This is a genomic window from Streptomyces sp. NPDC002446 (assembly GCF_053595675.1).
On record NZ_JBSFYC010000003.1, the window covers coordinates 1 to 55,800 of the forward strand.

At 70.3% G+C, this 55,800-nt stretch carries 50 protein-coding genes; 20 read left to right on the forward strand and 30 right to left on the reverse strand.

What is annotated here, in order from left to right; genetic code table 11:
- The 4 genes from ACWD6P_RS03190 to ACWD6P_RS03205 all read right to left on the reverse strand — a co-directional run.
- Positions 1-400: ABC transporter permease subunit (locus tag ACWD6P_RS03190; protein WP_451442272.1), on the reverse strand; the 400-nt coding region annotated here is incomplete at its 3' end.
- Between the two features lie 22 nt (positions 401-422).
- The gene (locus ACWD6P_RS03195) at positions 423-1,334 is read right to left on the reverse strand and encodes an ABC transporter ATP-binding protein (RefSeq protein ID WP_451442273.1); all 912 of its coding nucleotides are present in this window, start codon (positions 1,332-1,334) and stop codon (positions 423-425) included.
- A complete protein-coding gene (locus ACWD6P_RS03200) occupies positions 1,331-2,242 on the reverse strand; it encodes an ABC transporter permease subunit (RefSeq protein ID WP_451442274.1) in 912 nt (303 codons plus the stop codon). The genes ACWD6P_RS03195 and ACWD6P_RS03200 overlap by 4 nt, the downstream gene beginning before the upstream one ends.
- Positions 2,232-3,293 (reverse strand): ABC transporter ATP-binding protein, encoded by a 1,062-nt coding sequence (locus ACWD6P_RS03205; RefSeq protein ID WP_451442275.1) that lies wholly within the window; start codon positions 3,291-3,293, stop codon positions 2,232-2,234. Before ACWD6P_RS03205 ends, ACWD6P_RS03200 begins: the two co-directional genes overlap by 11 nt.
- A gap of 361 nt (positions 3,294-3,654) precedes the next feature.
- Here ACWD6P_RS03205 and ACWD6P_RS03210 point away from each other — a divergent pair, with 361 nt between their 5' ends.
- The 4 genes from ACWD6P_RS03210 to ACWD6P_RS03225 all read left to right on the forward strand — a co-directional run bounded on the left by ACWD6P_RS03210 (position 3,655) and on the right by ACWD6P_RS03225 (position 8,665).
- Positions 3,655-4,521 carry a M24 family metallopeptidase gene (locus tag ACWD6P_RS03210; protein WP_451442276.1) on the forward strand — a complete coding sequence of 289 codons (867 nt, stop codon included), beginning with the start codon at positions 3,655-3,657 and terminating at the stop codon, positions 4,519-4,521.
- Positions 4,522-4,541: 20 nt separating this feature from the next.
- Entirely contained in the window at positions 4,542-6,422 is a 1,881-nt protein-coding gene (locus tag ACWD6P_RS03215; RefSeq protein ID WP_451442423.1) for an SDR family oxidoreductase, read from the forward strand.
- A 192-nt stretch (positions 6,423-6,614) separates the two neighbouring features.
- Positions 6,615-7,544 carry a metal-dependent hydrolase gene (locus ACWD6P_RS03220; protein WP_451442277.1) on the forward strand — a complete coding sequence of 310 codons (930 nt, stop codon included), beginning with the start codon at positions 6,615-6,617 and terminating at the stop codon, positions 7,542-7,544.
- 29 nt (positions 7,545-7,573) lie between these two features.
- On the forward strand, positions 7,574-8,665 hold the full coding sequence (locus ACWD6P_RS03225) for a MerR family transcriptional regulator (protein ID WP_451442278.1): 1,092 nt from the start codon (positions 7,574-7,576) through the stop codon (positions 8,663-8,665).
- A 166-nt stretch (positions 8,666-8,831) separates the two neighbouring features.
- On the opposite strand, the gene ACWD6P_RS03230 is transcribed toward ACWD6P_RS03225, so the two are convergent.
- Positions 8,832-10,181: a carotenoid oxygenase family protein gene (locus ACWD6P_RS03230; RefSeq protein ID WP_451442279.1), complete on the reverse strand. Its 1,350-nt coding sequence runs from the start codon at positions 10,179-10,181 to the stop codon at positions 8,832-8,834.
- Positions 10,178-10,768 (reverse strand): hypothetical protein, encoded by a 591-nt coding sequence (locus tag ACWD6P_RS03235; protein ID WP_451442280.1) that lies wholly within the window; start codon positions 10,766-10,768, stop codon positions 10,178-10,180. The genes ACWD6P_RS03230 and ACWD6P_RS03235 overlap by 4 nt, the downstream gene beginning before the upstream one ends.
- A gap of 129 nt (positions 10,769-10,897) precedes the next feature.
- Between ACWD6P_RS03235 and ACWD6P_RS03240 the strand changes: the two genes are divergently transcribed.
- Together ACWD6P_RS03240 and ACWD6P_RS03245 are read left to right on the forward strand one after the other, a co-directional pair.
- Positions 10,898-11,503 carry a PadR family transcriptional regulator gene (locus ACWD6P_RS03240; protein ID WP_451442281.1) on the forward strand — a complete coding sequence of 202 codons (606 nt, stop codon included), beginning with the start codon at positions 10,898-10,900 and terminating at the stop codon, positions 11,501-11,503.
- A 60-nt stretch (positions 11,504-11,563) separates the two neighbouring features.
- Positions 11,564-12,106: an RNA 2'-phosphotransferase gene (locus tag ACWD6P_RS03245; RefSeq protein ID WP_451442282.1), complete on the forward strand. Its 543-nt coding sequence runs from the start codon at positions 11,564-11,566 to the stop codon at positions 12,104-12,106.
- A 117-nt stretch (positions 12,107-12,223) separates the two neighbouring features.
- Here ACWD6P_RS03245 and pspAB read toward each other — a convergent pair whose 3' ends face one another.
- The 3 genes from pspAB to ACWD6P_RS03260 form a co-directional block, all read right to left on the reverse strand.
- Entirely contained in the window at positions 12,224-12,787 is a 564-nt protein-coding gene (gene pspAB / locus ACWD6P_RS03250) for a PspA-associated protein PspAB (protein ID WP_451442283.1), read from the reverse strand.
- A gap of 30 nt (positions 12,788-12,817) precedes the next feature.
- Positions 12,818-13,717 (reverse strand): zinc metalloprotease HtpX, encoded by a 900-nt coding sequence (gene htpX, locus ACWD6P_RS03255; RefSeq protein WP_451442284.1) that lies wholly within the window; start codon positions 13,715-13,717, stop codon positions 12,818-12,820.
- A 226-nt stretch (positions 13,718-13,943) separates the two neighbouring features.
- Positions 13,944-14,843: an LLM class flavin-dependent oxidoreductase gene (locus tag ACWD6P_RS03260; RefSeq protein WP_451442285.1), complete on the reverse strand. Its 900-nt coding sequence runs from the start codon at positions 14,841-14,843 to the stop codon at positions 13,944-13,946.
- A 152-nt stretch (positions 14,844-14,995) separates the two neighbouring features.
- Here ACWD6P_RS03260 and ACWD6P_RS03265 point away from each other — a divergent pair, with 152 nt between their 5' ends.
- Complete coding sequence (locus ACWD6P_RS03265) at positions 14,996-15,904, forward strand: Cof-type HAD-IIB family hydrolase (RefSeq protein WP_451442286.1); 909 nt, start codon at positions 14,996-14,998, stop codon at positions 15,902-15,904.
- A gap of 88 nt (positions 15,905-15,992) precedes the next feature.
- Here ACWD6P_RS03265 and ACWD6P_RS03270 read toward each other — a convergent pair whose 3' ends face one another.
- The 4 genes from ACWD6P_RS03270 to ACWD6P_RS03285 form a co-directional block, all read right to left on the reverse strand.
- Positions 15,993-17,672: a GAF domain-containing sensor histidine kinase gene (locus ACWD6P_RS03270; protein WP_451442424.1), complete on the reverse strand. Its 1,680-nt coding sequence runs from the start codon at positions 17,670-17,672 to the stop codon at positions 15,993-15,995.
- 145 nt (positions 17,673-17,817) lie between these two features.
- On the reverse strand, positions 17,818-21,462 hold the full coding sequence (gene cydD, locus ACWD6P_RS03275) for a thiol reductant ABC exporter subunit CydD (protein WP_451442287.1): 3,645 nt from the start codon (positions 21,460-21,462) through the stop codon (positions 17,818-17,820).
- Between the two features lie 39 nt (positions 21,463-21,501).
- Positions 21,502-22,503, reverse strand: coding sequence for a cytochrome d ubiquinol oxidase subunit II (gene cydB, locus ACWD6P_RS03280; RefSeq protein ID WP_451442288.1), 1,002 nt, complete (start codon positions 22,501-22,503; stop codon positions 21,502-21,504).
- A gap of 9 nt (positions 22,504-22,512) precedes the next feature.
- A complete protein-coding gene (locus ACWD6P_RS03285) occupies positions 22,513-24,021 on the reverse strand; it encodes a cytochrome ubiquinol oxidase subunit I (protein WP_451442289.1) in 1,509 nt (502 codons plus the stop codon).
- 260 nt (positions 24,022-24,281) lie between these two features.
- On the opposite strand from ACWD6P_RS03285, the gene ACWD6P_RS03290 reads away from it, so the two are divergent.
- Positions 24,282-24,650: a cyclophilin-like fold protein gene (locus ACWD6P_RS03290; protein ID WP_451442425.1), complete on the forward strand. Its 369-nt coding sequence runs from the start codon at positions 24,282-24,284 to the stop codon at positions 24,648-24,650.
- Positions 24,651-24,696: 46 nt separating this feature from the next.
- On the opposite strand, the gene hisC is transcribed toward ACWD6P_RS03290, so the two are convergent.
- On the reverse strand, positions 24,697-25,776 hold the full coding sequence (gene hisC, locus ACWD6P_RS03295) for a histidinol-phosphate transaminase (protein WP_451442290.1): 1,080 nt from the start codon (positions 25,774-25,776) through the stop codon (positions 24,697-24,699).
- Between the two features lie 414 nt (positions 25,777-26,190).
- Between hisC and ACWD6P_RS03300 the strand changes: the two genes are divergently transcribed.
- The 3 genes from ACWD6P_RS03300 (at position 26,191) to ACWD6P_RS03310 (ending at position 29,863) form a co-directional block, all read left to right on the forward strand.
- On the forward strand, positions 26,191-27,291 hold the full coding sequence (locus tag ACWD6P_RS03300; RefSeq protein ID WP_451442291.1) for a LacI family DNA-binding transcriptional regulator: 1,101 nt from the start codon (positions 26,191-26,193) through the stop codon (positions 27,289-27,291).
- A gap of 355 nt (positions 27,292-27,646) precedes the next feature.
- Positions 27,647-28,747 (forward strand): metallophosphoesterase, encoded by a 1,101-nt coding sequence (locus tag ACWD6P_RS03305; RefSeq protein ID WP_451442292.1) that lies wholly within the window; start codon positions 27,647-27,649, stop codon positions 28,745-28,747.
- 225 nt (positions 28,748-28,972) lie between these two features.
- Entirely contained in the window at positions 28,973-29,863 is an 891-nt protein-coding gene (locus ACWD6P_RS03310) for a hypothetical protein (RefSeq protein ID WP_451442293.1), read from the forward strand.
- A gap of 39 nt (positions 29,864-29,902) precedes the next feature.
- On the opposite strand, the gene ACWD6P_RS03315 is transcribed toward ACWD6P_RS03310, so the two are convergent.
- The gene (locus ACWD6P_RS03315; RefSeq protein WP_451442294.1) at positions 29,903-31,009 is read right to left on the reverse strand and encodes a hypothetical protein; all 1,107 of its coding nucleotides are present in this window, start codon (positions 31,007-31,009) and stop codon (positions 29,903-29,905) included.
- Positions 31,010-31,135: 126 nt separating this feature from the next.
- Positions 31,136-32,914: a phosphomethylpyrimidine synthase ThiC gene (gene thiC, locus ACWD6P_RS03320; RefSeq protein ID WP_451442295.1), complete on the reverse strand. Its 1,779-nt coding sequence runs from the start codon at positions 32,912-32,914 to the stop codon at positions 31,136-31,138.
- 197 nt (positions 32,915-33,111) lie between these two features.
- Between thiC and ACWD6P_RS03325 the strand changes: the two genes are divergently transcribed.
- Positions 33,112-34,548: a YibE/F family protein gene (locus tag ACWD6P_RS03325; protein WP_451442296.1), complete on the forward strand. Its 1,437-nt coding sequence runs from the start codon at positions 33,112-33,114 to the stop codon at positions 34,546-34,548.
- Positions 34,549-34,690: 142 nt separating this feature from the next.
- Here the strand turns inward: ACWD6P_RS03325 and ACWD6P_RS03330 are convergent, their stop codons facing one another.
- The 4 genes from ACWD6P_RS03330 to ACWD6P_RS03345 form a co-directional block, all read right to left on the reverse strand.
- Entirely contained in the window at positions 34,691-35,113 is a 423-nt protein-coding gene (locus tag ACWD6P_RS03330; protein WP_451442297.1) for an SsgA family sporulation/cell division regulator, read from the reverse strand.
- Positions 35,114-35,217: 104 nt separating this feature from the next.
- Positions 35,218-35,988, reverse strand: a complete 771-nt coding sequence (locus ACWD6P_RS03335) for an IclR family transcriptional regulator (protein ID WP_451442426.1) — start codon at positions 35,986-35,988, stop codon at positions 35,218-35,220.
- 965 nt (positions 35,989-36,953) lie between these two features.
- Positions 36,954-37,178: a DUF5326 family protein gene (locus tag ACWD6P_RS03340; RefSeq protein ID WP_451442298.1), complete on the reverse strand. Its 225-nt coding sequence runs from the start codon at positions 37,176-37,178 to the stop codon at positions 36,954-36,956.
- Between the two features lie 241 nt (positions 37,179-37,419).
- A complete protein-coding gene (locus ACWD6P_RS03345; RefSeq protein ID WP_451442299.1) occupies positions 37,420-37,737 on the reverse strand; it encodes a cupin domain-containing protein in 318 nt (105 codons plus the stop codon).
- 48 nt (positions 37,738-37,785) lie between these two features.
- Between ACWD6P_RS03345 and ACWD6P_RS03350 the strand changes: the two genes are divergently transcribed.
- The 5 genes from ACWD6P_RS03350 (at position 37,786) to ACWD6P_RS03370 (ending at position 41,541) form a co-directional block, all read left to right on the forward strand.
- Entirely contained in the window at positions 37,786-38,163 is a 378-nt protein-coding gene (locus ACWD6P_RS03350) for a phage holin family protein (RefSeq protein WP_451442300.1), read from the forward strand.
- Positions 38,164-38,166: 3 nt separating this feature from the next.
- The gene (locus ACWD6P_RS03355) at positions 38,167-38,763 is read left to right on the forward strand and encodes a low molecular weight protein-tyrosine-phosphatase (RefSeq protein ID WP_451442301.1); all 597 of its coding nucleotides are present in this window, start codon (positions 38,167-38,169) and stop codon (positions 38,761-38,763) included.
- Positions 38,760-39,887, forward strand: a complete 1,128-nt coding sequence (locus ACWD6P_RS03360) for a cystathionine gamma-lyase (protein ID WP_451442302.1) — start codon at positions 38,760-38,762, stop codon at positions 39,885-39,887. Before ACWD6P_RS03355 ends, ACWD6P_RS03360 begins: the two co-directional genes overlap by 4 nt.
- A gap of 229 nt (positions 39,888-40,116) precedes the next feature.
- A complete protein-coding gene (locus ACWD6P_RS03365) occupies positions 40,117-41,013 on the forward strand; it encodes a LysR family transcriptional regulator (protein WP_451442303.1) in 897 nt (298 codons plus the stop codon).
- Positions 41,014-41,061: 48 nt separating this feature from the next.
- On the forward strand, positions 41,062-41,541 hold the full coding sequence (locus ACWD6P_RS03370) for an NUDIX domain-containing protein (protein WP_451442304.1): 480 nt from the start codon (positions 41,062-41,064) through the stop codon (positions 41,539-41,541).
- A 29-nt stretch (positions 41,542-41,570) separates the two neighbouring features.
- Here the strand turns inward: ACWD6P_RS03370 and ACWD6P_RS03375 are convergent, their stop codons facing one another.
- From ACWD6P_RS03375 to ACWD6P_RS03385, 3 genes are all read right to left on the reverse strand, one after another.
- Positions 41,571-42,413 (reverse strand): pyridoxamine 5'-phosphate oxidase family protein, encoded by an 843-nt coding sequence (locus ACWD6P_RS03375; RefSeq protein ID WP_451442305.1) that lies wholly within the window; start codon positions 42,411-42,413, stop codon positions 41,571-41,573.
- A 49-nt stretch (positions 42,414-42,462) separates the two neighbouring features.
- The gene (locus ACWD6P_RS03380; RefSeq protein ID WP_451442306.1) at positions 42,463-44,349 is read right to left on the reverse strand and encodes a globin domain-containing protein; all 1,887 of its coding nucleotides are present in this window, start codon (positions 44,347-44,349) and stop codon (positions 42,463-42,465) included.
- Between the two features lie 449 nt (positions 44,350-44,798).
- Positions 44,799-45,434: an HAD family hydrolase gene (locus ACWD6P_RS03385; protein WP_451442307.1), complete on the reverse strand. Its 636-nt coding sequence runs from the start codon at positions 45,432-45,434 to the stop codon at positions 44,799-44,801.
- A gap of 155 nt (positions 45,435-45,589) precedes the next feature.
- Between ACWD6P_RS03385 and ACWD6P_RS03390 the strand changes: the two genes are divergently transcribed.
- Entirely contained in the window at positions 45,590-46,150 is a 561-nt protein-coding gene (locus tag ACWD6P_RS03390; protein ID WP_451442427.1) for a DUF2269 domain-containing protein, read from the forward strand.
- A gap of 38 nt (positions 46,151-46,188) precedes the next feature.
- On the opposite strand, the gene ACWD6P_RS03395 is transcribed toward ACWD6P_RS03390, so the two are convergent.
- Positions 46,189-46,647: a GlcG/HbpS family heme-binding protein gene (locus tag ACWD6P_RS03395; RefSeq protein ID WP_451442308.1), complete on the reverse strand. Its 459-nt coding sequence runs from the start codon at positions 46,645-46,647 to the stop codon at positions 46,189-46,191.
- A gap of 119 nt (positions 46,648-46,766) precedes the next feature.
- Positions 46,767-47,987, reverse strand: coding sequence for an MFS transporter (locus ACWD6P_RS03400; protein ID WP_451442309.1), 1,221 nt, complete (start codon positions 47,985-47,987; stop codon positions 46,767-46,769).
- Positions 47,988-48,118: 131 nt separating this feature from the next.
- Between ACWD6P_RS03400 and ACWD6P_RS03405 the strand changes: the two genes are divergently transcribed.
- Both ACWD6P_RS03405 and ACWD6P_RS03410 read left to right on the forward strand, forming a co-directional pair.
- On the forward strand, positions 48,119-48,652 hold the full coding sequence (locus ACWD6P_RS03405; protein WP_451442310.1) for a MarR family winged helix-turn-helix transcriptional regulator: 534 nt from the start codon (positions 48,119-48,121) through the stop codon (positions 48,650-48,652).
- A gap of 99 nt (positions 48,653-48,751) precedes the next feature.
- The gene (locus ACWD6P_RS03410; protein WP_451442311.1) at positions 48,752-49,204 is read left to right on the forward strand and encodes an N-acetyltransferase family protein; all 453 of its coding nucleotides are present in this window, start codon (positions 48,752-48,754) and stop codon (positions 49,202-49,204) included.
- A gap of 73 nt (positions 49,205-49,277) precedes the next feature.
- On the opposite strand, the gene ACWD6P_RS03415 is transcribed toward ACWD6P_RS03410, so the two are convergent.
- The 5 genes from ACWD6P_RS03415 to ACWD6P_RS03435 form a co-directional block, all read right to left on the reverse strand.
- Positions 49,278-50,036, reverse strand: coding sequence for a TetR/AcrR family transcriptional regulator (locus tag ACWD6P_RS03415; protein ID WP_451442312.1), 759 nt, complete (start codon positions 50,034-50,036; stop codon positions 49,278-49,280).
- Positions 50,037-50,620: 584 nt separating this feature from the next.
- On the reverse strand, positions 50,621-51,766 hold the full coding sequence (locus ACWD6P_RS03420) for a pyridoxal-phosphate-dependent aminotransferase family protein (RefSeq protein WP_451442313.1): 1,146 nt from the start codon (positions 51,764-51,766) through the stop codon (positions 50,621-50,623).
- A gap of 113 nt (positions 51,767-51,879) precedes the next feature.
- A complete protein-coding gene (locus tag ACWD6P_RS03425; RefSeq protein ID WP_451442314.1) occupies positions 51,880-53,340 on the reverse strand; it encodes a serine hydrolase domain-containing protein in 1,461 nt (486 codons plus the stop codon).
- Positions 53,341-53,456: 116 nt separating this feature from the next.
- Positions 53,457-54,167: a hypothetical protein gene (locus tag ACWD6P_RS03430; RefSeq protein ID WP_451442315.1), complete on the reverse strand. Its 711-nt coding sequence runs from the start codon at positions 54,165-54,167 to the stop codon at positions 53,457-53,459.
- A gap of 48 nt (positions 54,168-54,215) precedes the next feature.
- Complete coding sequence (locus ACWD6P_RS03435) at positions 54,216-55,418, reverse strand: MerR family transcriptional regulator (protein WP_451442316.1); 1,203 nt, start codon at positions 55,416-55,418, stop codon at positions 54,216-54,218.
- Between the last annotated feature and the right edge of the window lie 382 nt (positions 55,419-55,800).

Genomic DNA, 55,800 nt, shown 5'->3' on the forward strand with positions numbered 1-55,800 from the left:
CGGGGAGGGCGGAGAAGGCGACGGTGACGCCTATCGCGACCAGGAGTTTGGTGAAGATGATCGTCGGCCGGGGCACCGGCTTGGCCAGGAGGTAGACCACCGAGCCGTCGTCGATCTCCGGCCCGATCGCGCCCGTGCCGGCGATGACGCCGATCAGCGGCACCATCGTGCCCAGCGCGAAGCCGCCCAGGATGCCGCCGGCGGTGGAGTCGTCGGCCCCGGCAAGCGTGCGGACGGCCACCGCGATGACCAGCAGGAGAGCGGGCAGCACGAAGAGGATCAGGGCCCGCCGCCGGCCGAGCAGGGCGCGGTAGGTGAGCCGGGCGACGGTCGGGTGGAACAGCGCGGCCTTGGGCGCGGCCGCGGGTGCCGGCGGGGCCGTCGGAGTGGTCGTGGACATGCGTCAGGGCTCCTTTCTGGCCTCAGGCCGCTACGAGGTAGGAGAAGACGGATTCCAGCGATTCATCGGAGGGCGAGACCGTCAGCAGGCGGATGCCGTGGTCCCGGGCGACCCGCGGCAGGAGTTCGGTGAAGCGGCCGAAGTCGACCGCTTGGACGCGCAACGCGCCCTCGACGAGGTCGACCTCGATGCCGGACGTCGACGGATCGGCGATCAGCGCACCGGCCAGCGCCCGGTCGTCGTCGGACCGGACGAGGTAGCGGTGCGGCCGGTCGGTCATCAGCCGGCGGATCTTGCGGAAGTCGCCGGATGCGGCATGCCGGCCGGCCACCACCACCTCGATGTGCGAGGCGAGTTGCTCGACCTCTTCGAGGATGTGCGAGGAGAACAGGACCGTGCGGCCCTGGTCGCCCATCCGCCGCAGCAGGTCCATCAGCTGCATCCGCTGGCGCGGGTCCATGCCGTTGAAGGGCTCGTCGAGCAGCAGCACGGACGGGTCGTGGACCAGCGCGGAGGCCATCTTGACGCGCTGGCGCATGCCCTTGCTGTACGTCGAGATCTTGCGGTCCTGGGCGTACTCCATCTCGACGGTGGCGAGCGCCCTGGCCGCCTCCGCCCGGCCGAGGCCGTGCAACTCCGCGTTGGCGACGACGAATTCGCGGCCGGTGAGGAAGTCGTACATCGCCTCCCGCTCGGGGACGATGCCGATGTGGCGGTAGATGCCGGCATTGCGCCAGATCGTTGTTCCGTCGAGGGTGACGGAGCCGTTGGAGGGGGCGAGGAAGCCGCCCATCATGTTGATGAGGGTGGACTTGCCGGCGCCGTTGGGGCCGAGCAGCCCGGTGACGCCGGGGCCGATGGTCATGGTGATGTCGTTGACGGCAACGACATTGCCGAACCAGCGGGAGACATGGTCGATGTTGATCGTTGTCACAGTCCGGCCTTCCGGTAGCGGCGCATCAGCAGGGCGTAGGAGCCGGCGATGACGAGGAGCGCGACGAGGAGGTAGACGAACCCGGCGCCGGTCGACGGCGCGAGGCTGTTGGGGAAGGAGCTGACGCCGCCGAGGAACGTCGACTGCACCCCGTCGATGAGCGTGATGGGGGAGAACAGCCCCAGCCAGCCGACAGCGGATTCGTTGCCCTGGACGAAGGCGATCCCCTGGATCGCGCTCACCGCGCCGTACGGAATGGTGAGCGCGGCGATCACGGCGGCGACACCGAAGCCGCGGCGCGGTGTGAGCGCGGAGATGACCAGGCCTATCCCGGCGAACAGCAGCGACAGCAACGCCACGGAGACCAGCCCCTGCGCCAGCCCCTTGGTCTGGTCGACGAAGTCCATCTTCGCCAGCAGCGCACCGGCGTAGAGGACCAGCAGCGGAGTCGCGGTGAGGATGAACAGGGCGCTGGTCATGGCCGCGAACTTCGACGCCACATAGTCACCGCGCTCGATGGGGCGGGAGAAGTACAGCGGTACGGACTTGAAGCGCAGATCGCGGGAGACCGACTGCGGGGCCTGGGAGGCGAGGTAGAGGCCGATGACGGCCTGGAGGAAGATCGCGTAGCGGGTGTAGCCGACCGGCAGGCTGCTGGCCTTGGTGAACACCGCCACCGCGACCATGATCGCGGCGGGCAGGCTCATCACGGCGAAGAGCAGCATCGGCAGCACCTTGCTCTTGGCCGAACGGCCCAGGCCGTAGGCGCCGCGCAGGCTCTGCGAGAAGAGCGACCGGCGGGCATAGGCACGGCCCAGCCGCGGGCCGTCGTAGTGGCGGTAGCCGATGTTGTGGATGTAGGCGCCACCCGGCGTGGCGGATACGGAGGTCGTGGGCTCAGGCGACATCGTGGGCGCCTCCGTCCTGGGGGACGTACGGGGCGCTCGGGGCGCCTGCGGTTGCGGTTGACGGGGTGGCGTGCGCCGCGTCCGCGTCGCGGAACACCTCGGCGATCTGGTGGCGGCGCTGTTCCATCCGGACCAGTCCGAGCCCGAGTCCGGCGACGGTGTCCCGCACCAGGTCGTAGGTCTCCTCGCCGGGCGCCTCGACGAACAGCAGATGGCCGGGGGAGGCGAGCCCCTCGGCGCCGGCGGCTCCGGTGGTCACCGCGACACCGGCCCCGGCCAGCGCGCCGCGCAGCGCCTCGGCGCCGTCCGGGTGGGCGTCGGTGTCCGTGACCTCGACCACCAGCGAGGTCGTGACCTGCGTGAACTCATCGGTGGAGGAGGATCGCAGCAGCTTGCCGCCGTCGATGACGACGACGTGGTCGCAGGTGCGCTCCAGCTCGCCGAGGAGGTGGGAGGTCACCAGGACGGAGATGCCGAAGTCGGTGTGGATGCGCCGGATCAGACCGAGCATCTCGTCCCGCCCGGCCGGGTCGAGGCCGTTGGTGGGCTCGTCGAGGAACACCAGCTGCGGGTCGTGGACCAGCGCCTGGGCCAGCTTCACGCGCTGCTTCATGCCCGTCGAATAGCCGCCGATGGGGCGGTAGCGCTCCTCGTAGAGGCCGACGTGGCGCAGGGTGTCGGCGGTGCGCTCGCGGGCGGCGGTCGGCGGCAGGCCGGACATCCGGGCCATGTGCACGACGAATTCGGTGGCCGAGACGTCCGGCGGCAGGCAGTCGTGCTCGGGCATATAGCCGACCCGCTCACGAATCGCGCTGCCGTGCTTGGTCACGTCCAGTCCGAGGACATGCGCGGTTCCTTCGGTGGCCGGGGCCAGCCCGAGAAGGATCTTGATCAGGGTGGACTTTCCGGCGCCGTTGGCACCCACCAGGCCCGTTACGCCGGGGGCGATGTCAACGGAGAGCCGGTCCAAGGCGGTCACCCGCGGGAACCGCTTGCTCAGGCTTTCGGTCACGATCACAGTCACGTCTTCGAAGGTAGTGGCGCCCACCACACCGGTCGTCAACCCAGATGCTGGGATTCGCCTCCCCCTGCGGTATTACGCACCCGTAGGGGATCTCCTGCTTTGAGCGGCCCGGCATCGGGGTCGGGGGCGGACGAGCTGGTGAATGAGGTTCGGGGTCGGGGAGGCAGGGTCGTGCGGGGCGAAGGGACGCTGGACGCCGCCCCGGCCGGGGCGGCCGCCCGCGGTGGATTCGGCGGCTTCCCATGTGAGTGCCCGCACACCTCACAGTGCCCGCACACCTCAGAGTGCCTGCACACCTCTTGACGCAGCCGCCAACCATTGTCACATTCATCAATGTCAAGTTACGGGCACGTACCGCGATGGACCGCTCACGGACGGACGGTTGGCGATGGCCTCAGTCACCTCAGCGACCTCAGCAGGAGCCGGAGAACTCACCGCCGAGCTAAGGGGGTTCAGAGAGGTCCAGCGGCTCGCCTACGCCTGCGCGGAGGCGGTGGCCGCCCAGCTCAAGCCCGGGATCACCGAGCGCGCGGCGGCGCGGATGCAGCGTGAATGGCTGCGTGAACGCGGGGTGCGGGACTGGTTCCATCTGCCGTTCGCCTGGTTCGGCGACCGCACCGCCTTCGTCAACTTCCGCGTACCGCTGCAGTTCTTCCCCACCAACCGCGAGCTGGAACCGGGGATGGCGTTCATCCTCGACATGGCACCGGTCCACAACGGCTTCACGGCCGACATCGGCTACTCCGGCTGCCTCGGCCTCAACCCCGTGCACGACCGGCTGCTCGCCGACCTCGAAGCACACCGTGAGCTGATCCTGCGCGAGGTGCGCGAGCGACGCCCGCTGCGGGAGATCTACCAGGACGTCGACCGGCTCATGGTGCGGCAGGGGTACGCCAACCGCCACCGCGCCTACCCCTTCGGCGTCATCGCGCACAAGATCGACCGGGTGAAGCAGCGCCGCTGGTCCCCCACCCTCTTCGGGTTCGGCACGCAGTCCCTCAAGGGCCTCGCCTCCGATGCGCTGCACGGCCACCGCGACGGCTGGTCCCCGCTGTGGAGCCCGTACACCTTCTCCGACCACCCGCCGCAGCCGGGGCTGTGGGCGGTCGAACCCCACCTCGGGTTCCGGGGCACGGGCGCGAAGTTCGAGGAGATCCTGGTCGTCACGGACTCCAAGGACCCGCAGGAGAGCGCCTTTTGGCTGGACGACGATCTGCCGCATGTGCGGCGCTGGCAGGAGGAGAAGGCCGCGTGAACACGGGACGCGAACGGGCCATGGGCCGGGGGCAGGAGCGGACTCGGGGCCAGAAACCGGGGCGGGGCCAGGAGACGGGCCAGGGCCAGGCGACGGGCCAGGGCCAGGCGACGGGCCTGGAGCCGGGGCGGGGGCAGGGGGCAGGGCTTGCGGGGGCGGCGGAGCGCTGGGTGCGCACCGGTGGCATCGAGCTGTGCGTCGCCGAGCTGGGGGATCCGGCACGGCCCACGGTGATGCTGGTACACGGCTATCCGGACAGCAAGGAGGTGTGGTCCGAGGTCGCCCGCGGCCTGGCCGATCGCTTCCATGTGGTGCTCTACGACGTCCGTGGCTGCGGCCGGTCCACCGCCCCGCAACCGCTGCGCGGCGGCTTCACCCTGGAGAAGCTGACGGATGACTTCCTGGCCGTCGCCGATGCCGTCAGCCCCGACCGTCCGGTCCATGTGGTCGGGCACGACTGGGGCTCCGTCCAGGCCTGGGAGTTCGCCACCGTGCGGCGTACGGAGGGCCGGATCGCCTCCTTCACCTCGATGTCGGGCCCGTCGCTGGACCACTTCGGACACTGGATCAAGCAGCGGATGGTGCGCCCCACCCCCCGGCGGGCCGCGCAGCTGCTCAACCAGGGTGCCAAGTCCTGGTACGTCTACATGCTGCACACCCCCGTGCTGCCCGAGCTGGCATGGAAGGGTCCGCTCGGCAGGCGCTGGCCGCGGATCCTGCAGCGGGTGGAGAAGGTACCGGGCGGCGACTACCCGACCGCATCGCTGCCGACCGACGCGGCGCATGGCGCCTGGCTCTACCGCGACAACGTCCGCGCCCGGCTCCGCCGCCCCCGCACCGACGCCTATGCGCACTGTCCGGTCCAGCTCATCACTCCCACCGGCGACGCATTTCTCTCCCAGCGGCTCTATGACGACCTGGAGCACTGGGCGCCCCAGCTGGTACGCCGCACCCTCCCCGCCAAGCACTGGATTCCCCGCACCCGTCCCGACCAGCTCGTCTCCTGGATCACCGAATTCGTCACCGCCAAGGAAGAGGGCGATCCGGCGAAGCAGGTCGCGGCGTCGGGCCCTTACGCCGACCGGTTCGGCGGGCAGCTGGTACTGGTGACCGGTGCGGCCAGCGGCATCGGCCGGGCCACGGCGTTCGCCTTCGCGGAGGCCGGTGCGCGGATCATCGCCGTGGACCGCGATGCCGAGGGCGCGGCGCGCACCGCCGATATGTCCCGGCTGATCGGGGCCCCGCAGGCCTGGGCGGAGGTCGTCGACGTCGCCGACGAGGCGGCGATGGAGAAGCTCGCCGACAAGGTCGACGCCGAGTACGGCACCGTCGACGTCCTGGTGAACAACGCCGGCATCGGCCTGTCCGGCTCCTTTCTGCAGACCAGCACCGAGGACTGGAAGAAGGTCCTGGACGTCAATCTGTGGGGCGTCATCCACGGCTGCCGCATTTTCGGCAAGCGGATGGCGGACCGCGGGCAGGGCGGCCATATCGTCAACACCGCCTCGGCCGCCGCCTTCCAGCCGTCGAAGGTGCTGCCCGCCTACAGCACGTCCAAGGCGGCAGTACTGATGCTCAGCGAGTGTCTGCGCGCCGAGCTGGCGGGCCAGGGCATCGGCGTCTCGGCCATCTGCCCCGGACTGGTCAACACCGGCATCACCACCACCGCCCGTTTCACCGGCGTCTCGGCCGAGGAGGAGAAGCGCCGCCAGGCCAAGGCCGCGCGGATGTACGGGCTGCGCAACTACCCGCCGGAGAAGGTCGCCGACGCCGTCCTGCGGGCGGTGGTCCGCAACCAGGCGGTGGTACCGGTCACCCCCGAAGCACGCGGCGCCCATCTGATGTCCCGCTTCGCCCCGCGTGCCCTGCGCGCCCTCGCCCGCGTCGAGCCACGGCTGTAACAGCGGTACGCCGGGCCGGAGTTCGGCCTCCGGCCCAGGCCTCACCGTTCGCGGCCGGGGCCGTGGCGACGGGCCGGGGCCGGGGCCTGGGCGACGGGCCGGGGCCGGGCTCCGGCCCGGCGCCTCACCCACGGCCGTCGACTCCCCGACGACTCCCCGAGAACGGACCACTGCGCACGTCAGGAGGCGCGCATGAGTACCTCACACCCTCAGGAGCACCAGCACCAGCACCACGTGATCACTCCGCGCCGGGTCTCGTTCGACTGGCAAGCGACACCCCTGCTCTGGATCCCCGGCGAACCCACCGCCACCCACGTCATCAATGTGCTGCATCTGCTGCTCCCCGCGGGCGAGCGCTGGTTCGTCAAGGTCTTCAAGGAAGCTCTCCCGCTGGTGCGGGACGAGTCACTCCTCAAGGACATCAAGGGCTTCATGGGCCAGGAGGCAACCCACAGCGTCCAGCACTCCCATGTGCTCGACCACCTGGCCCACCAGGGCCTGGACACCGGCCCCTACACCCGGCACATCGACTTCCTTTTCGAGTACCTCCTGGGCGAGGACCCTCCGTTCGGCCTTCCCTTCCCCGAGCGGGAGTGGCTGCGCTTCCGGCTGTCGCTCATCGCCGCCATCGAGCAGTTCACGGCGGTGCTCGGCAACTGGGTGCTGGACGCCGACGGCCTCGACCGCGCCGGGCCCGACCCGGCCATGCTCGATCTGCTGCGCTGGCACGGTGCGGAGGAGGTCGAGCACCGCGCGGTCGCCTTCGACATGTACCAGCACACCGGCGGCGAGGACCCCGCCCGCTATCTCCGCCGCGTCCTGGGCATGGCCGTGACGGCCCCCGTACTGCTCTACCTCTGGGGCTGCGGCGCGGCCTACCTCCTGCGGCACGACCCGCAGCTCGCCACCCGCTCCCGCTACTCGCTGCGCGACCACCACCACGCCGTCCGCAAGGGACTGCTGCCCACCTGGCGGGAGCTGGGAGCGGCGATACCGCGGTATCTGCGGCGGTCGTACCATCCCTCGCAGGAAGGGTCGCTGCGCACGGCCGTCGCCTACCTGGCGTCCTCCCCGGCCGCACGGGCCGCGGCGGGCGCGGTGGGACGCACGGCCCTCTCATAGCGCGCGGCCATCTCGTGAGGAGCACCGCAGTGACCGAGCAGCCGCCGACACCTCCGTCCGGCCCGGCCGAATACCGCATCGAGGACCTGTCCCACATCAGCGGCGCCACAGTCCGTACGATCCGCGCCTACCAGGACCGCGGACTGCTCCCCCGCCCGGAACGCCGCGGCCGCGCCAATGTCTACGGCGATGCCCATCTGGCCCGGCTGCGCCAGATCGCCGATCTGCTCGACCGCGGCTACACCCTCGCCAGCATCAAGGAGCTCCTCCAAGCCTGGGACGCCGGCCTCGATCTCGGCGGGGTACTGGGCCTGGTCGCCGAGATAGACGGACCATGGACCGACGAGAAGGCTGCCCGCATCAGCCGCGCCGACCTGGACGCCGCCTTCGGGGGAGTCCCTGACGAGGCGGCGGTCGCCGAGGCCGTCGAGCTGGGCGTCCTGGAACGCGTCCCCGGCCGGGAGGACGAGTTCCTCGTGCCCAGCCCCCAGGAACTCGCCGTCGCCGCGGAACTGCACTCCGCCGGCGTCCCGCTGCCGGCGATCTCCGGCCATCTGCGCGAGCTGCGCGGCCAGGTAGAGCACATCGCCGCCCGCTTCCTGGACTTCACCACCGAGCATGTCTTCCAGCCGTTCCTGGACCACCCGCCCACCGATGCCGAGGCGACGGAGGCGGCCGCCCTGGTACGCCGGCTGCGCCCGCTGGCCCAGCAGACCATCGACGCCGAACTCGCCCGTGCCATGCGCACCTTGGCCACCCGCCATCTGCGCCATCACCTCAACGAGGCGCTCCCGGCCGAGAAGCGCAGTTCCCCCGGAACGCCTGCCGCCGGACCGGTCGCGGACCCCCGTACCGCAACCGGCCCGACCGGCCTGGCAGACCCGACATACCCGACACGCCCGGAGGACCCGGGATACCTGATAGACGCGGCAGACCCGGGGGACCCGGCAGCGGTCTCGGAGGCGGTGCTGCTGCCCACCGAGGCCGTACGGGCCGTACGGGCCCTGGTGGGCGCCGAGAACACCGCCGCGTTCATCGCCGCCGCCGCCCACCGGGAGGTGCAGGCCCGCACCATGGACGCGCTGGCCTTCGGTGAGCGCAACGCGGACACCAGGGAGTAGCTGCCGGATGCGCCCGGACGACCCGACGGCCGAGCGCGGGCGTCAGGCCCCGGCCCCCGTGTCGTCTCGTAGCCGCTCTTGAGTTGTCAAGGATCAGTCGAGCGCGGGCCCCCTTTTCCGCAGCCCTAGCCCTTCCGTGCCCAGGCCGATCAGACCGGCTCGCCCCTCACTTCACCGGGTCCGGCAGCCAGTTGCCATGGAAGCCGTAGGGCACCCGCTGCGGGAGATGGACCATGGCGACGGGGTCGGCGGATATGTCCTCGGCGTCGAGGACGACCAGATCGCTGCTGTCGGTGGCCGCGTCATAGACGTAGGTGATCAGCCAGCCCGGACCGTCCGGACGGTCGTCCGCGGGGGCGAAGACCGCCTCGCCCGGAGTGCGCCCCGGACCGAAGTCGTGCCGCGTGACGGCGCCGGTCCGCAGGTCGTAGCGGAGCAGTGCTCCGGGTATGTTGCCGTTCCCCGGCGCCTCGGCCGCTATGGCATGGCCGAAGCGGGCCCGCTGCCCGGTGAGACGGTCGTCCACCCGCGGGAATTCGCAGAACTGGTCGTCGAGCTGCTCCTCGGCGACCGTGCCGGAGGCGAGATCGATCGTCCAGCGCCAGAGGCAGGGCGGGGTCCTGCCTCCGAAGTCGGCATAGCGGGAGACATAGAGGACGATGCGGTGCTCGCCGTCGTCATGGGCGTTCAGCGCATGGAAGACATAGCAGGGGTCGATGGCCAGCCAGCGGACCTCGCCGAAGGGGTCGTCGCGGCGCAGTACGCCCAGCCGGGCGCCGTACTCCGGATCCCAGCGGTACGGCAGGCCGGGGTGGCGACGGTCATGGACGAACGGCAGGTCCATGAAGATGACATGCCCCGCGGTCAGATGGAAGTCATGCATCATCGTGGGCGCCGGGACGTCGATGGGACGGCTGATCACCAACTCCCCCGCCGCGTCGGCACGGTGATAGGTGAGATAGGGCGGCGTGGCTCCGCCGTACCCGAAGAAGTGCAGCTCGCCGGTCGTCGGGCAGGCCTTGGGGTGGGCGGTCATCGCGGTGGTGAGCCGGCCGCCGAAGTCATGGGAACCGATGGTCTCCAGCTCATGGCCGGGACGGCAGTCGATTTCATAGGGGAACGACGACTCGACCAGCGCGAGCGTCCGGCCGGCATGGCGGACGATGTGGGTGTTGGCCACGCCCGCGACCAGATCGCGGCGGCCCTGCGCGTCCACGGGGCACGCCCCGTCGGTGAAGGTCGAGGTGCGCACCCAGCGGTTGCGGTAGGAGACGGCCCGGCCGCCCTCCAGGCGCAGACCGTGGACCATGCCGTCGCCGAAGAACCAGTGCGGTGTGGCGGCGTCCCGGGGGTTGGGGCCGTTGCGCAGGAACCAGCCGCTGAGCTCGGGCGGGATCGCACCCGTGACCGGGAGGTCGTATGCGGTGAGCTCCTGCTGGACCGGCGCGAAGTTGCCCGCCATGTGCGGAGCGGGGGCAGTGGATGCGGATGCGGTGGTCGGGGATGGAGCGGTCATGAGGCCAGACCTCCCTGGACGCTGGTGCGCATGGCGGACTGCTGCTGGAACCGGGCCTTGGCCCGCTCCGGATAGGTGGAGGTGAAGCCGACGGGAAGGACGAACCCGGCGACCTGGATGACGATCGTGAAGACGACGTTCAAGTCATAGGCGGAGACCACCGACTGGGCGGCCGCGGTCAGCGTGAAGGTCAGCGCCCACGCGGTCGTGAGGACCGTGTTGATGTGGCGGAAGAGCGGCGTGTGCCAGACCTCCGGCGGGGCCATCCGGCGTGCGATGCCCATCGTGAAGGGGCGCTGCACGGCGATCGACACCCAGGCGATGAGCGCCAGCCAGCCCATCGAGAGCGAGCTGCTGTACAGCCTGAGTTCGCTGTCCGGCTGGGCGAAGGCCAGCACGCCGAGGCCTGCGAAGAACACGATCGTGCCGTACTCCAGCACGCGGTAGTCCACTCCCAGGCCAGCGGCGCGGTCGGCGATGAGCAGCCCGACGGACGCCGCCAGGCCGGCCAGCGCACCCCACTGCCAGCCGAACGAACCCACCCCTGCGAAGACCAGCCATGGGATGAAGCCGCGCAACTGGTTCATGAATCCCCCCTGTTTCCGGTCGCGGCCATGCGCTTGGAGTCGCCGGCCCGCGCCACCTTCCAACTTCGACATGTCGAATGTAGAAGCTACACCTTTGACATGTCAAGAGTGGAAGGTAAAGTGCGCGTCATGAGCCTGAGACATGCGGTGCTGGGCCTGCTGGCCGAAACCCCGGCGAGCGGCTACGACCTGATGAAGATGTTCAACGCCACGCTCTCCAACGTCTGGCCGGCCACGCAGAGTCAGGTGTACGGCGAGCTCACCAAGCTCACGACCGCGGGCCTGGTCGAGGTCGCCGCCCACGGCCCCCGCGGCCGCAAGGAGTACGCGATCACCGAAAGCGGCCTGGCAGAGCTGCGCCACTGGCTCATCGAGGTCGAGCCCGGCGGCCCCACGCGCGACGACGGCATGCTGCGCGTCTTCTTCCTCGGCATCCTCACACCCCTCGAAGCACAGGCGTACTTGCTCCAGGGGGCCGAGCGAATCGCCCGCGCCCACGCGCAATACGAGCAGATCGAAGCGACCGCCAACTGGGACGACGAGATGCTCTCGGTTCACGGCCGGATCGTCCTGGAGTACGGGCTGCGGATAACGCAGACCCTGGAGGAGTGGGCCCGCTGGGCGGCCGAAGAGGTGACCGGCGCGAAGGCGCGGAAGGCGAGCGAGCTGGTGCGGGGGAGGCACAAGGGCAAGCTGCCCGAGTCGCCCGCGGAACCTGCCGAGGAAGAGGAATGACGCCGGTCCCCGACCGCGAATTCGGGTGCCGCCCCCGCCTCCGCGCGGCACTCTGAAGACATGGACAACCAGCGCTCAGTGCGCATCTCGAAGTACCTGGCGAAGCATCTGCGCCACGAACCGGAGCGGATCGGCATCACCCTCGACGCCCAGGGCTGGGTGCCCGTGGAAGAGCTCATCGCGGCGGCCGCACGCCATGGATTCCGCTTCTCCCGCGTGGAGTTGGAGTCGGTGGTCGCCAGCAACGACAAGCAGCGCTACGCCATCGAGGGCGACCGGATCCGCGCCAGTCAGGGTCATTCCGTGCGGGTGGACCTCGAACTGCCGCCGGTCGTGCCTCCCCCGTATCTCTTCCACGGCACGGTGGCCCGCAGCGTGGCCGCCATCCGGGACGAGGGGCTGCGGCCGATGTCGCGGCACGCCGTCCATCTGTCGCCCGACCGCGAGACCGCGACCCGGGTGGGCGCGCGGCGCGGCAGGCCCGTGGTCCTGACCGTGGACGCGGCAGCGATGCACCGGGCGGGCCATGTCTTCCAGGTCAGCGCCAACGGCGTCTGGCTCACCGACCGCGTACCGCCCGAGTTCCTCCGCTTTCCGGGCTGACGGGCTCCCGGGCTGACGAGCTTCCCGACTGACGGGCCTCCGGGCTTTCCGGGCCCTCCGGGCTGACGAGCCCCGCATCTGGAGACCGAGCCCCCGTAGGACCCGCGGCGCGGACCCTCACAGTCCTGACGCGCCCCACACCGGGAACCACCGCGACAGGTCCTTCTCGATCGTCAGATCGTCCCCGAGCATCGCCCGCACCTGCAGCTCCAGCGGATTGTCGCGCTTCTCGCCGCCCCCCTGCTGCGGCGCGAACGGGTAGAACGTGCCCCGTTTGTAGAGGTAGACCAGCGCCAGCGACCGCTGCCGGTCAGCGCGGAAGCCGACCAGCGAGCACAGCAGCTGCGAGCCGAAACCCGCTTCCTCCAGGGACGTGTTGATCGCGTGCAGGTCGTTGACCAGCCCCGCCACGTCCTCCGGCGAGTGTCGTACGAGCAGCCACGTATAGCCGTACGCGTCCTGTGAGAACTCCACCGAACCGCCCAGCAGGGCCCGCGCCTCCTCCTGGATGCGCGAGAACGCCCCGCCCTCCACGCTCGCGAAGCACACCGACCCCAGGCCGGTGGCGGCGAAACCGGCCGCGGCCTGGAGCGTCACCGCGGCGGACGGCAGCGCGAAGAGCTGATCGAGATCGGGGCGGACCGGCTTGCTGCGGCCGAGGATGGCGTCCAGGAATCCCATGCGCGGCTCACTCCTCTCGCTGCCGGGCCGTCACGGCCGCCCCAGCTGGGCCGCGATCCGTCCCAGCTGGTCCAGCCGCTGTTCCAGCGTCGGGTGCGAGGACAGCAGCCGGCTGAAGCTCTCCTTGTTGAACGCCGGGGCGAAGTAGAAGGCGTTGAACGGCTGGGCCTTGCGCAGATCCTCGGTCGGGATCCGCGCCATCTGGCCGGTGACCTTCGTCAGCGCGGCGGCCAGCGCCGACGGCCGGCCGGTCAGCAGCGCGGCGGCCCGGTCGGCGGACAGCTCGCGGTAACGGGACAGCAGCCGGGTGAGCAGGAAGCTGATCGCGTAGACGACGGCGCTGACGGCGGTGACGATGACCACGGCGATCGCCGTGTTCTGGTCGCGGCTGTCACGGCCGACGCCGCTCCACAGGGCGGCTCGGGTGATGATGCCGGCCAGTACGCCGAGGAACGACGCGATGGTCATCACCGCGACATCGCGGTGCGCGACATGCGAGAGCTCGTGGGCCAGCACGCCCTCCAGCTCCTCCGGCTCCAGCCGCCGGAGCAGCCCGGTCGTGGCGCAGACCATCGAGTTCTTCTGGTTACGGCCCGTAGCGAACGCGTTCGGCACATCCGACTCGGCGATCGCCACCCGCGGTTTGGGCATGTCGGCCAGCGCACACAGCCGGTCGACGGCGCCGTGCAGTCCGGGCGCCTCCTCCGGCGTGACCTCGTGCGCCCCCATGCTGAACGCCGCGATCCGGTCGCTGAACCAGAACTGCGCGACGAACAGGCCGCCCGCGATCAGCAACACCACCACCCAGGCGCCCTTGAGCAGCACCACCAGCACGCCGACGACCACGACGTACAGCAGTCCGATGAAGAACATCGTCGTGACCATGCGCGAGGTCAGCCCGCGGTCCGGGGCGAATCGGGTCTGTGCCATGGCTCCTCCACGAAGGCCGCACTCCGCGCAGTGCGGCGACCCGCCTGCCCGCGGCCCTCGCACCGCGCGCCGCGTCCGCCACACTGCGCCGCTGTCCCGATTCTCCCTCTTCGAGGCTATTTGCGGGATAAAGCCGAGTCCAGGGGACGACCGGGCGCACCGGGCCACCAGCGGGACGGCCGACGATCGCAACCGCCCCGCCTGGTGCCTCGTGGACCGTGGCGGCCTACTCGGCGCGCAGCTGCGCCAGGCCCTCCGTGGCGATCCGCTCGAAGACCGCGGTATCGGCGTCGAAGACCGAATCGGCGATCGGCCAGTGGATGACCAGCTCGTCGATGCCCAGCTCGGCGTGCCGGCCGGCGAAGTCCACAAAGGCGTCCACGGAGTCCAGCGGACGGTCCGGGGTGAAGCCGCTCAGCATGATCTTCTGCAGCTCGCCCGTGTCCCGGCCCTGGTCGACGCAGGCCTTGTCCAGGCGTTCCAGCTGCCCGCGGACCGCCTCCAGCGAGTCGTCCGACGTGCCGCCTCCATTGGAGACCTTCGGGTCACCGGTCGTCACCCAGGCCTGGCCGTACCGGGCGGCCAGCTTGAACCCGCGCGGCCCGGTGGCCGCCACGGCGAACGGCAGCCGCGGCCGCTGCACGCAGCCGGGGATGTTGCGCACCTCGTCCGCGGAGTAGTGCGTGCCCTCGGAGGAGACGACGTCCTGGGTCAGCAGCTGGTCCAGCAGCGAGACGAACTCGGCGAAGCGGTCCGCCCGTTCCCGCGGTGACCAGGGCTCCTGGCCGAGCGCGGTGGCGTCGAAGCCGTTGCCGCCGGCGCCGATGCCCAGGGTGATCCGGCCGTCGCTGATGTCGTCGAGGGAGATCAGCTCCTTGGCGAGGGTGACCGGGTGGCGGAAGTTCGGCGAGGTCACGAGGGTGCCCAGGCGCATCCGGGAGGTCGCGGCCGCGGCTGCGGTCAGCGTCGGAAGGGCGCCGAACCAGGTCTGGTCGCGAAAGCTCCGCCAGGAGAGGTGGTCGTAGGTGTACGCGGCGTGGAAGCCCAGCTCCTCGGCGCGCTGCCACACCTCCCGCCCACCTTCGGACCAACGGCGGACGGGGAGTATCACGGTGCTCAGTCGCATACCCACGAGCGTACGGCCGCCCGGATGCTTCCCCGCGAGCCGCCTGCTTCCCCACCCCTGCCACCCCGCTCGCACTCCCCGGACCGGACCTTCCGGGCTCATCCGCGCAACCCACCGCACGCCTGTGCGCGCAGGTACGGGAAGATGGCCCCGTGACTGATGCCCCCGCCACGCCACCCCGGGCGCCCCAACCGGCCGTTGCGCCCCGGCTGATCGCCACCGACCTCGACGGCACGCTGCTGCACGACGACAAGACGGTCTCCGACCGGACGATCGCCGCACTCGCCGCCGCGGAGCGGGCCGGCATCGAGGTGTTCTTCGTCACCGGGCGCCCGGCCCGCTGGATGGGCGTGGTCAGCGACCATGTGCACGGTCACGGCCTGGCGATCTGCGCAAACGGCGCGGCCGTCGTCGATCTGCACCGAGGCGGCCGCATCGTCGAGGTGAGCCCCCTGGAATGCGCGGCCGCGCTCCAGGTCGTGGACGCGCTGCGCAGCGCCGCGCCCGGCACCTCGTTCGCGGTCGAGCGCACCAGCGGCATCCACTACGAGCCGCAGTATCCGCCCCTCCTCCTGGACCCCACCGCGTTCGTCGCGCCGGCGGAGAAGCTGCTGGCCGAGGACTTCGTGGCACCGCTGACCCCCACCGACGGTGCGAATCCCGACTTCCCCGACCAGCCCGTCATCAAGCTGCTCGCGCACCACCCCGACCTGGAGCCCGACGCCTTCCTCGCACTGGCCCGTACGGCCGCGGGCGGCCTCGCGTCGTTCACCCGGTCCAGCCCCACCGCCCTGCTGGAGATCAGCGGCTCCGGCGTCAGCAAGGCCGGCACCCTCGCCCACTGCTGCGCGGAGCGCGGCATCAGGCCGGAGGAGGTCGTCGCGTTCGGGGACATGCCGAACGACATAGAGATGCTGACCTGGGCCGGCACCTCGTACGCCATGGCCAACGCCCACCCGGAGGTGCTGGCGTCCACCACGCACCGCACGGCCTCCAACAACGACGACGGCGTCGCGGTGGTCATCGAGGAGATCCTTCAGGCACACGGCCGACGGCTCTGACGGGGCACGGGCCGATCGGTTTCACGTGAAACATCGCTCGTGTGAAACATCGCCGGCCTGAAGCATCCGCCTCGGCAGGGCTCGCCCCTCACAGCGGCGCCTCCCACGTCACCATCGTCCCCGTCCCGTCCTCGCCGAGGCCGGGCCCGTACGTGCTGGAGCCGCCCAGCGACTCGGCGCGCTTGGCGAGATTCTTCAGGCCGCTGCGGCGGCCGCCGTCCGGAATGCCGATGCCGTCGTCGGCGACGGTCAGACGGACACCGTCGCTACCGTCCGGCAGGCTGATCGTCGCGTCGACGACGACCTCGATCCGGGCGGCCTGGGCGTGCCGGAAGGCGTTCGACAACGCCTCCCGCAGCGCGGCGATCAGGTTCTTGCCGGTCAGCTCGCCGACCCGGGAGTCGACCGGACCGACGAAGCTGGCCGACGGCTGGAAGCCGAGCGGTACGGCGGCGGTGCCGATCTCCCGCAGCACCCGGGTCCGCAGCCCCGACGGCGCCTCGGCCGGGCCCTGCTGGAGGGCGAAGATCGCGGTCCTGATCTCCTGGATGGTGACGTCCAGCTCGTCGACGGCCTTGCCGACGCCCTGCGCCACCTCGGGGACGACGGTTCTGCGCTGTGCGCTCTCCAGCATCATCCCCGTCGCGAACAGCCGCTGGATGACGAGATCGTGCAGATCACGGGCGATCCGGTCGCGGTCCTCATAGACCGCGAGGCGCTCGCGGTCGCGCTGGGCGTCGGCCAGCACCAGCGCCAGCGCGGCCTGCGCGGCGAACTGGGTGGCCAGTGTCCGCTCGGCGCCGGTGAACGGGCGGGCGCCCCGGGACCGCGGCGTGGCCAGCGTGCCGAGCACCCGCCCGCCGCTCTTGAGCGGCAGCATCATGCTCGGCCCGAAGCGCGGCGCGATCGCCGTCACCATGCGCGGGTCGGTGGCCGAGTCGTCCACGAACACCGGTTCTCCGGCGAGGAGTTGTTCGGCCACGGGGCTGTCGGGCGGAATCTGGGTGCCCATGATCCCGGTGGGGTCGTCCGCCGACACCGCGACGATCTCCAGACCGCCCTCGTCGTCGGGCAGCAGCACGATGCCGGCCGCCGAGTCCGCCAGCTTCCGGGCCTGCTCGGCGACGACCGCGAGTGCATCGTCGACATCGCTGCCGGCGAGGAGTTCGGTGGTCACCGCCACCGAACCGTCGATCCACCGCTCGCGCTGCCGGGTCGCCGCATGCACCCGGGCGTTGCCGATCGCGATACCGGCCTCGGTGGCCAGTACCCGCACCATGTGCAGGTCTTCCTCGCTGAACTCCCCGCCACCGCGCTTCTCGGTCAGATAGAGATTGCCGAAGATCTCGCCCTGGACGCGGATCGGCACCCCCAGGAACGTCCGCATCGGCGGATGTCCCGGCGGGAAACCGGCCGAGCGGGGGTCCTGGGTGAGGTCGGCGAGCCGCAGCGGTTGGGGGTCGTGGATGAGCGCCCCGAGCAGCCCCTTGTGTCCGTCGGGCAGCGCACCGATCCGCGCGTGCTCCTGCGCGGTCACGCCGTACGTCACAAAGTCCGACAGCCCCTCGCGGGCGTCGTCGATGATCCCGATGGCGGCATAGCGGGCGTCGGCGAGCTCGGCGGCGGTCTCCACGATCCGGTCGAGGGTGATGTGCAGATCGAGGCCCGCGCCGACCGTACGCATCGCCTCCAGCAGCTGCGGCACCCGGGCGGTCAGCTCGGAGGACAGGCCTTGGAGGCTGCGGGTGGCCTCGGTGGCGGCGTCCATGGGGTCGGGGGCCCGGCCCGTGTCACCGCCGGCGGCGTCCACGGGACCGGGAGCCGGACCCGCGTTGCCGCCCCCGGTGCCCATGGGCTCCGAGGGTGCGGGTCCTGCCGTGGCTGCCATGCCCAAGAGCCTAATAAGGGGGCAATTACGGAGCCATTTCTGCGGACAGCGCGGCCATCGGCAGGGCCGCGTCCACCGCCCGCTCGCGCTCCAGCATCCGCCGGAACGGGCCGTCGGCCGCCGCCAGCTCCGCATAGCCGCCACGCTGCACGGCCCGCCCGCGGTCCAGCACCAGCACCTCGTCGACCGCGTCGAGCCCGGTGAGCCGGTGGGTGATCAGCACCGTCGTACGGCCCTCGGTCGCGGCCAGCAGATCGGCGGTCAGCGCATCGGCGGTGGCCAGATCGAGGTGCTCGGCGGGCTCGTCCAGGACGAGCACCGGGAAGTCCGCGAGCAGGGCTCGGGCCAGGGCCAGCCGCTGCCGCTGGCCACCGGACAGCCGGGCGCCGTGCTCCCCGACCATGGTGTCCAGGCCGTCGGGCAGCCCCCGTACCCACTCGGCGAGCCGGGCCCGGCCGAGCGCGTCCCACAGGTCCTGGTCGTCGTCCGGGCCCGCGTGCCGGTCCCGGCGGGCGAGTTTCAGGTTCTCCCGCAGCGAGCTGTCGAAGAGGTGCGCGTCCTGCGCGCACAGCCCCACCAGCCGCCGCACCGCGTCACCGTCCACCGCCTCGGCGTCCGTCCCGCCCAGCGTGTACGTCCCCGACTCCTGGTCCAGGAACCGCAGCAGCACCTGCGCCAGCGTGGTCTTTCCGGAACCGGAGGGGCCGACGACGGCGAGCCGGCGACCGGCCGTCAGCGTGAGGCCGACACCGTCCAGCGCCGGCCGCACCTGACCGCTGTGGCGTGCGGTCAGATCCCGTACGACCAGCGGGAACGGCACCTCGGGAGCAGCCACGGGGACGGCCGGTTCCTGCACCGGCGCGTCGGCGTCCAGCACCTCGAAGACCCGCTCGGCGGCGTGCCGGGTGCGCTGCCGGTACTGGACCGCCAGCGGCAGCCCGGTCACCGCCTCGAATGCGGCGAGCGGGGTGAGGACGACGACCGCCAGCGCCACCCCGTCCAGCCGGCCCGCGTGCACCGCCTGCACGCCGACCACCGCGGCGGCGGCGACCGTCAGCCCGCACAGCAGCGCCGAGAGCCCGGCGCCGGTCCCGGCCACGGCGGCCGAGCGGGAGGCGATCCGGGTCAGCTCGCGGTCCGCGCGCCGCACCGCCTGGGTACGGGCCGTGAGGGCACCGGCCACCGTCAACTCGGCGGTACCGGTGAGCACATCGACGACCCGGGCGGCGAGCCGGCCGCGGGCCGGCGCCAGCTGACGCTCCGCCCGCCGGGCCAGCGCGCCCGACAGCAGCGGCACCCCCGCACCGGCGAGCAGCAGCCCGACGGCGAGGATCGCCCCGGCCTCCGGCAGCAGCCAGCCGGTGAAGCCGACGGCGCCCGCGCCGACCAGCAGCGCCGCCCCGACGGGCAGCAGCCACCGCAGGAAGTAGTCCTGCACTGCATCGACATCGGCCACGAGCCGCGACAGCAGATCGCCCCGGCTGCGCTCCTTGAGCCCGGCCGGCGCCAGCCGTTCGAGCCGCCGGAAGACGGCGACGCGTACGTCGGCGAGCATCCGGAAGACCGCGTCATGGGCGACCAGCCGCTCGGCGTACCGGAAGACCGCCCGCCCGATGCCGAACGCCCTGGTCGCGGTCACCGCCACCATCAGATACAGCACCGGCGGCTGCTGCGCCGCGCGCGAGATCAGCCACCCGGAGGTCGCCATCAGGCCCACCGCGCTGCCCAGCGCGAGGCTCCCGAGCAGCAGCGCCAGCGCGAACCGCGCACGGCGGGCACCGGCCATGCGGCGCAGACGGGTGAGCGCGCTACCGCCGACGGCGGCGGAGGGGGAGGCGGAGGGGGAGGGGGACGCCTGGTCGCCGGCCTCGCCGCCCGGTTCCCCGGTTGTCGCGGTGCCGGCCGGGTTCGCGGCACCGGCGCTCCCGCCCGCGCCGGCGGCGGTGGCGGCGGCCTGGCCGACGGCCGCCGCCGCGCCCGGCATCCGTCCCTGCTCCGCACCGGTTGCCGGATCCGGCAGCCGCACCACCCGGTCCGCGACCGCCAGCAGCGCCGGCCGGTGGACGACGAGCAGCACCGTACGGCCGACCGCGAGCCGCCGGACCGCGGCGACGATCGCCTCCTCGGTCTCACCGTCGAGATTCGCGGTGGGCTCGTCCAGAAGCAGGATCGGGCGGTCGGCGAGGAAGGCCCGGGCGAGCCCGAGACGCTGGCGCTGACCTGCGGAGAGTCCGGCTCCGGATTCACCGAGCCGGGTCGCCGTACCGTCGGGCAGCGCGTCGACGAAGTCCAGCGCGCCGGCGTCGGCCAGTGCGGTGCGCAGCGCGGCGTCGTCCGCGTCCGGCCGCGCCAGCCGTACGTTCTCGGCGATGGAGCCGGCGAACAGATGCGGCTGCTGCGGCACCCAGGCGATCCGCTGCCGCCAGCTGTCGGGGGAGAGAGACGCGATGTCCTGGCCGTCGACGAGGGCCCGGCCTCCGGACGGCTCGGTGAAACCGAGCAGCACGCTCAGCAGCGTCGACTTGCCGGAGCCGGAGGGGCCGACCAGCGCGACGGTCTCGCCCGGCCGGACCTCGAACGAGGTCGCGGGGAGCGAATCGGCGGCCCGCCTGGGGTGGCGGACCACCAGATTCTCCACGGCCAGGGCGGTGCCCCGGGGCGCGGGCGCGGTGCCGGGCACCGGCAGCGGCGTCTCCAGCACCGCGAAGATCTCCTCGGCGGCCGCGAGCCCCTCGGCCGCGGCGTGGTACTGCGCGCCCACCTGCCGCAGCGGCAGATACGCCTCGGGCGCCAGCACCAGCACCATCAGCCCGGTGTAGAGATCGAGCTCACCGTGCACCAGCCGCATCCCGATGCCGACCGCGACCAGTGCGACCGAGATGGTGGCGAGGAGCTCCAGCGCGAAGGAGGAGAGAAAGGCGATCCGCAGGGTACGCAGGGTCGCGCGGCGGTACTCGCCGGTGATGGTGCGGATGGCGGCGGCCTGGGCCTTGGCCCGGCCGAAGACCTTGAGGGTGGGCAGGCCCTCGACGACATCGAGGAAGTGCCCGGAGAGCCGGGCGAGCAGTCGCCACTGGCGGTCCATCCGCGACTGGGTCGCCCAGCCGATCAAGATCATGAACAGCGGGATCAACGGGAGGGTGAGGACGATCGTCAGCGCCGAGACCCAGTCGCCGGTGACGATCCGGGCGAGCACCGCGAGGGGGACGACGACCGCCAGCCCCAGCTGCGGCAGATAGCGGGAGAAGTAGTCGTCCAGGGCGTCGATACCGCGGGTGGCGAGGGTGGTGAGCTCGCCGGTGCGCCTCTCCGGGCTGCCGTCGTCGGCCGCGGTGCCGGCGCCCGGCCCCAGCCGTGCCGCCCGCTCGACCAGCCGCATCCGCAGCTCGGACTTCACCGCCGCGCTGGCCCGGTGCGCGGCCAGCTCGGTGAGCCAGGAGACCAGGCCGCGCCCGACGGAGACCGCGGCGAGCAGCACCAGCGGTGTGGTCAGACCGCCGAGATCGAGATCGCGCTGGAAGGCCCCGACCACAATCTCGGCGATCAGCATCGCCTGACCGACGACCAGGCCCGCTCCGGCAAGCCCCAGCAGCACCACCGCGATGAGGAAGCCGCGGGTGGCACGGGCGTAGCGGAGCAGACGCGGGTCGACGGGTTTCACGTGAAACATTCCATCCTGCTGTGGCCGCCCCGAGGGGCGGCGGCTCAGCTAGTGGGATTCAGCGATGTGCTGGGTGCCGATGCGCTTGCGGAACACCCAGTACGTCCACCCCTGGTAGAGCATCACGAGGGGCGCGGCGATCGCGGCGCACCAGGTCATGATCTTCAGGGTGTAGGCGCTGGACGAGGCATTGCTGACCGTGAGGCTCCAGCTCTCGTTCAGCGTGGACGGCATGACGTTCGGGAAGAGCGTCAGGAACAGCATCGCGACCGCCGCCGCGATGGTGATGCCGGAGAAGGCGAACGCCCAGCCCTCGCGCCCGAGCTTGTTGGCCCCGAGCGCCGCGGCCAGCGCGACGACCGCGACGATCATCGCGATCAGACTGGTGGAATCGCCCTTGTCGGCCTGGGTCCAGCCGAGGAAGCCGACCACGAGTACGGCAGTGACCAGCCCGAGGACGCCCGCCGTCTTGCGCGCCCGCTCCCGGATGTCACCGACCGTCTTGAGCGAGGCGAACACCGCGCCGTGGAAGGTGAACAGCGTCAGCGTGACCAGGCCGCCGAGCACCGCGTACGGGTTGACCAGGTCGAGAAGGCTTCCGACGTACTCCTTGTGCGCGTCGATCTGCAGGCCGCGCACGATGTTGCCGAACGCGACCCCCCACAGCACCGCGGGGATCAGCGAGGTCCAGAAGATCGCCTGCTCCCAGTTGCGCTGCCAGCGCTCCTCGCTCCGCTTGGCGCGGTACTCGAAGGCGACCCCGCGCACGATCAGGCAGACGAGGATGACCAGCAGCGGCAGATAGAAGCCGGAGAACAGGGTGGCGTACCACTCGGGGAAGGCGGCGAAGGTCGCGCCGCCCGCACTGAGCAGCCAGACCTCGTTGCCGTCCCAGACCGGCCCGATGGTGTTGATCAGTACACGCTTCTCGCGCCGGTCGCGGGCGAGGAGCTTGGTGAGGACGCCTATCCCGAAGTCGAACCCTTCGAGGAAGAAGTACCCGGTCCACAGGAAGGCGATAAGGACGAACCAGACGTCGTGGAGTTGCACAGTCGCCTCCTAGTACGAGAAGGCCATCGGCCGGTCGGCGTCCGTGCTGTCGCCGCCGATCTTGGTGGGCGGGTTGAGGTCGGAGTCGCTGAGCTCCGGAGGGCCAGCCTTGACGTACTTCACCAGCAGCTTGACCTCGATCACGGCGAGGATCGCGTAGAGCGTGGTGAAGACGATCATGGACGTGAGCACCTCGCCCTGCGAGACGCTTGGCGAGACCGCGTCCGAGGTGCGCAGCACGCCGTAGACGACCCAGGGCTGACGGCCCATCTCGGTGAAGATCCAGCCCCACGAGTTCGCGAGGAGCGGGAAGCCGAGGGTGACGAAGGCGAGCGACCAGTACGCCTTGGTCAGCCGGGCACCGAGCACCTTGTTCTTGGTGAGCGCGAGGTGCGGTGGCTCCTCGTCCCCCGTACGCAGTCCCGGAGCCAGCCAGAACTTCTTGCGGGTCAGCCAGAGCCCGGCGAGCCCGATGGCGAACGACGACATTCCGAAGCCGATCATCCAGCGGAAGCCCCAGTAGGCGACCGGGATGTTGGGCCGGTAGTCGCCGGGCCCGAACTTCTCCTGCTCGGCCCTGTTGACGTCGTTGATGCCCGGGACCGGCGAGGTGAAGTCGTTGTGCGCGAGGAAGGAGAGCAGGCCGGGCACCTCGATCGCGACCTTGTTGTGGCCCTCGTCGACATCGCCGTAGGCGAAGACCGAGAACGGCGCCGGCTTCTCCGTTTCCCACAGCGCCTCGGCGGCGGCCATCTTCATGGGCTGCTGCCGGAACATCACCTTGCCGAGCTCGTCACCGCTCACCGCGGTGAGGATGCCGGCGATGACCAGGGTGATCAGCCCGAGCCGCAGCGAGGTCCGCATGACCTTGATGTGCTTCTTGCGCATCAGGTGGAACGCGGAGATACCGACCATGAACGCGGCGCCGGTCAGGAAGGCCGCGGTCAGCGTGTGGAAGACCACCACCAGGGTGGTGTCCTGGGTCAGCACCTTCCAGAAGTCGGTCAGCTCGGCGCGTCCGTTGGCGGCGTTGTACTTGTAGCCCACCGGGTGCTGCATCCAGGAGTTCGCCGCCAGGATGAAGTACGCGGAGAGGATCGTGCCGATCGAGACCATCCACATGCAGAAGCAGTGGATCTTCTTGGGCAGCTTGTCCCAGCCGAAGATCCACAGTCCGATGAAGGTGGACTCGAAGAAGAACGCTATGAGCGCCTCGAATGCCAGCGGGGCACCGAAGACATCGCCGACGAACCGCGAGTAGTCGGACCAGTTCATGCCGAACTGGAACTCCTGGACGATGCCGGTGACGACACCCATCGCGATATTGATCAGGAACAGCTTGCCCCAGAACTTGGTGGCCCTGAGGTACTTCTCCTTACCCGTGCGCACCCATGCGGTCTCAAGTCCGGCCACCAGAGCAGCGAGGGAGATCGTCAGGGGGACGAAGAGGTAGTGGTAGACGGTCGTGATGCCGAATTGCCATCGCGCCAGTGTCTCTGGCGCCAACGCCAGTTCCACGCCTTGCTCTCCTTACGTCGCCATTACCCGTAGGGCAATGTCCCTTTTGCGTCACATAAAGCGGTACATACCGGGACGGGCTTGTGAACGCGTTCACATTCACAAGCAATTATCTCCTACGGCTCTGCGGCCTTAACTTCGGGGGTACGTGACCGCCGTCACGCTGCAATCCATGGCGTACGAACGCTTCCACGGGGCACGCCGAACACGCCCACGCGACCCCTTCCCCCGAGCTTCAACATATTGTTGAATTCGTGGCCATGAAGGTCCTCATCACATGGCCCGCAGGGCAATTGACCGCGACTCTCGATGACACCCCGACCGCCGCGGCGCTCATCGCCGCACTGCCGGTCGATTCCACCGCCCACACCTGGGGCGAGGAGGTCTACTTCGACACCGGGCTCACGCCCGCGCTGGAGGCCGGCGCCCGCCAGGTCGTCGAGCCCGGCACGGTCGCCTTCTGGCCCCCGGGCAACGCACTCGCGCTGCCCTACGGCCCCACACCGATATCCGAGGGCGACAAGCCGCGCCTCGCCTCCCCCTGCAATGTGCTGGGCCGCATCGACGGCGCCCCCCGCACCCTGGCCACCGTCCGCAGCGGCGACCCCATCCGCGTACAGAAGGCCTGAGGCCGCGGGTCGGGACCCGCGGCCGCCAGCAAGGCCTTACCGGGACTTACAGCGCCTTGCGAAACTCCTCCGCGGCCTGCAGGAACAGATCCATCGCCGGCGTCTCGCCGATCGTGACCCGTACGCCCTCGCCGGGGAACGGCCGCACGACCACCCCGGCCCGCTCACAGGCCGCCGCGAAGTCGGTCGTCCGGTCCCCCAGCCGCAGCCAGACGAAGTTGGCCTGCGTCTCGGGGACCGTCCAGCCCTGTCCGAGCAGACCGTCGACCACCCGCGCCCGCTCGGCCACCAGCGCGTCGACCCGCTCCATCAGCGCCGACTCACTGCGCAGCGACGCCACCGCCGCCTCCTGCGCGAGCTGGCTCACCCCGAAAGGCACCGCCGTCTTGCGCAGCGCGGCGGCCACCTGCGGGTGTGCCACCGCAAAGCCGATCCGCAGCCCCGCCAGGCCGTACGCCTTGGAGAAGGTGCGCAGCACACAGACATTGGGGCGGTCGCGGTAGAGGTCGATACCGTCCGGCACCTCGGCATCGCGGATGAACTCGCGGTAGGCCTCGTCCAGCACCACCAGCACATCGCCCGGCACCCGGTCCAGGAAGGACTCCAGCTCCGCACGGCGCACGACCGTGCCGGTGGGGTTGTTGGGGTTGCAGACGAAAATCAGCCGGGTCCGGTCGGTGATCGCCGCAAGCATCGCGTCCAGGTCGTGCACCTCGCCGGAGGTCAGCGGGACCTGTACCGGGGTCGCGCCGGAGACCTGGGTGATGATCGGGTACGCCTCGAACGACCGCCAGGCGTAGATCACCTCATCACCGGGCCCGGCCGTCGACTGCACCAGCTGCTGGGCCACGCCCACCGATCCGGTCCCGGTCGCCAGATGATCCACCGGCACCGAGAACCGCTCGGCCAGCTCCGCCATCAGGCCGGTGCAGGCCATGTCCGGGTAACGGTTGAAGGAACCGGCCGCGGTCACCGCGCGCTCCAGGACACCGGGCAGCGGCGGATAGGGGTTCTCATTGGAGGACAGCTTGTAGGTGACGGGGCCATCCGTCGCCGCCGGCCGGCCCGGCTTGTAGGTGGGGATACCGTCCAGCGCAGCACGCAGCTTCGGGGTCTTCTCGCTCACCGCAGGTCCTCCTCGACCGTCCCGCTCCTCTTCAATACTGCACACCTTATGAGGATTGGCCCGTTCGGCGGCAGACCCGGACGATGGCCGGATCGCCGCCCGCACCACACCTGCCCCCGCCGAGCCACGCGTACCACCCCGCGCGAAGCCTCCAGAGAGCGCTCCCCGCGCCACTGCGCGCCGGTGGCTTGCGCCGTGGCGCGCGTCCCTCGTCAAGGTGACTTGAGACCTCTTCGAGACCTGAACCGATCGACAGGCAGGGACGTAAGATCTCCCTCCGAATGGTCAATTGCCGGATCAACTACCTTGTTTTTCAAGGTAGTTGACGGTGCATCACCATGCAGAAACGTGCCTTTCCGCGGCCCGCGGTCCCGCCCCGCGAATGGCCCTGTCGAGCCCTACTATCGGCTCGCCATGACAGCAGCAGGGAAGCACCAGGTGAGCCGGTCGACCGGTCGCCGGCTGGGGCGGGCGGGCATCCGGGACGTGGCCGCCGCAGCCGGGGTGTCGATCACGACCGTCTCCGACGCGCTCAACGGCAAGGGCCGGCTTCCGGATGCCACCCGTAGCCACGTCCGCGAGGTGGCCGACCGGCTGGGCTACCGCCCGTCCGCAGCCGCCCGCACGCTCCGTACCGGCAAGTCAGGACTCCTCGGCCTGACCGTGACCACGTACGGGGATGAACCTTTCACCTTCACCGAATTCGCGTACTTCGCGGAGATGGCCAGAGCCGCCACCTCCGCGGCCCTGGCCCGCGGCTATGCGCTGGTCATCCTCCCCGCGACCTCCCGCCACGACGTGTGGTCCAACGTCGCCCTCGACGGCACCGTCGTCATCGACCCTGCCGACGGGGACCCCGTCGTCACCGAGCTCGTCCGGCACGGCATCCCCGTCGTCTCCGACGGCCGACCCGGCGGCACCCTGCCGGTCACCGGCTGGGTCGACAACGATCACGAAGCCGCCGTCCTCGGCCTGCTCGACCACCTCGCCGACGCCGGCGCCCGCCGCATCGGCCTGCTCACGGGCACCACCACCGACACCTACACCCGGCTGTCGACGACCGCCTATCTGCGCTGGTGCGAGCGGGTCGGCCAGGACCCGGTCTACGAGTCCTACCCGGCGCACGACCCGTGCGCGGGCGCCGTCGCCGCCGACCGCCTGCTGGCCCGCCCGGACCGGCCGGACGCCGTCTACGGGCTCTTCGACCCCAACGGCACCGACCTGCTCGCCGCCGCCCGGCGCTACGGCCTGCGGGTACCGGAGGACCTGCTGCTGGTCTGCTGCAGCGAGTCCACCGTCTACGCCACGACCGAACCGCCCATCACCACGCTGTCCCTCAAGCCGCGCCGCATCGGCACCGCCGTCGTCCAGATCCTCATCGACGCCATCGAAGGACTCGACAACGGACGGCCCATCGAACAGGTGATACCGACCGACCTGATCGTGCGGACCTCGTCCCAGCGGCGGTCGCCCAGAACGACCGTCAGCCCGCCGCGGGGACCGACCGGCGAGTAAGTGTGCCGCCATGTACGGACATGGGGATCTCCCGTGCCCATGGGGGTCCCCCGCTCGAGCGAAGCCGGGAGTGGGGAAAAGGTGAGAGCTCGGGGAAGGGCGTTCCGGCCGATGCCGGGCGCCGTTACCGGCCAGGAAAAAACAGGGCGATCCCGGGAGAAATCAGCCGTGAACGCCGGGCTTCGTCGGATTGACCACCCCCGGGTGCGTCACAACCCGCGATCGGCATTCCTATGATGGGCGCACGACACCGCGGACCGCCGTCGACCAGGCAAAGGTCCGAGAGGTGCACGGCGGCGCAACGGTGGAGGGGTCGATGACTCAGGGGGCCAGTCAGGGACCCATGGTGTGGACCATGGCGGCACAGACTCCGGAGTCCGCTCCGTTGCCCGGAATGCCCTCCGGCGTGCCCGGATCACCCGTCCCTCCGGCCGGTCCGCCGCTCCGTCTGCCCGCCGGCCCGCCGACCGCACCTCCCGTGGTGCCGCCCGCCGCGCGGCCCGTCGAGCTGCCCGAGGAGTACACCCCGACGGCGCGCGATCTCCCGGTCATCACCCCGGGACGCACCGACACCCTCATCGACCGACCGGCCGTCGTCCCGGTGCCCGAAACGGCCGATGACGCCGACGCGCCCGAGGGCATGGGACCGCTGTACGTCGTCGGCGACGTACACGGCTACTACGACGAGCTGCGCGAGGCACTGGCCGCCGAGGGCCTGATCGACGCCGACGGAAACTGGGCGGCCGGCAACGCCCGGCTCTGGTTCCTCGGCGACTTCACCGACCGCGGCCCGGACGGCATCGGCGTGATCGACCTGGTCATGCAGCTCTCCGCACAGGCCGCGGCGGCCGGCGGCTACTGCAAGGCCCTGATGGGCAACCACGAACTGCTGCTGCTGGGCGCCAAGCGGTTCGGCGACACCCCCGTCCAGTCGGGTGCCGGCACGGCCTCCTTCCAGGCGGCCTGGCTCCTGAACGGCGGTCAGAAGACCGATATGGACCGGCTGCAGGACCACCACCTCCAGTGGATGGCCCGGCTGGACGCCGTGATGGAGGAGGACGGGCATCTGCTCGTGCACTCCGACACCACCGCCTACCTCGAGTACGGCGACTCCATCGAGGCCGTCAACGACACCGTCCACGACGTGCTCACCCGCAGCGACGCCGGCGAAGTCTGGGACCTGTTCCGCAAGTTCACCAAGCGCTTCGCCTTCCGCGACGAATCCGGCTCACAGGCCGTACGCGAGCTCCTGAACGCCTACGGCGGCGCTCGCGTCGTGCACGGCCACAGCCCGATCCCGTATCTGCTGGGCGAGGTCGGCACGGAGGACGGCGAGGGTGACGGCATCGCCGTCGACGGTCCGCACGTCTACGCCGACGGTCTGGCCATCGCCATGGACGGCGGCATCACAATGGCCGGAAAGCTGCTGGTCGTTCAACTCCCGCTGACTGGCTGAGGGTTCCGGGGGCAGGGGTACGTCGGGCCGGCCGCTGGTCGACCGGGGCGGAACCGGGGGGACGGGACGGGCGGAATCCGGTCGTTGCATTACTCAAATTCCGCAAACTCTCTGTCACCCCATGCCGGAGTCGCTCTACCATCGGTCTATCCGTAGCAGGCTCTCCTCCGTTTCCGCCCACTGCCCGGCCAACGCCGGCCGTACGGCCCTACGGAGCATCGGGGGATGCACATGAACAGCGCTCCGCACCTGCTGAACGAGGATCGCGCGGAATTCGCGCGGATCCTTGATGAGGCGCTGCGTACCGCCGATTACCGCCCGGACGACCCCACCGCCGCCGCGGGAAAGCACCTCAACGCCGAGCAGTTGCGCACGATGGCGCTCAGCGCGACCACTGCCATCGCCGCCTGCGCCACGGCCGAATACCAACGCTATGTGCAGCTCCGTGCCGAGTTGCGGGCGCCGGCGCCCGCGTCAGCCGGCGCCGGGGCGAGCGGTGCGGAGCCGGCCGAGGCAGCCGACGGGGGACTTGGACTGGCCACCGCCACGGCCATGGGCGAGGCCGAATCCACCGGTGCCGGGCTGGCCGCGATGATCACCGTTCTCGCCCCGGTGCTCGCGGGCATCGCCGCGGTCCTCTTCCTCCTCATCGGCTATGTCCTGCGCACCATCAGCCCCGACCGGTCGCTGGCGCAGCCGTTGATCAGCGTCGGCTGGATCTTCGCGGTGCTGACCGCCGCCGGCGCCGTCGTCGCGATGTGCGGTCTGCTCATCACGGCGCTGCGCAACGGCTCGTCCGCCCGGTCCACCAGAGCCGACGAACTGCGCGAGGCGCTGGAGAACGCCCACGAGGCCTGGCGGCGCGCTCTCCTGGAGCGCGGTCTGCTGCCGTTTCTCCGCGAGGCGCTGGCCGACCCGGCGGCCACACCGGACGACGACCCCGTCCGCTACGTCCCGCGCCGCACGACGGCCCCCGAGAGCCGCATCCCCACGCTCGGCTACACCCGCCCCGAATTCACCAGCCCCGACATCGGCTCCTCGGGATCCCGCCCGCGCTACTCCAGCCCGGACTTCACCAGCCCGGATTACGGCGGGCCGGACCACGCACCGGACTGAGGCGGCGTCCGGTGGCAGGCCCGTACGGAGCTGCCGCCGCTACAGGCGCCGAACGGCCTGTGCCTCCGCCCTCTCGACCGCGGTACGGCCGTGGACGTGGACGAGTGCGAGGTGGAACAGCGCCGGGGCCAGTGGGGCCCACCGATGGATGCGGTCCGTACGCAGGAGATAGCGGGCCACCTCCCCGGCGCGGAAGGGCACAAAGTCGGTCGTCTGGTGTTCCCACCTGTCGGCGACGCCCCTGCTCATGCGTGCCTGGAGGCCGTCGCGGGTCAGGTCCGTCAGCCTCGCGTAGAAGTGCGCGCTCCAGTGGCGCCGCTCCACATCGAGCGCGAAGGCCAGCAGGGTGAGCTGGTACTCATGCTGTTCGAGCGACAGCTCTTCGCGCATACCGCGCCGGGCCACCGCGTACAGGTCCGGCGCGTTCCGTCCGGACGAGTCGATGTTCCGGGACAGGCCCTCGTTCACGGAGGAGTTCCACACGCCCGGTGCCATCCGTACACGCTCTCCGCGCTGGCTGACGACGAGCATGTCGTCGGCGGTGACCACGGCGATGTTGACGGCGAAGCTGCACTGCAGGAAGGCCGGGGCGGACAACGGACGGTCCGGGTCGAGGTAGCGGGAGCGCGGGGTGGCACCGCTGGGCAGGCGCCGGTCGAGTTGCTGGGCGGCGAGAAAGGTGTAGTAGTCCGTCGGCCGCAGCCGCAGGTGGACTTCGGGCCGTTCGTCGAGCGCGGTGCGGGAGACGTCGAACGACTCGACGGCGTACCGCAGGCCGTTCCACACCGGCGTCTGGCCCTCCACCTGGAGCTGAGCGCTCTCTTCCGCGATCTCCTCCCGCCAGTCGGCCATCTCCGAGGGCAGGGCTATCTCGTCGTCCAGCACCTGGATGTGGATCGCCTCGGGAGCGATCGCCGACTCGCCGTCGCCTTCCACGATCAGGGCAGAGGTGTGCAGCGGTCCCAGGGAGAAGGTCGTCCAGGCCCTGGCGGTCTCCTCGTCACGCCTTTGCAGGTTGCGCACCGCGAGGGCCGAACGCTTACGGATCTTGAACCAGGCGTCCTGCAGCGGCTGTTGGAACAGCGTGGCCAACACCATGCCGATGACCGCGCCGACCACTCCATTGGCAACATCGATTCCGCCCATGCCCGGAGACTAGACAGAAACGATCAAGGAACGGGTCCGCTTACCCGTTCCGTTACCTCCGCTCGCGCCCGGGAAGGCCCCCGCCGTGGGCAGGGGCCTCGATCCGGGCCGGTCGGAGCGCGATACCTAGTCCGCGATCGGCAGATAGACGCGGTTGCCCGCCGCGGCGAACTCCTTCGACTTCTCGGCCATACCGGCCTCGGGGTCGATGGACAGATCGCCGCCGTGCTCCCGGCGGATGTCCTGGCTGATCTTCATCGAGCAGAACTTCGGGCCGCACATCGAGCAGAAGTGGGCCGTCTTCGCCGGCTCGGCGGGCAGCGTCTCGTCGTGGAAGGCGCGTGCCGTGTCCGGGTCGAGGGCCAGGTTGAACTGGTCCTCCCAGCGGAACTCGAAGCGTGCGTCGGAGAGCGCGTCATCCCATTCCTGGGCGCCCGGGTGGCCCTTGGCCAGATCTGCCGCATGAGCCGCGATCTTGTACGTGATGACGCCGGTCTTGACGTCGTCGCGGTCGGGCAGGCCCAGGTGCTCCTTGGGCGTGACGTAGCAGAGCATCGCGGTGCCCCACCAGGCGATCATCGCCGCGCCGATACCGGAGGTGATGTGGTCGTAGGCGGGCGCGATGTCGGTGGTCAGCGGGCCGAGCGTGTAGAACGGGGCCTCTTCGCAGATCTCCTGCTGGAGGTCGATGTTCTCCTTGATCTTGTGCATCGGGACATGGCCCGGGCCCTCGATCATGGTCTGAACGCCATGCCGCTTGGCGATGGTGTTCAGCTCACCGAGCGTCTTCAGCTCCGCGAACTGGGCCTCGTCGTTGGCATCCGCGATGGAGCCGGGGCGCAGGCCGTCACCGAGCGAGTAGGTGACGTCGTACGAGGCGAGGATCTCGCAGAGCTCCTCGAAGTGGGTGTAGAGGAACGACTCCTTGTGGTGCGCCAGGCACCAGGCCGCCATGATCGAGCCGCCGCGGGAGACGATGCCGGTCTTCCGGCGGGCCGTGAGCGGGACATACCGGAGCAGCACACCGGCGTGCACCGTCATGTAGTCCACGCCCTGCTCGGCCTGCTCGATGACGGTGTCCTTGTAGATCTCCCAGGTCAGCTCCTCGGCCTTGCCGTCGACCTTCTCCAGAGCCTGGTAGAGGGGGACGGTGCCGATCGGGACGGGGGAGTTGCGCAGCACCCACTCGCGGGTGGTGTGGATGTTGCGTCCGGTGGACAGATCCATGACCGTGTCGGCTCCCCAGCGGGTCGCCCAGGTCATCTTCTCCACCTCCTCCTCGATGGAGGAAGTGACTGCCGAATTGCCGATGTTGGCGTTCACCTTCACCAGGAAGTTCTTGCCGATGATCATCGGCTCGATCTCCGGGTGGTTGACGTTGGACGGGAGTACGGCACGGCCGGCCGCGATCTCGTCGCGGACGAACTCGGGCGTGACGTTCTCGCGGAGGGCGACGTACTCCATCTCCGCGGTGATCTCGCCGCGCCGGGCGTAGGCGAGCTGGGTGACCGCGGCGCCGTTGCGGCCGCGGCGGGGCTGGCGCGGGCGGCCGGGGAAGACCGCGTCCAGGTTCTTGAGGCCACCGCGCGGCGAGGTGTGCTTGAGGCCGTCGTCCTCCGGCCGCATGGGGCGGCCCGCGTACTCCTCGGTGTCGCCGCGGGCGATGATCCAGTTCTCCCGCAGCGGCGCGAGGCCACGACGGACATCGGTTTCGATATTGGGGTCGGTGTACGGCCCTGACGTGTCGTAGAGCGTCACGTGCTTGCCGTTGGTGAGGTGCACCCTCCGGACCGGGACCTGGAGGTCCGGACGTGATCCGGAGACATAGCCCTTGTGCCAGCCGATCTGCGGCTCACCGCCGGCACCGTTTTCGTTTTCGGGCGTGCGTGCATCCTGCAGAGTCATGAGACCCAACTCCCTACGCCGGCATTACCCGGTAACAGGTTCGGCGGTCGACGCAGCGGCTTCCGTCCGCCGACGTTTCACGTGAAACGTCGCTGGGACGAAGGTCAGCGCCCTCTCAGCCCGGTGCTCCGAGCTCCCGCGATTGCAAAGGTGGCACCACGGTAGCGGCCGATGCGGCGGAGTGAACAGGGGGCCCCATGAGTTCTTGCAATGATCTGGGGGTGAGCCCTCATGAGTCCCACCACCACTCCGGCGCGCACTCACACGGGCATGGCCATGGCCCTGCGGCGCCTGTCTCCCGGCATCTGCGCAAGGTCATCGCGGCGGTGCTGATCCCGTTCGCCGCCGCGGTGGCAGTCGGCCTGGTCGTGCTCTGGCCTGGCGGCGCGCCATCCCACAAGCCGTCCGGCGTCGGCTTCGACCAGCCCACAGAGCGGGCCAGAGTGATCAAAGTGGTGGAGGTGAACTGTGCGGATGTCCATGCCGAACAGCCACCTCAGACACCATCGCCGACGGGCCAGCCACCGACCGGGGGAGCGGCCGAGGGCAAGTCCTGCCAGCAGGCGACCATCAAGGTCACCACGGGGGAGAACGCCGGGCGCACCTTCCAGACGGTGGTGACACCGGACGCCCTGCGGCATTACACGACCGGGCAGGACGTGGTGGTGTCGTACTCCCCCAAGGCACCGAAGGATCTGCAGTACTCGGTCAGCGATGTCGACCGCAGCGTTCCGATGTGGGTGCTGGCCGGGATCTTCGCCTTCGCCGTCGTGATCGTGGGCCGGCTGCGCGGCGTACTCGCGCTGGTCGCACTGGCCGCCAGCTTCGTCGTCCTGACGCTGTTCATCCTCCCGGCGATCCTGCAGGGCTCCAATCCACTGGTGGTGGCCGTGGTCGGGGGCTCCGCGATCATGCTGATCGCCCTCTATCTGTGCCATGGGCTGACGGCCCGTACCTCCGTGGCCGTGCTGGGCACCCTCGCCTCATTGCTGCTGATCGCGCTGCTCGGCTCGGTCTTCATCGGGTGGGCACTGCTGACGGGCAATACGGACGACACGACCGGATTGGTGCATGGGCTCTATCCGAACATCGAGATCCGCGGTCTGCTGCTGGCGGGGATCATCATCGGGTCGCTGGGTGTGCTCGACGATGTGACGGTGACGCAGACCGCAGCGGTGTGGGAGCTGAAGGAGGCGGACCCGACGGCGGGCTGGCGCAAGCTCTATGGCTCGGCGATGCGGATCGGACGCGATCACATCGCATCCGTCGTCAACACCCTCGTCCTGGCTTACGCGGGCGCCGCACTGCCGTTGCTTTTGCTGTTCTCGATTGCACAGAGCAGCGTCGGTACGGTCGCCACGAGCGAGGTGGTGGCGGAGGAGATCGTCCGCACGCTGGTCGGCAGCATCGGCCTGGTGGCCTCGGTCCCGCTGACGACACTGCTGGCGGCGCTCGTCGTCTCGGCGGACCGCAAGGACCATGGCGCGCAGACGGCAGCGGGGGCGGCGGCCCTGAGGGGAGGAGCGGGGGCCGGTACGGGCTCCGCAGCAGGCGGTGCCGACGATGCGCCCACGGGCCGTACGGGCGGCCGTACGGGACGGCGCGGAGGGCGCGGCAGGCGACGCAAGCCGTAGCCGCGGTGGCGAGGGACACGGAAGGTCAAGACGACAGGCGGGCACGGAGGTCTCTCGCAGGCCCAAGAGGGCACAAAGGCAAGGGAACTGACCGCCGTGCCCGTTATGGCGCGCCGATAGGAACGGTGCGTTCGGGGACGGATCAGCCGGCGGGCGCCTCGGTGAGGATCCGGTCCAGCACGGCCTCCAAGGTGTCGCAGACCTCTTCCTTGCCGAGCGGCACGAGCCGGTCCGTACGGTCCAGGAAGGCGACCAGTGGTGCGGCGCTCACCCGGAACAGCGCACGCTCGGCGCCTACTTGGAGGCTGATGAAGACATCGCTGAGGTGCTCGGGGGAGGCCGGTTCGATCCGCACATCGCCCTCACCGGATGGCCGGCTCAGCCCGTCCAGCAGCAGCTCCCGCCCGAAGGCCCAGGTCACGGGCGCATCGCCGGGCAGATCGAAGGTGAGGCGAACGGCGTACGGATCGGCGCTGTCGAAGTCCAGCGCCACCGGGATCCGGAACGCGAGCTCCTCCGAGACGACGAAGCTCATGATCACTTCTGCCTGAACTGTGTCGGTCATCAACCACTGCCCCGCACTTGATCGGAGATGGCCGGGAAACATCCCCCGTAGCCCTATTGCCGCCATCGTCTGCCAGGCGCAAGCAGATCACAAGGAGTGAGTTTTCAGATACTGATAGAGAAGGCGAGTGTCGTTAGTGTCGCCTCCGCCATTTTTCGTAGTCGATCCGTAACGGACTGCAATCGGTGCAGTTCGTTGGCGGGAAGTGACACCGCTAGCGTCGCCGCGGCCGCTCCCACCTGAATGGGGATGGCCGAACACACCGTGCCGATGGCATATTCCTGACGCTCGTAGGCGGCGTGACCGCGACGCACCGTATCCAAACGCCGCAGCAAATCGTCCTCAGATCGCAGGGAAAAGGGCGTTATCGACTGCACGGGATAGCGCGACAGATGCTCCTTCCTCGATGCCTCGTCAAGCTGCGCGAGCAGACACTGCCCGATCGCATGAGCGTGGGCGGTGGTACGAAAATCAACCCATTCCTCCACCGGCGGCCGCTCCGGATCGTCGGTGACCGCCACCACCTCCACCTCACCCTCCCGGTAGACGGCGAAGTAGACGGCGGCGCCCAGCTCCCGGCCCGCCACCGCCAGGGCCTCGGAGATCTGGACCCGCTGCCGGCGCCTGGCTCCGACCCGGCCGATGGCCTCCGCCGCCTCGCCGAAGACGAAGACGCCGTTCTCGCGCCGCAGATAGCCCTCGTGCGTCAGGGTCCGCAACAGGTGATAGGTCGTCGGCAGCGGCAGCCCGGTCTCTCTCGCGAGTTGTTTGGCCGGCGCTCCGTCTGCGTGCGCACCCACCGCCTCCAGCAGCCGGAGCGCCCGCTGCACCGACCCGATAAGGGTGGGGTGTGAGGTGGATTCGCCGTTCACCATTGCCAACGCCAACCCCCAGATCCGCTCGCGGTGGGGCACGGGGGCCCCGGTCGCGGGACCCGCTCCCCCGACCGCGCGCGTCTCCCCAACCCCCGCGATGACGCCGGCCCGACCTCGGCTCACTCGGTATTTTCCGGAACGCCACCATCCGGAAGACGCCTGCGGTCCGCACTCTAGCCCCGCCCCTCAGACCGGTTGGCCGAAAGCCGGGGGAGTTGACCCACCTGGCCCACGAGTTGGCGTGAGTGTGCGAGCTCCGACCGACATCGGACGCGCGCGGACCGACATCGGACGGGGCCGGCCCCGGACGGGTGTGGCCCGGTCTCGGAGGGGTGGGGTCCGGCCTCGGAGGGGTGGGGTCCGGCCTCGGACGGGTGGGGTCCGGCCTCGGACGGGTGGGGCTCAGCCCCGGATGGGTGGGGCTCAGCCCTGGACGCGTGTGGCCAGCCCCGGACGCGTGTGGCCCAGCCCCGGATGGGTGGGGCTCAGCCTGGGACGGAGTGGGGACGGGGCGAGGCTGTCGTCGGACGTAGTCGGGTGCGGTCGAGCGGTCGTCGGGCGTGGTCGCCCCCGCCGCAGAATGCGGTCGAGGCCACCATCGGACGTGGTCGCCCGCGGCCGGGTGCGGTTCGGCCGCAGTGTGGGACGCGGTCGGGGCCGAGCTTGTCCGCGGTTACCCGCCGCTGAAGGCGGCCGGGGCCACCGTCGCGAGGTTGGGCCTCTAGCCCGCCGCCGCGATGAGTTGGACGGCGGGCGTCGAGCAGCAGGCCGGTAGCGGCGAATTCAGTACGGGTGGTGTCGATACAGCCCGGCTCGTACGGACGGGGCCGTATGGCTGGGCTCCGTACGGACGGGGCCGTATGGCCGGGCTCCGTACGGACTGGTCGGTGTAGCCGGGCCCGGTACGGACGGCTCGGTACGGACGGGTGCCCGGACGCAGCCGTCCGGGCGGGGGCGGTGCCGGCTTACCAGTCGCTCTTCGACGAGGACGACGACGAGCCGGTGAACTTGCGGACGAGGTAGACGACTCCGGCGATGAGGGCCGCCGCGATGAGGAGCTTGAACAGCACGTTGATCAGGAAGCCGAGCGCCGAGGCGAGCAGTCCCCCGAAGACCACGAGCAGAACGACGGGCACCACGACCCAGGTGACCCACCACGGAAGCCCTGCGAATATCCCCTTACCAGCCACTGCTCTGCCCTGCTTTCTCTCTGTCGCGTGTCTGTCGCGCTGTCCGTACCGGAATCTGTACCGCGCTATCTGTCGCTGCACTGTCTGTGCGCCGAGAGCACCGTTCGCGCGCCGGGCCGCTTGCCCGGCCGCCTCCGGTTCTCCCCTCACCAACGATGCTAGGGCGCGGAACACGGCTGCGGGGGCCTCGCAGCCCCGGTCCTCCCCTGACTCATCCCCTACGGGTCCCGGACACCGACCCTTAGCCCTCAGGAGGAGAGAAGACCACCATCACCCTGAGGTCCTCGCTGATGTGATGGAACTTGTGCGGTACCCCGGCAGGCACATAGACCACGCTGCCGCGCGCGACCATCTCCGTCTCCGCCCCGACGGTGATCGCCCCCCGGCCGCTGACGACGAAATACACCTCGTCCTGGGCGTGTGGCTGCTGCGGATCGATGCTGCCGGCGTCCAGCGCATACAGCCCCACCGACATGTTGCGTTCCCTGATGAACTGCAGATAGGCGCCGTCGTTGGCGGCCCGCTCCGCTTCCAGTTCATCCAGTCTGAAGGCCTTCATGCCGTTCGCACCCCTCGATGATTCACACTCGTCTGCGACGATCTCACCATGAAGCATTTTCTGGTCAAGACGATCGCCAACGCCGCGGCGCTTGCCGTGGCCATCTGGCTGCTCAAGGACATCACGCTGACCGGCGAGAACACCGGGCGCCAGGTTCTGACGCTGGTCCTCGTCGCGCTGATCTTCGGGTCGGTCAACTTCGTCGTCAAGCCCGTGGTGAAGCTGCTGTCCTTCCCTCTGTTCATCCTCACCCTCGGCCTGATCACGCTGGTCGTGAACGCGCTGATGCTGCTGCTGACATCCTGGCTCGCCGGCAAGGTCGACCTCGCCTTCCATGTGAACGGCTTCTGGCCGGCCCTGCTCGGCGGCGTGATCATCTCCATCGTCTCCTGGGCGATGCATGTGGTCCTTCCCGACGAGGACTGACCCTTGACCGCTGTGTTCCGCGTCTGCTTCGTCTGTACCGGCAACATCTGCCGGTCGCCGATGGCGGAGTCCGTCTTCCGCGCCCGCCTCGCGGAGGACGGGCTCGACGGCCTGGTCGAGGTGGACAGCGCCGGCACCGGCGGCTGGCACGAGGGCGACGGAGCCGACCCCCGCACCGTGGCCGTACTGCGCGCCGGCGGCTACCCGTCCGCCCACACCGCCCGGCAGTTCCGCGCCGCCTGGTTCGACCGCCTCGACCTGGTGATCGCGCTCGACTCCGGCCATCTGCACGAACTGCGCCGGCTGGCCGCCGCGCCGCAGGCCGCCGCCAAGGTCCGCCTGCTGCGCTCCTACGCGGCGGACGCGCCGGGTGACCTCGACGTACCCGATCCGTACTACGGCGGTTTCGCGGACTTCGAGGAGTGCCTGGAGATGATCGAGACGGCGAGCGAGGGGCTGCTCGCGGCAGTCCGGACCGAGGTCGCGGCCCGTACCGCGATCACGCCCCGTACAGTCGTCCCGGCCCGCACGTCCGAGCACGACGACGCCCGGCACCCCGCGCGGATCCCGGGCCACACGCAGGGGGAGGAGAGCGCATGACGGCCGACGGCACCCGCGCCGTACGGGCCGGGCTTCCCGATCCGGAGGCCTTCGAGCCGGCCCTCCCCGGCCCGGTTTTCGCGGCCCACTTCCACCTCCCCGGCGATGCCGCCGGTCCGTACACCTACGGCCGGGACGCCAATCCGACGTGGACCCGTCTGGAACAGGCCATCGGCGAGCTCGAATCCCCGGACGTGAGCGCACACACCGTTGCCTTCGCCTCGGGGATGGCGGCGATCACCGCCGTGCTCTTCGCCCAGCTGCGCTCCGGCGACGCGGTGGTCCTGCCCAGCGACGGCTACCAGCTGCTGCCGGCCGTCCGCACCCGGCTGGAGAGCTACGGGATCGAGGTCCGTACGGCTCCGACCGCACACGACGCGCAGCTCGACGTGCTGGACGGCGCCCGGCTGCTGTGGATCGAGACGCCCTCCAACCCCGGGCTCGATGTCTGCGACATCCGGCGGCTGGCCGATGCGGCGCACCGGTGCGGCGCCCTCGTCGCCGTCGACAACACCCTCGCCACCCCCCTCGGCCAGCGCCCGCTGGAGCTCGGGGCGGACTTCTCGGTCGCCAGCGGCACCAAGGCGCTGACCGGCCATGGCGACGTCCTGCTGGGATACGTCACCACCCGCGATGCCGCGCTGGCCGATTCCGTACGACTGTGGCGCAAGACGGTAGGGGCGATCCCCGGCCCCATGGAGAGCTGGCTGGCGCATCGCTCGCTCGCCACGCTCGCGCTCCGCGTCCGTCAGCAGTCGGCGGGTGCGCTGGCGCTTGCCACGGCGCTCGCCGACCGCCCCGAGATCACCGGTCTGCGCCACCCCGGACTGCCGTCCGACCCGTCCCACCAACTCGCCGCCCGCCAGATGCGTCCCGGCCGCTTCGGCTCCGTGGTCTCCTTCGTCCTGCCGGACAAAGCCCATGCCGAGCGGTTTCTGTCCGCGCTGACCTTGGTGGACGATGCGACGAGCTTCGGGGGAGTACGGTCCAGCGCCGAGCGACGGGCCCGCTGGGGCGGGGACGCCGTACCCGAGGGCTTCATTCGCTTCTCGGTCGGCATCGAGGAACCGGAGGACCTGGTCGCGGATGTCATCCGCGCTCTGGACGTGGCCGCAGAGGGCTGAGAACAGAATTGGCCGGCAGGGTATCCCCCCTCGTCACCCTGCCGGCCGCGGCATCTCGTGGACCGAGTCCACGTGTTTCACGTGAAACACGCTGTTTCACGTGAAACGAACCGCTCACACAAGGCTAGTTGACTGAGCGTCAGTGTCCAATCACGCTAGCGACACAGTCCTATCGACAAATTTATAGTTGGCCCGCGACCAGGCTTCCGAGGGACGCAGGAGGTACGCGATGGATCTGGCTCTGCTGCGCACCTTCGTCACGGTGCACCGAGCCGGCTCCTTCACCCGCGCCGCAGCCTTACTCGGCCTCTCCCAGCCCGCGGTGACCAGCCAGATCCGGGCGCTGGAGCGCCAGTTGGGCCGCCCGCTCTTCCTGCGATACGCCCGTGGCGTCACCCCCACCACCATCGGCGACGAGCTCGCTCACAAAGTGGCACCGCACCTGGACGCGCTCACCGAGATCACGGAGGCCGGCCTGGACCGAGACTCCGTCACCCGCACCCTCCATCTCGCCGGCCCCCCGGAGTTCCTCGCCGAACGCGCGCTGCCCGCACTGACCCCGCTCATCGCCCAGGGTCTGTCCATACGCACCGCCTTCGGCGCCACTGACGAACTGCTCACCGGCCTGGCCGCCGGCCACCACGATCTGACCGTCACCACCACCCGGCCGCGCGGTGGACTGCTCACCGCCACTCCGCTGTGCGACGAGGAGCATGTCCTGATCGCCGCACCGCACTGGGCGGCCCAGCTGGGCGGTCCGGCCGTGCTGCAGGCCGGGGGCGTGCGCATGCTGGATCCCGTACCGCTGGTCGAGGTCCATGAGAGCCTGCCGCTGATCGCCCGCTACTGGTCAACGGTCTTCGACGCCAAGCCCGCGGCCTCGGCCGCCGTGATCGCGGCCGACCTGCGGGCGGTGCTGTCGTGCGTCACGGCCGGCGCGGGGCTCGCCGTACTGCCCCGCTACCTGTGTGCCGACGCACTGGGCTGCGGAGAGGTCGTCGCGCTGCTCGACCCGCCGGTGCCCCCGCTGCGCACCTACTTCCTCACCGTACGGACCGGGACGCTCGGCCTGCCGCATATCGCACGGGCGCATGAGTCGCTGCTGCGGTCCGCCGTCGACTGGTGACGAAGGGGCAGGGGTTTCACCAGGCCGTGGTTGCGGCATCTGTCGACTATGACCGTACGGCCTGTCGTCAAACGCACCGCCCGCGCGATTCTGCTCGACGGAGCGGATCTCATTCTGATCAAGCGCACCAAGCCGGGCCGGGCCCCGTACTGGATCACTCCCGGCGGCGGCGTCGAACCCGAGGACGCCACCGTCATCGACGCCCTCCACCGTGAACTCGACGAAGAACTGGGCGCGAAGATCACGGACGTGGTGCCGGTCTTCGTCGACACCGTCGAGCACTTCAGCGACGGCGGGGTGGACGGCGTGAAGGTACAGCACTTCTTTGTGTGCCGGCTCGACTCGATGGACCTCTCGCGCCGCCACGGCCCGGAGGTCGAGGAGCCCTGCGGGGACTACGAGATCGTCCGGGTGCCCTTCACCCGCGTCGGAATCGCCTCCGTCGAGGTCGTTCCGCTGTCGCTGCGGCACTACCTGGACGGCAACATCGAGGGTGTACGGGCGATGCACGCCCCCGATCTGGGCTGAGCCCGGACGGCCGAGCCGCGGCGGCCACGTCAGCCGTCGCGCCGGTCGAACCACCCGCGGAACTCGGGCTCGTCCTCGGCAGGCCGGCGCGGCTGGGCGCGCGCCAGCACCCGCTCGACCCGGTCGAGGAACTCCGCATTGAGCTCCTGCACAAAGTCGTCCGGGCCCGGGACCTGCGGCGCCGCGACCGCGTCCTCGTGCAGCCCGCCCCGCAGGTGCTCGTTCTTGCGCTCCGCGCGCCGGAACGGCGGCCGCTCGCCCGCCTCGGCCGCGGCGCCGAAGAAGTCGCCGCCCTTGCGCTTGAAGTCGTCCGTGCCCCAGGCCCGCGCCCCGCGCTGCTGCGCCGGGACCTTGTGCAGATGCGGAATGTGCTTGGCGCAGTGGATGTACGCCTCCTCGACCTCGACCGTGACCCAGAGCTGGGCGCGCCGGCCGGGGACCGGGTCGACCGGCAGACCGGCGTGGAGCGCCCGCATCTCCTCGTCCATCACGACCCGCGCCCGGCCGTTGACGTGCAGCCCGATGCGGTCACGGGTGAAGTCGAGCATCAGCAGGCCCAGGCGCGGGTTCTCCGAGAGATTGCCGATGGAGGCCATCACGCCGTTGCCGCGGTACTCCGGGTACGCCAGCGTCCGTGCGTCGAGCACCTGGAGGAATCCGGGCGGGCCGGCGCGGAACGTCGCATCGCATTCGCCGTGCCGGTCGGCCGTGGCCAGGAAGAACATCTCCTGCCGAGCCACGAACTCCTGCATGCGGACGTTGAGGTGGTCCAGGACCTGGTCCTGGTAGAAACGGTCGGCGCGCTCGCTCGTACCGAGTCTCTGCTGCACCAAGTGCTCGCCGTCGCTTCCCGGGCGCTCCTGCCACCGCATGCTCTGCCGCTCCCCTGTCGGCCCGTATTCACCCTGTGCTGCCAAGACCTCAATCTCCTGCCGAGACCAGCTCTTCTATGGAGTCGTGCCGTATGCGGTCGGTCGGGATGCCGACCCCCACCAAAGCGTCCACACCGCTGCGGATCAACCCGGGCGGCCCGGAAAGGTAGGCGTCGTACTCCCGGAAGGGTCCGTATTGCCGTACAGCGTCCGGAAGTTGACCGGTTTCGCTGCTGGTCCCGCCGCGGACCGCGGGCCCGGTGGCGACGACCGGGCGGACGGAGAGCCAGGGGTGGGCCTGTTCGAGGTACAGCATGGTGTCGAGGTCGTAGAGGTCGTGGTCGCTGCGGGCGCCGTAGAAGACCTCGACGGGACGCCGGATGCCGCGCTCCGCGACGTCCTCGACCAGGGCCTTGATGGGCGCGATACCGGTGCCGCCGCCGACGCACAGCAGACCGTTGCGGGTGGTGTGGTCGACGGTCATCGAGCCGGCCGGCGCACCGAGCCTGATGACGTCACCGGGGCGGGCGCGGTGGACCATGGCGTTGGAGACCCAGCCTGCCGGGACCGCCTTGACGTGGAAGGAGAGCAGGCCGTCGGAGCGCGGTGCGCAGGCGAAGGAGTAGTGCCGCCAGACCCGCGGCCACCAGGGGGTTTCCACGCTGGTGTACTGCCCGGCGAGGAACGGGTAGGGCTGGTCGGGGCGGACCGTCACCACCGCGATATCGGGCGTCCGCAGCTCGTGCGAGACGACCTCGGCCTGCCACCAGGCGGGCGCCACGGCCTCGTCCTCGGCGGCCGCGTCGATCATGATCTGCGAGATCGCGGTGTACGCACGGACCCATGCGGCCTCGGTCTCCGGATTCCAGCTGGTCGTCGCATAGCGCGCGAGCGACCTGAGCAGGCATTCGCCGACCGCCGGGTAGTGGTCGGGCTGGGTGCCGTACTTGCGGTGCCCGCGGCCGAGATTGGCGAGGTACGCGGTGAGCACCTCGGCGTCGTCGACATGCTTGGCGGCGGTGAGCAGCGCCCTGAACAGCCGGTCGCGCTGGGTGTCCATCGAGGCGGGGAACAGTGCCCGCAGATCGGGGTGCTGGACGAAGAGCAGTGCGTAGAAGTACGAGGTGACCTTGTCCGCCACGGGGTCGATCTCGGCCATGGTGCGACGGATGAGGATCGCGTCGGGAGAGGCGGGTGTTGCGGAGGAGGCCGAGGCTTCCAGAGCGTCGAGGGTGGGCTCCGGGGCGGGGGCGGCGGGACGCTGCTTGGGGGTGAAGACGGAGGGGGCGGGTGCCTCGTTCTGCGCGGCCGGCTCCGTGGCGGGTACGGCACTGGCGGGGGCTCCCGTGGGGCGGGCCGACTCATGGACGGGCTCAGGCTCACGGCCCCGGACGGGCTCACGCTCCCAGACGGGCTGACGGATCGGCTCGCGCTCCTGGAGCGGCTGGCGCACCTGCTCGCGCTCCTGAACGGGCTGGCGGACCGGCTCGCGCTCCTGGACCGGCTCGGGCGTATGGCGCGGCGGGACGAACGGAGAGAAGGGGTCGGCGTACGCGGGGGCCGGGGCGGCCTGTTCGGTGTAGGCGGACGCGGCCGGCTGCCGGTCCGGCTCGTGGCGCGGCCGGGGTGCCTGTGACGGTTCCGCTTCCCGCTCACGCGCGGCTGCGGTGCCTACCGGCCGGATCGGATTGACCGGCCGGCTGGGTATCTGTTCCCGTTCATCCCGTTCACTGGGGTCGTTCCGCTTACCGAAGTCTCTGTGTTCACCACGGCCATTGCGTTCACCGCGGTCATTCGGTTCGGTCCGGCCGTCCTGCTCCTGCCGCTCCTGCTGTTCTTCGGAGGACTTCTTCGCCGGTGGCGTAAACCAACCCCAATCGCCACTGCTGCCGCCAGAAGAGCCGTTATCGGCCGACGTGGTGGTCGGAGCGTCCATGGTCTGCCTCGCCTCGAACGTCTTTCGGTTGTCTTCGCACTTCCGTGGATCGGAACTGCCCGGAATTCCCCCGCCCTGTCCCGGAATTCTTAATCGACTCAAGCGATTCCGGCAAGACCCTCCAAAGCGGACAGACCCTACTCCCCTGCCTCAATGTGGAGCAGATGCCGTGTCAGCAGCATGTCAGCCCTGCCCATCACAACGGACAAACAGTCGGAAGTCCGGGTGTCACGGGCCGCTTCGCCGCTAAGCTGACGAGCTTTGCCCGCCTTCGCGCCCCGCGGAAGCCCTTACCCGCGCCAAGCCGGACTCGACCATACCGGCAGTAGTTGAAACCACAAGCCCTGATCTTGGAGCACTCCGCGCGGCCTCTCCGATATCAGTGATCCTCCCCACAGACTGGATTTTCAGCGCACACAGCGGGCGAATCCCACGCAGAAAGATCGGAATTACCGGCCAGTACGCACCAGTTCGTAAGCCTCGCGCAGATCACGCCCCGCGTATGCATATGAAGCCAGGCCACTGACATGGTGATCGGCATTCACCGCCACAGATCGGGGGACCACCGCGAACAGTTCGGTATCCGACTGCGAGTCGCCGTACGCCACGCAGTCGGCCCGGGTCAACCCGTACTGCACACAGAGTTCATCCGCGATACGCACCTTCGCCGCCGACGAGAGGATGCCGGCCGGGTCCACCGACTGCCGGATCGGCACGGCGGGCCACCGCGATCCGTGCGCGGTGTCGGCGCCCCAGGACAGCAGCCGTTCGACGAAGAAGTCGGGCGACAGGGAGATCACCGCGCAGCGCTCGCCGCGCGCCCGGATATCCGCCCAGACCTCCTGAATTCCGGCAAGCCAGGGTGCGCTCTCGAAGGCCGCGGCCACCTGAGGTTCGGTCAGCTCGGCGGCCCAGAGGTCGCACGCCCGCTGCGCGTACTGCGGCGGTGTCAGCTCCCCCGCCACGAAGCCGCGCTCCAGCTCGGCGATCTCCCGGTCCAGCCCGAGCTGCCGGGAGATCTCAACGTTGGCCGCGGACCCGTGAAGCAGGGTGCCGTCCATGTCGAACAGATGCAGCTTGCTCATGGGCGGAGCCTAGGGCGTGCGAGGTGGACGGGTCAGGGTGGGACAGGCTCGGGGCGCTCAAGGGGGAGTGGCCGGGAACGTACTCAGGTGCGCGTATGCGCGGATACTCCCGCCGGCAGATGTACGGCGGGGCGCCGGGCGCGACCGTGGACCGTATGCAGCAGCTCAGCCGGCCCGCCCGCCGGGCCCTCCTCGTCCTCCATGTCGCCGTATCCGTCAGCTGGCTCGGGCTCACCCTCGGGCTTCTCACGCTCGGCATCACCGGCTATTCGGCCGGCTCCCCCGATATGGCAGCGGTCGCCTACCGGGCAATGAAGATCTTCGGTGACTGGCTGCTCCTCCCGATCGCCCTCGGGTCGCTGGTCAGCGGGCTGGTGCTGTCGCTGGGCACCCGCTGGGGGCTGGCCAGGCACCGCTGGGTCTTCATCAAGTTCTGGCTGACGGTCGTCACCGTGCTGCTGTCGGTCTTCTCCCTCCGTCCGGGCATCAACCGACTGGCGGCCGAGGCGGCCGCGGGCACTGCCACCCCTGATATCAACCTCGTCGTCGCACCGTCGGTCGCCACGGCCACCTACCTCTTCATCACCGCGATCTCCGTCCTCAAGCCCTGGGGGCTGACCCGACACGGCCGCCGACTGCGCGCGGCGTCGCAGTCGGCCGGGCCCCGCACCCGCCAGGCGCGAGAAAGCGGCAAGGCGGGTGCGGGCGTCCGCTGAGGGGCGGCGGTGGCGGGGCCTGGTGGCGGTCCTGCGCGTCAGACGAGGTCGGCCCCGGCTATGGCCGTGGTGGCGATCTGGTGGTCCTGCTCGGGGGAGCCGCCGCCGACGCCGAGCGCGCCGATCAGCCGGCCGTCCCGGTGGAACGGCACACCGCCCGCGATGAAGAGCAGCGGCCGGTCCAGTGCCGTGGGCAGCGTGTGGAAGGGGCCGTCAGGCCGTACGAGGTCGACGAGCTCGGCGGTCGGCGCGTCCAACTGCAGTGCGGTGTATGCCTTGCGGGTGCTGGTCTCCCCGGAGATCAGCACGGCCGCATCGTCCCGCCGGAAGCCGAGCAGATGGCCGCCCGCATCCAGAACGGTGACGCTGCCTCGCACTCCGAGGCCATCGGCGGCCCGTACGGCGGCCTCGATGAGGCCATCGGCATCGCGGGTCGTCAGGGGGCGGACGGTGGGGGTGGCATCGGTGGTGGCGGGGTCGGGGGCGGTGGTGCTCATGAGGGGGTCCTTGGGGGTGTCGTGGTGCTGTCAGCGCTCGTGGCGCTGCTGGTGCTGGTGCTGGTGCTGGTGATGCGGAGGGTGCGGAGTTGCGGCTGCCGGATCGGGGACCGGAACCGTCAGCTCTGCGTCGCCGGTACGGGCTCCGTGGCGGCCGCGCCGGGGACACCGGTGGCCACCACGTGGCCACGGCGCGTCTGACGCCGCTCCAGGGCGGAGGCGAATATCGCCACCCCGAGCGCCGCGACGGTCATCAGCGCACCGACCCAGTTGGGTGCGGTGTAGCCGAGGCCGGCCGAGATGACGATCCCGCCCAGCCAGGCGGCCAGCGCATTGCCGAAGTTGAAGGCCGCGATGTTGCCGGCCGAGGCGAGGGTGGGCGCCGAGGACGCCTGGTCCATCACCCGCTTCTGCAGCGGCGGCACGGTCGCGAAGCCGAAGATGCCGATCAGCGCGATGGTGATGGTTGCGGCGATCTTGCTGTGCGCGGTGAAGGTGAATGCGGCCAGCGAGAGCGCCAGACCGGTCAGCGACACGTAGAGCATCGGCATCATGGCGCGGTCGGTGAACCGGCCGGAGACGAGGTTTCCGGCGAGCATGCCGAGGCCGAAGACGGCCGTCAGCCAGATGACGGAGGACGGCGCGAAGCCGGTGACCTCGGTCATCATCGAGGCGAGGTAGGTGACGGCCGCGAAGACACCGCCGAAGCCGAGGATCGTCATCAGCATCGCGAGGCCGACCTGCGGGTTGCGGAAGACGGCCAGTTCGCTGCCTATGGGGGAGGCCGCCCTCGTCCGCTGTGCCGGAACCAGCTTGATGACGCCCAGCAGGCCGATCACGCCGAGCGCGGTGATGGCGTAGAAGGTGGTGCGCCAGCCGGACTGCTGGCCGAGCATCGTGCCAGCCGGGACACCCACGACGGTGGCGATGGTCAGACCGCTGAACATCAACGAGATGGCGGTGGCGCGCTTCTGGGGCGCGACGAGGTCGGCGGCCACCAGCGCGCCGATGCCGAAGAACGCGCCGTGCGTGAACGCGGAGACGATCCGGCCCGCGAGCATCATCCAGAAGCTGGGCGCGGTGGCCGTGAGCAGGTTGCCCACGATGAACAGGCCCATCAGCAGCATCAGCATCTGCTTGCGCGTGAAGCGCGTGCCGAGAGCGGTCATCAGCGGGGCGCCGACGACGACGCCGAGGGCGTAGACAGTGGTCGCGTATCCGGCGAGCGGGATGGAGACACCGAAGCCGGCCGCCATGTCGGGCAGCAGGCCCATGACCGCGAACTCGGTCGTTCCGATCCCAAAGGCACCTATGGCGAGAGCCAGGAGTGCGAGAGGCATGACGGATCCCTTCAGATGATTGCGTCCGACCCTTACGAGCGTTCACAATAATTGCAGACGCGGGTTAATGCAAGCGCTGGATATTTCGATGGTGCTCTATCCTGGTCGTGCACCCCTTGAGGAGGTCATCGATGACGCAGCAGACGCGGGAGAAGCAGGAAGCGCGGCAGGCGGCGACCCAGCAGCCCGCAGCGGCCGAGCCCGGTTGCCAGTCGGCGGCCGCTCCTGGACTCGCACAGGGCTGGTGCGCACTCTCGGCCCTGCACGGCCGCATCGAGTCCCACATCGAGCGCGCGCTGCAGGCCCAGCACGACCTCAGCGTCCGCGAGTTCTCGGTCCTCACCGTGCTCAGCGAGCAGCACGACGGACCGGGCGGCCATCTGCGGATGCACCAGGTGGCGGACTCCGTCGTGCTCAGCCAGAGCGCCACCACCCGCCTGGTCACCCGGCTCGAGGAGCGAGGACTGCTCTCGCGCTACCTGTGCCCCGACGACCGGCGCGGCATCTACACCAATGTCACGCCCGACGGCCTCGCGCTCCTGGTGGAGGCCCGGCCCACGCACGACGGCGCACTGCGCGAAGCCCTCCAGGACGCCGCGCAGCGTCCCGAGCTGGCGCCGCTGGTCAATGCCGTCGAGACGCTCGCACCGTCGACGGAGCACTGACGCGCGGGGGAGGACAGGCCGGTGGCGGGATGCCTGGACCGGCGACCCGGCTCACCACCGGCCTGCCACCCCGTGAGCGCACGGCATAGGGTCGCGCGCATGAGCGACATCGAGATACGCCGCGCGACCGAAGCCGACCTGCCCGCCATCGTTGCGATGCTCGCCGACGATCCCCTGGGCGCCGCCCGCGAGTCGCCGGACGACCTGGCTCCGTATCGCGCCGCATACGAGGCGCTGGCCGCGGACCCGCAGCAGCACCTGGTCGTCGCGGTACGCGAGGGCCGGACGATCGGAACCCTCCAGCTCACGATCATTCCCGGGTTGTCCCGGCGCGGCGCCACCCGCTCGATCATCGAGGGCGTACGGATCCACCGCGACGAGCGCGGTAGCGGGTTGGGCGGCCAGCTGATCGAGTGGGCGGTGGCGGAGTCCCGCACGCTGGGCTGCCAGATGGTGCAGCTCACCTCCGACGCGACCCGGATCGATGCGCACCGCTTCTATGAGCGTCTCGGTTTCGAGGCCTCCCACCTGGGCTTCAAGCTCACGCTCTGAGACGAGCGACCGACCGGGGAACGGCTCCTCTGAGGTCCCCTGGGGTCCCCCTGAGGTCCCCTGAGAGAGACGGTCAGGCTCGCCGCGTACGCTCCCGCGCGCGGTGGGCCCTCTGCCGGCAGGCTCCGCCGCAGTAGCGCGCCGGTCGGCCCGTGCGGGCCACGCCGATCACCGCGCCGCACACCTCACACCGAGATTCGTTACGTTTCTCGACCTCGGGAGGAAGTTTCGTTACGGCGGGGCCCGCCCGCAACGCCTCGCACATCAGCGCCGTCATCCGCCCCGGCGCCTCGACCTCCGGCCCCGCCGCCGACCTCGCCTGCTCCATGGAGAGACAGCCCACCAGCATGGCTCTGAGGTCCGTTATCCCGACGTCCGGCCTTACCGCTCCTGCCTGTTGAGCCCTGATGAGCAGGGCTTCCAGCGCCGCGTCGAAGTCCCTTCCCACGCCCGGCGACGGCTCGAAGCGCCCCGCGCCGGCCTCCTTCAGCGCGTCGCACAGCGCCTTGTTGCGTGATGCGAGCCGCACCACCGACGACAGAAAGCGAAAGAAGACTCCACCGGGGTCCTCGACATCGATCAAGTCCCGTGCGGTGTCGGTGAAGAGCTCGATCCGGTCCACGATGGTCGCCCTGAACAGGGCTTCCTTGGACGGGAAATGGCGGTAGACGGTGCCCGCCCCAACCCCCGCACGACGTGCGATCTCGCCGAGCGGAACTCCCAACCCCTGTTCCTCGAAGGCGTATCGGGCCGCCTGCAGCACCAGCGCCCTATTGCGTCGCGCATCCGCACGCGACGGCGGGACACGACGTGTCGCACCACCGTCCGCCATCGCCGAGCCTCCTGAGGAACATCGACCGGGTCGTAAAAATCCATGATTTCAAACGGGTCGGACATTCCGATTCTAGAGGAGAGTTAGAACATGATCGTCAAAGACAGGCACGGACGTGCGAGTCATCGGCAGGAGACGCACGAGTCGTCGACAGACGGGTGAGTAGGTGACGTGACGGCCACGGAGGTCGGAAGCCTGCGGTGAACTGTGCGTGCAGCGTGTTCAGCACCAGCCAGCCGCCGCCTCGACGCGCCACTGGGCTACTCCTGGAAGGCCGGGCAGGGCGAGATCGCCGCGGGGTGCGATGACACGGATGCGCAGCTGACCGGAGCGGCTCGCCGCGCTCCCCGCACCTAGCGCACAGGCCGCGCTCCCCCTCGGCGACCTGGAATGCTTTCGCCGGAAATGCCCCTGGGCTGACGACGATGCGCCCGCTCCCCCGCAGATCGCCGGGGCCATTGGCCGCGCCCCAGGACATACCCCCTCCCCACGGGAGCCTGAGGCCCGTTTCACGTGAAACGAAGCCGCTTCACGCATACGTCTGGGGTCGTGTTTCACGTGAAACACGACCCCAGACGGCGTCTTCAGCTGCCGGTCACCCCGGCCCAGGCCTCCCGCGCAGCCACGGCCGCGCCCTCGGCGTCCACGGACACTCCCAGCGCCCGCAGTCCGCCCGCCAGAGCCACCAGCGAAGCTGTGACCACTGCGCGATCGGCCGCGCGGCCATAGTGGTTCACCCGGATCATCTCCTTGGCCAGCGTGCCGGCCGCAGCCTGTACCGGTACCGCTGCGTCCACCGCGAGCGCGGCGGTCACGATCTCCCGGGCGTCCAGGCCTTCGGGGGCGCGGAGTGTCGTCGCTGCCGGCGCCGCGTCCTCATCGCGCACGACGTACGGAGCGAGCCCGCCCAGCGCCCGTACACCGGCCCGGGTCGCCGCGGCCGCCGCCCGGTGCCGGGTGATCACCGCATCCAGCCCCTCGGCTTCGATGCGGTCGGCCGCCTGCTCCAGGGCGAGCATCTCCAACTGCGCCGGAGCGTGCGGCAGAGCGGTGCGGCCGCCGTCGATCCAGCGCTCCTTCCAGTCCAGCAGCGAGAGATAGGAGCGGCGCGGAGCCTGCTCGTGAGCGGCGATCCGCTCCCACGCACGGGCGCTGACCGACACCACGGACACACCGGCAGGACCGGCCATCGCCTTCTGCCCGCCGATCACGCACAGATCCACGCCCCACTCGTCGGTCAGCAGGGGCTCGGCGCCTACGGAAGCGACCGCATCCAGCATGAACAGCGCGCCGTGCTCCCGCACCACCGCACCGATCTCCCCGACGGGGTTGGTGTTGCCGGTCGCGGCCTCGGCGTGCACCAGGCTCACAAAGTCGATCTCCGGGTGCTCCCGCAGGGCGTCCGCCACCTGCTGCGGGTCGACCGCACCGGTGAACGGGGCGCTGATGGTGACCACCTTGGCGCCGCAGGACCGCAGCCACCCGCCGAAGGTCTCGCCGTACGGACCGGTGATGACGTTGAGCGCGGTGCTGCCGGGCCGTACGGCCGAGCGGATGGCGGCTTCCAGGGGCAGCAGCGCTTCTCCCTGCATCGCCACGACATCGCAGCGGGTGCGCATCAGCGCGGCGACCTTGTCCTCGATCCGCGCGAAGCGGGATGCGGTGAGCGGCGGCAGGTCGAGCAGGTCCGGGGCGGCGGAGTTCGCGGTCGGGTCAGACACAGCAGTCACAGGGCCTTCCAGCGGTAGCGAGCCGCCGGGACGCGGCTCCTGACGTCTCGCTCGACTGTACGGCCCGGCCGACCGCGCCCTCCCCCCACGGACGCCGCCGCCCGCCAAGGGCTTCACCCCCGCCAGCCCTCCGGATCCACGCCTCCGGGAACGGACTGCGCCGGCTCGTACGGTCCACGGGTGAACACGAAGGTGCCGAGGTCCAGATGGCTGACCGAGCCCTCCCGGTCGCGCACCGCTGTCAGGGTCTCGCCCGCGAAGTAGCCGTCGAGCCCGGTCCAGGTGCCATCCTCCTCGGCCCGGAACCGCGAGGACCGACCCATCGCGGACAGCGGCGCGAGTTCAAGTCCGCGCTCGGCCCGCAGCCGCAGCGTGTGCGGGTTCGCGCCCCAGTACCAGAGGCCGGTCAGGGCCAGCAGCTCCGACTCCAGTGGTCCGGGCAGCGGGCGCCAGGGCTCGGGGATCCGGGGCTCATGCTCGACCACGGTCCCGACGAGATCGGCGGCGATGCCCACCACCATCGGGCCCGACGTGCAGTTGGCCAGCACGATCCCTGCGACGTCCTCCTCGACATCGGCCCAGAGCGCTGCCAGAAACCCGGGCATCGAACCGCTGTGTCCCACCAGCGTCCGCCCTTCCCAGCGCAGGAGCTGAAGGCCCAGCCCGTACCCCGCCTCCCAGGCGTCCCCTTCCGGCGGGACCGCGGGCGCTCGCATCTCGGCCAGACTCGCCGCACTCAGCACTCGCTCATCGCCCCGCAGCAGGAACACCGCCCAGCGGCACAGATCCTCCAACGTCGACCACAACTGCCCCGCCGGGCCCATCAACCCGGTGTCCTCAGCCGGCTCCGGCAGCATCACATCGGCCCACGGGTGCACCGCCCAGCCACCCGCGTGCGGCATCTCCGGCTGCAGCGTCGTACGGCCCATGTCCAGCGGCTGCAGTACCTCGCGCCGCAGCACCTCGCCCCACGGCGTACCGCCCCGCAGCCGTTCGACCAACGCACCGAGCAGCGCATATCCGGGATTGGAGTAGTGGTGCCGCCGTCCGGCAGGGAGCCGCTGCGGCCGGTCACCGTACAGATCGGCCGGCTTCGGCCGCAGCTCGCCCGAGGTCCGCTCCCACCAGGGACCGCGCGGCTCTGCCGCCAACCCCGAGCTGTGTGCGAGGAGTTGAGCGACCGTCGCGTCGGGCACGGGAGTGCCCTCCAGATGCTTGCCGACCGGGTCCTCCAGCCGCAGCAGCCCCTCGTCCCGCAGCCTCATCACCAGCACGGCGATGAAGGACTTGGTGAGCGAACCGATCCGGTACTGCACATCACCGTGCGGCACCTCCCCGTCCACCGAACTCCGGGCGCCGTGCCACACCGCTCGCCCGTCGCGGACCACCGCACCCATCATCGAGGGCGCCCGCCCCTCGGTCTGCCCGACCGCCAGCCGCCGCAGCAACGCCCGCCGTGTCTGGGGCAGCAGCTCCGTGAATGTTTCGGGGGTGTCGACCGGCACCGCGACACGGCGGGCCGGTTCGGACTCACTTGCCCCGGGCTCATGGGACGCGGACTGGGTGATGGTCATGGCGCTCCTCAACGGCAGATCCGATGCAACCGATCCAGTGCAGGCGAACAGCTTCGCCTCTCCGGCACCGTCGATCCAGTTCCTTCGGCGCCATCCCGCTGCCTGCCCTCAACTCATCAGGACAGTGCCATAGCCCCGATCACCGCCCCCAGCTCTGTCTGCTCCTCCTCCGGCAGCCAGCGCGCCGCATGCACCATGTGCAGCGCAGTGCGCAGCTGTATGCGGTCCTCGTCCGTGCCGAGGTACCCAAGGTAGGCAGGGAGCGTCAGTCCCAGCGCCTTGAGATCGGCCCGCGCACACCACCGCGACAGCAGCTCCCGTACGCGTCCGTCGACCGTCGCGTCGAGAGCCCGCGGTGCCGCGTCCGCTCCAGCTTCGCCACCTCCCCCGGGCACCTCCGCGGCCACCGCACACGCCGTACCTCGCAGGCCCTCCGCGATCGCGAACCGGTTCCAGTCGCCGTACTGACCCTCGGGGGCATCTCTCGCCCGCTCCGCGGCGCGCACGAAGTACGCGTGGGCCAGGGCCGGTTGGCCGAGCTGACGGCAGGCCTGCCCCAGGTTCACGTACAACGAGGGGTAGAACCCCTGGACCCGCTCGTCCCCGACCCGGTCGGCACGGGCCAGGCACTCCTGGTTCCAGTGCAGCGTCTCTTCGGGCGTTTTCTGGTGCCGCGCGAGATAGTGCGCGGCGATACACGCCTCATAGTCGTCGGCGGCGATGTCCCAGGCCTGCTGGAAGAGACCCCGCGCGACGTCGGCGCGCCCCTCCGTCTCGGCCTGCATGCCTTCCACGCACAACCGCACCACAGGCAGTTCCGGATCCATCGGTCCGCTCCCCTCAACACACGCCCGTGTCCCTACAGGCACCAGCAGTCAGTTCTTGGCCTCGACAGCGCGCACCGGCATCACCAGCGTCGTAAAGCTCCCCTGGTCGGCAGAGCGGACCACGACGGGACGGTCGGCCGAAACGCTCTCCAGCAGCACATCGGGGCCCACCCCGGCCTCCAGCGCGGGCACAAGTACCGCCGGATCGAAGGAGATCCGCAGCCCAGGACCCGTGCGCACCATCGGAAGCCGGACGGGCTCACGTCCTCCTCCCGACACCTCCAGCTCCTGTGCGCCCTTGAGGCCGAGCGTTGTTTCACGTGAAACATCGCTCTCGCTCCGACCGCCCGCACGGTCCCCACCGCCGTCCCGTTCAGCCGGCGACAGCGACACCACCTCCGCGCGTCCGGCCACCGCATCCCGTAGCCCCAAGCGGTCGACGATGACGCGATGCCGACCGGCCTCCAGGTTCTCCAGCATCAGCCGGTAATCCGGATACGCCTCGGGTTGCGCGCCAGCGCCCGGTCCACGACCGGTGCCGTGCAGCGCCGTGCGACAGTCCGCCTCGCCCCGCAGCCGGACCTCCGCTCCCTCCCCTGCACACTCCACGTCGACCGCCATCTGGCGCACGGCCCACTCCGCCACGCTCCGCGCCGCATCCACGTCGATCGGAACCCGCACCGGCCCGCCCGCGAACTCCACCGGCCGCAGCACCCGCACGGCCAGCCGATAGCGGTCCGTTGCCACCAGCCGCACCTCGCCGTCGACGAGTTCGAGCAGCACACAGCCCAGCACCGGATACTCCGTGCGGGACGCCCCGGTCGCGGCCGCGGGTGCCACCTGCCGTACCCCACTGGCCAGTTCGGCACCGCCCACCCGGGCCCTCGCCCAGCTCCCGCCGTACTCCGCGTCGCCGACCGTCTCCCGCAGGAGCCCCTCCACCGCCGCCCGTGCCTCGTCCGCCGTCTGCCGCGTCCGCTCCAGGTGCGCCCGTAGTACGACCCGCGCGTCCTCCGCCAACCCGTCCAGCACGACCGCGACATCCACCAGCGGCAGCCCCGCCGCCCGCAGCCGGCGCAGCCGCACCGCCCGCGTCGTCTGCCCCGCCGCATAGCGCCGGTACCCCGTCACGGCGTCCACCTGAGCCGGCCTCAGCACCCCGCAGTCGTCGTAGAAACGCAGGGCGCTCGGTGCCAGCCCCACCCGTCGCGCGAAAGCACCAATGCTCAACAGGTCTTCGCTGTCGTCCATGGACACGATGATGGAGCTTCAACCCACGTGAAGGTCAAAGCCCGCAGCGTGAGCCGTCGCGCGCTGACGGGCACCGCCGGGGTCGGCGTGGCGAGGGGGCGTCCGGGCGGCTCATCTCGCCGCATTTTGGTCTAGGCCACCGCCCTGACCAGCAGTGCCGCACCAGCGCACAGCCCGGCCAAGGTCACACCTGTTCCACGAAGTTGGCACTCCCTCAGAGCAATGAGGCTCTCAATCCCGCTGTCCGGGCGCCCACATGACCCCGTCATTACCACGGAGCACTCGGCCCGCCGGCCGCGTCGCGGACGGGTCGGCCCCGGAGAACCCGTATGGCAGCACCGATGGGCAAAGCGGGATTATTCATATTAGCATCCCAGTCACT

Excerpts from the sequence above, each read along its gene's own strand:
- ACWD6P_RS03200 (WP_451442274.1), bottom strand. The coding sequence starts at position 2,242 with ATGTCGCCTGAGCCCACGACCTCCGTATCCGCCACGCCGGGTGGCGCC.
- ACWD6P_RS03210 (WP_451442276.1), top strand. The coding sequence starts at position 3,655 with ATGGCCTCAGTCACCTCAGCGACCTCAGCAGGAGCCGGAGAACTCACC.
- ACWD6P_RS03215 (WP_451442423.1), top strand. The coding sequence starts at position 4,542 with ATGGGCCGGGGGCAGGAGCGGACTCGGGGCCAGAAACCGGGGCGGGGC.
- ACWD6P_RS03220 (WP_451442277.1), top strand. The coding sequence starts at position 6,615 with ATGAGTACCTCACACCCTCAGGAGCACCAGCACCAGCACCACGTGATC.
- ACWD6P_RS03230 (WP_451442279.1), bottom strand. The coding sequence starts at position 10,181 with ATGACCGCTCCATCCCCGACCACCGCATCCGCATCCACTGCCCCCGCT.
- ACWD6P_RS03235 (WP_451442280.1), bottom strand. The coding sequence starts at position 10,768 with ATGAACCAGTTGCGCGGCTTCATCCCATGGCTGGTCTTCGCAGGGGTG.
- ACWD6P_RS03240 (WP_451442281.1), top strand. The coding sequence starts at position 10,898 with ATGAGCCTGAGACATGCGGTGCTGGGCCTGCTGGCCGAAACCCCGGCG.
- ACWD6P_RS03245 (WP_451442282.1), top strand. The coding sequence starts at position 11,564 with ATGGACAACCAGCGCTCAGTGCGCATCTCGAAGTACCTGGCGAAGCAT.
- pspAB (WP_451442283.1), bottom strand. The coding sequence starts at position 12,787 with ATGGGATTCCTGGACGCCATCCTCGGCCGCAGCAAGCCGGTCCGCCCC.
- htpX (WP_451442284.1), bottom strand. The coding sequence starts at position 13,717 with ATGGCACAGACCCGATTCGCCCCGGACCGCGGGCTGACCTCGCGCATG.
- ACWD6P_RS03260 (WP_451442285.1), bottom strand. The coding sequence starts at position 14,843 with ATGCGACTGAGCACCGTGATACTCCCCGTCCGCCGTTGGTCCGAAGGT.
- ACWD6P_RS03270 (WP_451442424.1), bottom strand. The coding sequence starts at position 17,672 with ATGGACGCCGCCACCGAGGCCACCCGCAGCCTCCAAGGCCTGTCCTCC.
- cydD (WP_451442287.1), bottom strand. The coding sequence starts at position 21,462 with ATGTTTCACGTGAAACCCGTCGACCCGCGTCTGCTCCGCTACGCCCGT.
- ACWD6P_RS03290 (WP_451442425.1), top strand. The coding sequence starts at position 24,282 with ATGAAGGTCCTCATCACATGGCCCGCAGGGCAATTGACCGCGACTCTC.
- ACWD6P_RS03300 (WP_451442291.1), top strand. The coding sequence starts at position 26,191 with ATGACAGCAGCAGGGAAGCACCAGGTGAGCCGGTCGACCGGTCGCCGG.
- ACWD6P_RS03305 (WP_451442292.1), top strand. The coding sequence starts at position 27,647 with ATGGCGGCACAGACTCCGGAGTCCGCTCCGTTGCCCGGAATGCCCTCC.
- ACWD6P_RS03310 (WP_451442293.1), top strand. The coding sequence starts at position 28,973 with ATGCACATGAACAGCGCTCCGCACCTGCTGAACGAGGATCGCGCGGAA.
- ACWD6P_RS03315 (WP_451442294.1), bottom strand. The coding sequence starts at position 31,009 with ATGGGCGGAATCGATGTTGCCAATGGAGTGGTCGGCGCGGTCATCGGC.
- thiC (WP_451442295.1), bottom strand. The coding sequence starts at position 32,914 with ATGACTCTGCAGGATGCACGCACGCCCGAAAACGAAAACGGTGCCGGC.
- ACWD6P_RS03325 (WP_451442296.1), top strand. The coding sequence starts at position 33,112 with ATGAGTTCTTGCAATGATCTGGGGGTGAGCCCTCATGAGTCCCACCAC.
- ACWD6P_RS03330 (WP_451442297.1), bottom strand. The coding sequence starts at position 35,113 with ATGACCGACACAGTTCAGGCAGAAGTGATCATGAGCTTCGTCGTCTCG.
- ACWD6P_RS03335 (WP_451442426.1), bottom strand. The coding sequence starts at position 35,988 with ATGGTGAACGGCGAATCCACCTCACACCCCACCCTTATCGGGTCGGTG.
- ACWD6P_RS03345 (WP_451442299.1), bottom strand. The coding sequence starts at position 37,737 with ATGAAGGCCTTCAGACTGGATGAACTGGAAGCGGAGCGGGCCGCCAAC.
- ACWD6P_RS03350 (WP_451442300.1), top strand. The coding sequence starts at position 37,786 with ATGAAGCATTTTCTGGTCAAGACGATCGCCAACGCCGCGGCGCTTGCC.
- ACWD6P_RS03360 (WP_451442302.1), top strand. The coding sequence starts at position 38,760 with ATGACGGCCGACGGCACCCGCGCCGTACGGGCCGGGCTTCCCGATCCG.
- ACWD6P_RS03365 (WP_451442303.1), top strand. The coding sequence starts at position 40,117 with ATGGATCTGGCTCTGCTGCGCACCTTCGTCACGGTGCACCGAGCCGGC.
- ACWD6P_RS03370 (WP_451442304.1), top strand. The coding sequence starts at position 41,062 with ATGACCGTACGGCCTGTCGTCAAACGCACCGCCCGCGCGATTCTGCTC.
- ACWD6P_RS03375 (WP_451442305.1), bottom strand. The coding sequence starts at position 42,413 with ATGCGGTGGCAGGAGCGCCCGGGAAGCGACGGCGAGCACTTGGTGCAG.
- ACWD6P_RS03380 (WP_451442306.1), bottom strand. The coding sequence starts at position 44,349 with ATGGACGCTCCGACCACCACGTCGGCCGATAACGGCTCTTCTGGCGGC.
- ACWD6P_RS03385 (WP_451442307.1), bottom strand. The coding sequence starts at position 45,434 with ATGAGCAAGCTGCATCTGTTCGACATGGACGGCACCCTGCTTCACGGG.
- ACWD6P_RS03390 (WP_451442427.1), top strand. The coding sequence starts at position 45,590 with ATGCAGCAGCTCAGCCGGCCCGCCCGCCGGGCCCTCCTCGTCCTCCAT.
- ACWD6P_RS03395 (WP_451442308.1), bottom strand. The coding sequence starts at position 46,647 with ATGAGCACCACCGCCCCCGACCCCGCCACCACCGATGCCACCCCCACC.
- ACWD6P_RS03400 (WP_451442309.1), bottom strand. The coding sequence starts at position 47,987 with ATGCCTCTCGCACTCCTGGCTCTCGCCATAGGTGCCTTTGGGATCGGA.
- ACWD6P_RS03405 (WP_451442310.1), top strand. The coding sequence starts at position 48,119 with ATGACGCAGCAGACGCGGGAGAAGCAGGAAGCGCGGCAGGCGGCGACC.
- ACWD6P_RS03410 (WP_451442311.1), top strand. The coding sequence starts at position 48,752 with ATGAGCGACATCGAGATACGCCGCGCGACCGAAGCCGACCTGCCCGCC.
- ACWD6P_RS03415 (WP_451442312.1), bottom strand. The coding sequence starts at position 50,036 with ATGGCGGACGGTGGTGCGACACGTCGTGTCCCGCCGTCGCGTGCGGAT.
- ACWD6P_RS03425 (WP_451442314.1), bottom strand. The coding sequence starts at position 53,340 with ATGACCATCACCCAGTCCGCGTCCCATGAGCCCGGGGCAAGTGAGTCC.
- ACWD6P_RS03430 (WP_451442315.1), bottom strand. The coding sequence starts at position 54,167 with ATGGATCCGGAACTGCCTGTGGTGCGGTTGTGCGTGGAAGGCATGCAG.
- ACWD6P_RS03435 (WP_451442316.1), bottom strand. The coding sequence starts at position 55,418 with ATGGACGACAGCGAAGACCTGTTGAGCATTGGTGCTTTCGCGCGACGG.